Source organism: Paenibacillus alkalitolerans, assembly GCF_016482785.1.
GTDB lineage: Bacteria > Bacillota > Bacilli > Paenibacillales > YIM-B00363 > Paenibacillus_AE > Paenibacillus_AE alkalitolerans.
This window is the reverse complement of record NZ_JAEMXM010000032.1, coordinates 9,647-59,517: the sequence shown is the minus strand read 5'-3', so window position 1 is coordinate 59,517 and position 49,871 is coordinate 9,647. Positions and strand designations below refer to the sequence as shown.

General features: G+C 53.3%; 51 protein-coding genes and 1 riboswitch. Of the genes, 1 reads left to right on the top strand and 50 read right to left on the bottom strand.

All coding sequences use genetic code 11. From position 1 onward, the window contains the following. Positions 1 to 403: 403 nt before the first annotated feature. The 50 genes from lysS to JET16_RS27665 form a co-directional block, all read right to left on the bottom strand. On the bottom strand, positions 404 to 1,909 hold the full coding sequence (lysS, locus tag JET16_RS27910; protein WP_199624100.1) for a lysine--tRNA ligase: 1,506 nt from the start codon (positions 1,907 to 1,909) through the stop codon (positions 404 to 406). 82 nt (positions 1,910 to 1,991) lie between these two features. Next, a complete protein-coding gene (gene greA / locus JET16_RS27905) occupies positions 1,992 to 2,468 on the bottom strand; it encodes a transcription elongation factor GreA (RefSeq protein ID WP_199624097.1) in 477 nt (158 codons plus the stop codon). Positions 2,469 to 2,627: 159 nt separating this feature from the next. Next, entirely contained in the window at positions 2,628 to 3,647 is a 1,020-nt protein-coding gene (gene dusB / locus JET16_RS27900; RefSeq protein WP_199624094.1) for a tRNA dihydrouridine synthase DusB, read from the bottom strand. Positions 3,648 to 3,728: 81 nt separating this feature from the next. Beyond that, on the bottom strand, positions 3,729 to 3,938 hold the full coding sequence (locus JET16_RS27895; protein ID WP_199624091.1) for a helix-turn-helix domain-containing protein: 210 nt from the start codon (positions 3,936 to 3,938) through the stop codon (positions 3,729 to 3,731). Next, positions 3,863 to 4,420: a 2-amino-4-hydroxy-6-hydroxymethyldihydropteridine diphosphokinase gene (folK, locus tag JET16_RS27890; RefSeq protein ID WP_199624088.1), complete on the bottom strand. Its 558-nt coding sequence runs from the start codon at positions 4,418 to 4,420 to the stop codon at positions 3,863 to 3,865. Before folK ends, JET16_RS27895 begins: the two co-directional genes overlap by 76 nt. After that, on the bottom strand, positions 4,417 to 4,848 hold the full coding sequence (gene folB, locus JET16_RS27885) for a dihydroneopterin aldolase (protein WP_233532367.1): 432 nt from the start codon (positions 4,846 to 4,848) through the stop codon (positions 4,417 to 4,419). Before folB ends, folK begins: the two co-directional genes overlap by 4 nt. Next, entirely contained in the window at positions 4,845 to 5,729 is an 885-nt protein-coding gene (folP, locus tag JET16_RS27880) for a dihydropteroate synthase (protein WP_407673214.1), read from the bottom strand. Before folP ends, folB begins: the two co-directional genes overlap by 4 nt. Further along, on the bottom strand, positions 5,729 to 6,616 hold the full coding sequence (locus JET16_RS27875; protein WP_199624085.1) for an aminotransferase class IV: 888 nt from the start codon (positions 6,614 to 6,616) through the stop codon (positions 5,729 to 5,731). The genes folP and JET16_RS27875 overlap by 1 nt, the downstream gene beginning before the upstream one ends. Then, complete coding sequence (gene pabA / locus JET16_RS27870) at positions 6,616 to 7,200, bottom strand: aminodeoxychorismate/anthranilate synthase component II (RefSeq protein WP_199624072.1); 585 nt, start codon at positions 7,198 to 7,200, stop codon at positions 6,616 to 6,618. The genes JET16_RS27875 and pabA overlap by 1 nt, the downstream gene beginning before the upstream one ends. Then, on the bottom strand, positions 7,197 to 8,780 hold the full coding sequence (locus JET16_RS27865; RefSeq protein ID WP_199624069.1) for an anthranilate synthase component I family protein: 1,584 nt from the start codon (positions 8,778 to 8,780) through the stop codon (positions 7,197 to 7,199). The genes pabA and JET16_RS27865 overlap by 4 nt, the downstream gene beginning before the upstream one ends. Positions 8,781 to 8,909: 129 nt before the next feature. Then, positions 8,910 to 9,854: a cysteine synthase A gene (cysK, locus tag JET16_RS27860; RefSeq protein ID WP_199624066.1), complete on the bottom strand. Its 945-nt coding sequence runs from the start codon at positions 9,852 to 9,854 to the stop codon at positions 8,910 to 8,912. Between the two features lie 148 nt (positions 9,855 to 10,002). Then, a complete protein-coding gene (locus tag JET16_RS27855; protein ID WP_199624063.1) occupies positions 10,003 to 10,974 on the bottom strand; it encodes a peptidylprolyl isomerase in 972 nt (323 codons plus the stop codon). 35 nt (positions 10,975 to 11,009) lie between these two features. Beyond that, entirely contained in the window at positions 11,010 to 11,891 is an 882-nt protein-coding gene (gene hslO, locus JET16_RS27850; RefSeq protein ID WP_199624060.1) for an Hsp33 family molecular chaperone HslO, read from the bottom strand. 18 nt (positions 11,892 to 11,909) lie between these two features. Next, positions 11,910 to 12,674: a type III pantothenate kinase gene (locus JET16_RS27845; RefSeq protein ID WP_199624057.1), complete on the bottom strand. Its 765-nt coding sequence runs from the start codon at positions 12,672 to 12,674 to the stop codon at positions 11,910 to 11,912. Continuing rightward, a complete protein-coding gene (gene nadC / locus JET16_RS27840) occupies positions 12,671 to 13,582 on the bottom strand; it encodes a carboxylating nicotinate-nucleotide diphosphorylase (RefSeq protein ID WP_199624054.1) in 912 nt (303 codons plus the stop codon). The genes JET16_RS27845 and nadC overlap by 4 nt, the downstream gene beginning before the upstream one ends. Next, positions 13,572 to 15,191 (bottom strand): L-aspartate oxidase, encoded by a 1,620-nt coding sequence (gene nadB / locus JET16_RS27835; RefSeq protein WP_199624051.1) that lies wholly within the window; start codon positions 15,189 to 15,191, stop codon positions 13,572 to 13,574. Before nadB ends, nadC begins: the two co-directional genes overlap by 11 nt. Before the next feature lie 49 nt (positions 15,192 to 15,240). After that, on the bottom strand, positions 15,241 to 16,179 hold the full coding sequence (gene nadA / locus JET16_RS27830) for a quinolinate synthase NadA (RefSeq protein ID WP_199624048.1): 939 nt from the start codon (positions 16,177 to 16,179) through the stop codon (positions 15,241 to 15,243). A 273-nt stretch (positions 16,180 to 16,452) separates the two neighbouring features. After that, entirely contained in the window at positions 16,453 to 18,396 is a 1,944-nt protein-coding gene (gene ftsH, locus JET16_RS27825; protein ID WP_199624044.1) for an ATP-dependent zinc metalloprotease FtsH, read from the bottom strand. Positions 18,397 to 18,485: 89 nt separating this feature from the next. Further along, the gene (gene hpt, locus JET16_RS27820; RefSeq protein WP_199624032.1) at positions 18,486 to 19,031 is read right to left on the bottom strand and encodes a hypoxanthine phosphoribosyltransferase; all 546 of its coding nucleotides are present in this window, start codon (positions 19,029 to 19,031) and stop codon (positions 18,486 to 18,488) included. Positions 19,032 to 19,106: 75 nt separating this feature from the next. Next, positions 19,107 to 20,537, bottom strand: a complete 1,431-nt coding sequence (tilS, locus tag JET16_RS27815) for a tRNA lysidine(34) synthetase TilS (protein WP_199624029.1) — start codon at positions 20,535 to 20,537, stop codon at positions 19,107 to 19,109. A 22-nt stretch (positions 20,538 to 20,559) separates the two neighbouring features. Further along, the gene (locus tag JET16_RS27810; protein ID WP_199624016.1) at positions 20,560 to 21,486 is read right to left on the bottom strand and encodes a serine/threonine-protein kinase; all 927 of its coding nucleotides are present in this window, start codon (positions 21,484 to 21,486) and stop codon (positions 20,560 to 20,562) included. Continuing rightward, positions 21,479 to 22,177 (bottom strand): vWA domain-containing protein, encoded by a 699-nt coding sequence (locus JET16_RS27805; protein ID WP_199624013.1) that lies wholly within the window; start codon positions 22,175 to 22,177, stop codon positions 21,479 to 21,481. Before JET16_RS27805 ends, JET16_RS27810 begins: the two co-directional genes overlap by 8 nt. A gap of 256 nt (positions 22,178 to 22,433) precedes the next feature. After that, a complete protein-coding gene (gene spoIIE, locus JET16_RS27800) occupies positions 22,434 to 24,926 on the bottom strand; it encodes a stage II sporulation protein E (protein WP_199624001.1) in 2,493 nt (830 codons plus the stop codon). 301 nt (positions 24,927 to 25,227) lie between these two features. Further along, positions 25,228 to 25,695, bottom strand: coding sequence for a S1 domain-containing RNA-binding protein (locus JET16_RS27795; protein ID WP_199623998.1), 468 nt, complete (start codon positions 25,693 to 25,695; stop codon positions 25,228 to 25,230). Positions 25,696 to 25,804: 109 nt separating this feature from the next. After that, positions 25,805 to 26,113: an FtsB family cell division protein gene (locus JET16_RS27790; RefSeq protein WP_199623996.1), complete on the bottom strand. Its 309-nt coding sequence runs from the start codon at positions 26,111 to 26,113 to the stop codon at positions 25,805 to 25,807. A gap of 14 nt (positions 26,114 to 26,127) precedes the next feature. Continuing rightward, positions 26,128 to 26,718 (bottom strand): spore cortex biosynthesis protein YabQ, encoded by a 591-nt coding sequence (yabQ, locus tag JET16_RS27785; protein WP_199623993.1) that lies wholly within the window; start codon positions 26,716 to 26,718, stop codon positions 26,128 to 26,130. Next, a complete protein-coding gene (gene yabP, locus JET16_RS27780; protein ID WP_199623990.1) occupies positions 26,715 to 26,996 on the bottom strand; it encodes a sporulation protein YabP in 282 nt (93 codons plus the stop codon). Before yabP ends, yabQ begins: the two co-directional genes overlap by 4 nt. Before the next feature lie 64 nt (positions 26,997 to 27,060). Continuing rightward, positions 27,061 to 27,720 (bottom strand): DUF559 domain-containing protein, encoded by a 660-nt coding sequence (locus JET16_RS27775; protein ID WP_199623987.1) that lies wholly within the window; start codon positions 27,718 to 27,720, stop codon positions 27,061 to 27,063. A 654-nt stretch (positions 27,721 to 28,374) separates the two neighbouring features. Further along, positions 28,375 to 28,647 carry an RNA-binding S4 domain-containing protein gene (locus JET16_RS27770; protein WP_199623985.1) on the bottom strand — a complete coding sequence of 91 codons (273 nt, stop codon included), beginning with the start codon at positions 28,645 to 28,647 and terminating at the stop codon, positions 28,375 to 28,377. A 1-nt stretch (position 28,648) separates the two neighbouring features. Continuing rightward, complete coding sequence (locus JET16_RS27765; RefSeq protein WP_199623982.1) at positions 28,649 to 28,921, bottom strand: HU family DNA-binding protein; 273 nt, start codon at positions 28,919 to 28,921, stop codon at positions 28,649 to 28,651. Positions 28,922 to 29,063: 142 nt separating this feature from the next. After that, positions 29,064 to 30,548: a bifunctional methyltransferase/pyrophosphohydrolase YabN gene (gene yabN / locus JET16_RS27760; RefSeq protein WP_199623979.1), complete on the bottom strand. Its 1,485-nt coding sequence runs from the start codon at positions 30,546 to 30,548 to the stop codon at positions 29,064 to 29,066. A 168-nt stretch (positions 30,549 to 30,716) separates the two neighbouring features. Next, on the bottom strand, positions 30,717 to 31,259 hold the full coding sequence (gene spoVT / locus JET16_RS27755) for a stage V sporulation protein T (RefSeq protein ID WP_199623965.1): 543 nt from the start codon (positions 31,257 to 31,259) through the stop codon (positions 30,717 to 30,719). Positions 31,260 to 31,493: 234 nt separating this feature from the next. Continuing rightward, positions 31,494 to 35,054 (bottom strand): transcription-repair coupling factor, encoded by a 3,561-nt coding sequence (gene mfd, locus JET16_RS27750; protein WP_199623948.1) that lies wholly within the window; start codon positions 35,052 to 35,054, stop codon positions 31,494 to 31,496. Positions 35,055 to 35,188: 134 nt separating this feature from the next. Further along, positions 35,189 to 35,419, bottom strand: a complete 231-nt coding sequence (locus JET16_RS27745) for an anti-sigma-F factor Fin family protein (protein ID WP_199623946.1) — start codon at positions 35,417 to 35,419, stop codon at positions 35,189 to 35,191. A 90-nt stretch (positions 35,420 to 35,509) separates the two neighbouring features. Beyond that, positions 35,510 to 36,073: an aminoacyl-tRNA hydrolase gene (gene pth / locus JET16_RS27740; protein ID WP_199623943.1), complete on the bottom strand. Its 564-nt coding sequence runs from the start codon at positions 36,071 to 36,073 to the stop codon at positions 35,510 to 35,512. Positions 36,074 to 36,196: 123 nt separating this feature from the next. Then, positions 36,197 to 36,829, bottom strand: a complete 633-nt coding sequence (locus JET16_RS27735; protein WP_199623940.1) for a 50S ribosomal protein L25 — start codon at positions 36,827 to 36,829, stop codon at positions 36,197 to 36,199. An 87-nt stretch (positions 36,830 to 36,916) separates the two neighbouring features. Continuing rightward, positions 36,917 to 37,867, bottom strand: coding sequence for a ribose-phosphate diphosphokinase (locus JET16_RS27730; RefSeq protein WP_199623928.1), 951 nt, complete (start codon positions 37,865 to 37,867; stop codon positions 36,917 to 36,919). Between the two features lie 27 nt (positions 37,868 to 37,894). After that, positions 37,895 to 39,325 (bottom strand): bifunctional UDP-N-acetylglucosamine diphosphorylase/glucosamine-1-phosphate N-acetyltransferase GlmU, encoded by a 1,431-nt coding sequence (gene glmU, locus JET16_RS27725; RefSeq protein ID WP_199623925.1) that lies wholly within the window; start codon positions 39,323 to 39,325, stop codon positions 37,895 to 37,897. Positions 39,326 to 39,445: 120 nt separating this feature from the next. Beyond that, positions 39,446 to 39,730 (bottom strand): septation regulator SpoVG, encoded by a 285-nt coding sequence (gene spoVG, locus JET16_RS27720; protein ID WP_199623921.1) that lies wholly within the window; start codon positions 39,728 to 39,730, stop codon positions 39,446 to 39,448. Positions 39,731 to 39,865: 135 nt separating this feature from the next. Continuing rightward, positions 39,866 to 40,249: a RidA family protein gene (locus JET16_RS27715; RefSeq protein WP_199623909.1), complete on the bottom strand. Its 384-nt coding sequence runs from the start codon at positions 40,247 to 40,249 to the stop codon at positions 39,866 to 39,868. A 16-nt stretch (positions 40,250 to 40,265) separates the two neighbouring features. Continuing rightward, positions 40,266 to 41,108: a pur operon repressor gene (gene purR / locus JET16_RS27710; RefSeq protein ID WP_199623906.1), complete on the bottom strand. Its 843-nt coding sequence runs from the start codon at positions 41,106 to 41,108 to the stop codon at positions 40,266 to 40,268. Between the two features lie 81 nt (positions 41,109 to 41,189). Further along, entirely contained in the window at positions 41,190 to 42,053 is an 864-nt protein-coding gene (ispE, locus tag JET16_RS27705) for a 4-(cytidine 5'-diphospho)-2-C-methyl-D-erythritol kinase (protein ID WP_199623903.1), read from the bottom strand. A 120-nt stretch (positions 42,054 to 42,173) separates the two neighbouring features. Next, positions 42,174 to 42,362 carry a small, acid-soluble spore protein, alpha/beta type gene (locus JET16_RS27700; protein WP_199623888.1) on the bottom strand — a complete coding sequence of 63 codons (189 nt, stop codon included), beginning with the start codon at positions 42,360 to 42,362 and terminating at the stop codon, positions 42,174 to 42,176. A gap of 172 nt (positions 42,363 to 42,534) precedes the next feature. Further along, positions 42,535 to 42,813, bottom strand: coding sequence for a biofilm formation stimulator Veg (gene veg / locus JET16_RS27695; RefSeq protein ID WP_199623884.1), 279 nt, complete (start codon positions 42,811 to 42,813; stop codon positions 42,535 to 42,537). A gap of 116 nt (positions 42,814 to 42,929) precedes the next feature. Next, positions 42,930 to 43,748, bottom strand: a complete 819-nt coding sequence (gene yabG / locus JET16_RS27690; RefSeq protein WP_199623881.1) for a sporulation peptidase YabG — start codon at positions 43,746 to 43,748, stop codon at positions 42,930 to 42,932. A 70-nt stretch (positions 43,749 to 43,818) separates the two neighbouring features. Further along, complete coding sequence (rsmA, locus tag JET16_RS27685) at positions 43,819 to 44,703, bottom strand: 16S rRNA (adenine(1518)-N(6)/adenine(1519)-N(6))-dimethyltransferase RsmA (RefSeq protein WP_325176793.1); 885 nt, start codon at positions 44,701 to 44,703, stop codon at positions 43,819 to 43,821. After that, a complete protein-coding gene (gene rnmV / locus JET16_RS27680; protein ID WP_199623865.1) occupies positions 44,700 to 45,263 on the bottom strand; it encodes a ribonuclease M5 in 564 nt (187 codons plus the stop codon). The genes rsmA and rnmV overlap by 4 nt, the downstream gene beginning before the upstream one ends. 129 nt (positions 45,264 to 45,392) lie before the next feature. Next, positions 45,393 to 46,559 (bottom strand): 3D domain-containing protein, encoded by a 1,167-nt coding sequence (locus tag JET16_RS27675; protein ID WP_199623855.1) that lies wholly within the window; start codon positions 46,557 to 46,559, stop codon positions 45,393 to 45,395. 178 nt (positions 46,560 to 46,737) lie between these two features. After that, positions 46,738 to 46,915, bottom strand: a riboswitch (cyclic di-AMP (ydaO/yuaA leader). Positions 46,916 to 47,123: 208 nt separating this feature from the next. Beyond that, a complete protein-coding gene (locus tag JET16_RS27670; RefSeq protein WP_199623842.1) occupies positions 47,124 to 47,909 on the bottom strand; it encodes a TatD family hydrolase in 786 nt (261 codons plus the stop codon). 6 nt (positions 47,910 to 47,915) lie between these two features. Next, complete coding sequence (locus tag JET16_RS27665) at positions 47,916 to 49,199, bottom strand: HD domain-containing protein (protein WP_199623840.1); 1,284 nt, start codon at positions 49,197 to 49,199, stop codon at positions 47,916 to 47,918. 259 nt (positions 49,200 to 49,458) lie between these two features. Between JET16_RS27665 and JET16_RS27660 the strand changes: the two genes are divergently transcribed. Next, entirely contained in the window at positions 49,459 to 49,713 is a 255-nt protein-coding gene (locus tag JET16_RS27660; protein WP_138197968.1) for an AbrB/MazE/SpoVT family DNA-binding domain-containing protein, read from the top strand. Positions 49,714 to 49,871: the final 158 nt, after the last annotated feature.

Here is a 49,871-nt window from a genome sequence, read left to right as displayed (position 1 = left end):
CGTCCACCGCCTTCGCGGCGACAAGCAATAATATATCACACCGGATTAGACTAACGCAAGTACTTTATCCGACCAATTTTTTGGCGAATTTCCACCCTCATGAGCCAACATATGCGACCGTGGAAATGGCGTGAGTTGCTAACGGAATTCCATGTACTTAATCGAGTCCACATAACCGAGAGACAATAACTTAGTGGAATTTTGTGTACTTATATAAGCCGATAAATACAAGTAACCAGTAATTACGGCGACATTAGATACATGAATTCCGTTAACGTGCCAGCCCGGTCCCTCTCGCCTCAATGTAAGACCATGGTTTTCCGTTAACGAAGCACGCGCATCGCACACAACAAAAAAGCCGGCTTCTAATGAAGAAGACCGGCCACAAACCTGGCAACAACAATCACTCCGCACCGCGCGCCCGCATATGCGGGAACAATAACACGTCGCGGATCGACGGCGCGTCCGTCAACAGCATAATCAACCGGTCGATGCCGATCCCCAACCCGCCCGTCGGAGGCATGCCGTATTCGAGCGCACGGATGAAATCGTGGTCCATCATATGGGCCTCGTCGTTCCCCTGCTCGCGCTCCACCAGCTGCGCTTCAAACCGCTGCTTCTGGTCGATCGGATCGTTCAATTCCGTAAACGCGTTCGCATGCTCGCGCCCCACGATGAACAGCTCGAACCGGTCCGTAAACCGCGGATCCGCTTCGTTCTTCTTCGCAAGCGGCGAAATTGCCGTCGGATGCCCGTATACGAACGTCGGCTGAATCAACGTGTGCTCCACAAACTTCTCGTAGAACGCATTCACGATATGGCCGAACGTATGCGACGGCTCCACCGGCACCTTATGCTCCTTCGCCAAACGATGCGCTTCCTCGTCGCTCATCTCCGCCCGGAAGTCGACCCCGACCGCGTCGCGAATCAAATCGACCATGTGCGCGCGGCGGAACGGAGGCTTCAAATCGATTTCGGCCCCTTGATACATCACCGTTGCCGATCCGCCCACCTCTTCCGCCACATGCGCGATTACATTTTCCGTCAACCTCATGATGTCTTCGTAATCCGCATAAGCTTCGTACAATTCGAGCATCGTAAACTCAGGGTTATGACGCGTCGACACCCCTTCGTTCCGGTACACGCGGCCGATTTCATACACCTTCTCCAGTCCGCCGACGATCAACCGCTTCAGATGCAGCTCGATCGCAATCCTCATGTACATCTGCATGTCCAAGGCGTTGTGATGGGTAATGAAAGGCCGGGCAGTAGCCCCGCCTGCGATGGCGTGCAGAGTAGGCGTCTCCACTTCCAGGAAACCGAGCCCGTCCAAATAACGGCGCATCGACTGGATGATCTTCGAGCGCGTGATGAACGTCTGCCGAACTTCAGGATTCATGATCAAATCTACATACCGTTGACGGTAACGGAGCTCCACGTCTTTGAGCCCGTGAAACTTCTCCGGCAGCGGATACAGCGATTTCGTCAATACCTCGAGCTCTTTCGCCCGGACCGACAGCTCGCCGGTCTTCGTCTTGAACAGTGTGCCCCGCACACCGACGATATCGCCCAAATCGAGCATGTCAAAAGCCTTATATTTTGCCGCGTCCATCTCGTCTTCCCGCACGTAAATTTGAATTTTGCCGGTCAAATCTTGAATATGCGCGAACGAAGCCTTCCCCATTCCGCGCTTTTGCATAATGCGGCCCGCGATGCTCACTTCAACGACGGACGCCTCCAGCTCTTCCTTCGTCTTTTCGCCGAACTGCCCGACCAGCTCGCCCGCTTGATGGGTACGTTCGAACTTTTTGCCGAACGGGTCGATTCCCAATTCTCGAAGCTCGTCCAATTTGTCCCGGCGAATTTGCAGCAGCTCGCTTAATTCTTGTTCTTGTACCGTTTCACTCAAGGTGGATCACTCCTAATTATGAAAAATGTTACCGATTGAACCAAAAAAGCTTCCATAGGAAGCTTCTGGTTGCGCGCAATCTTTACTTCTTGATATCCATGATCTTATATTGGATAACTCCCGCCGGAACGTTAACGTCGACGACGGCGCCTTTCTTCTTGCCGAGAATCGCTTTGCCGACCGGACTCTCGTTGGAAATCTTGTTCTGCAGCGGATCCGACTCCGCGCTGCCGACGATGCTGTATTCCACGGTATCCTTGAACTCGACGTCTTCGAGCGTAACCTTGGAGCCTACGCTCACGGTCTCGGTATCGACTTCGTCATTGTTGATAATGCGGGCGTTGCGGAGCATTTTCTCAAGAGTAATGATCCGGCCTTCGATAAATGCCTGCTCGTTCTTCGCGTCTTCGTATTCGGAATTTTCGCTTATATCGCCGTAACCGATCGCCACTTTAATCCGTTCGGCGACCTCGCGCCGCTTCACCGATTTCAGATGTTCAAGCTCTTCTTCCAGCTTCTTTAACCCCTCTTGGGTCAAAATGACTTCCTTCTCCGTCATTCCCAGTGCTCCCGTCGTTTGAAAATTGTCGTGCTATTGATGCGCCGCCACAAGATCGTAGACGGTTCGTCATGTGAATAATATATGAACGCTATTGTTGAAATTGCACAGGCTCGGCGCTAAATTTATCCACGATTATATTTCAAGGTACCGGAAATGTCAAACAACGGAAACTGCTTGTTCCTCCAGTCCGACTCCGGATAAGGAACGAACGTAGTCATCCAAAATTCCCGCCACCTGCCGGCGGTCGGTCGCTTCCATGATCCGGTTTTTCACTTCGGCGGAACCTCTCAAGCCTTTCAGGTACCAGGCAAAATGTTTCCGCATATCCTTCACTGCGACGCTCTCGCCCTTCAGAGCAATGAGACGGTCGAGATGCAGCATCGCGATGCGCATCTTTTCTTCCGCGTCCGGATCCGGCGGCAATTCGCCCGTTGTCAGGTACTGTACCGTGCGATACAGCATCCACGGATTGCCGAGCGCGCCGCGTCCGATCATGACTCCGTCGCAGCCGGTCGTATCCAGCATCCGCTTTGCGTCCTCCGGTGTGCCCACGTCTCCGTTGCCGATAACCGGGATTGACACCGCCTGCTTGACGTCGCGAATGACGTTCCAATCGGCTTTGCCGGTATACAGCTGCTCGCGCGTGCGTCCGTGCACGGCGACGGCTTGGCCGCCGGCTCTCTCTACAGCTTGTGCATTTTCCACTGCATAAATGTGCTCATGGTCCCAACCGATCCGCATCTTTACGGTGACGGGCTTCTCGACCGCATCGACGACCGACGCCACCATCTCGTAAATTTTGTTCGGATCGAGCAGCCAGCGCGCTCCCGCGTCGCAGCTGACCACCTTCGGCACGGGGCAGCCCATATTGATGTCGATAATATCCGCATTCGTATGTTTATCGACGTGCTTCGCCGCTTCCACGAGCGTCTTCTTGTCTCCTCCGAAAATTTGGAGCGACAGCGGCTTCTCGCGTTCGTCGACGAACAGCATTTCCAACGTCCGGGCGTTGCCGTGAACGATCGCTTTATCGCTTACCATCTCCGCGCATACGAGGCCCGTTCCGAACTCCTTGGCGATGAGCCGGAACGCGGGATTGCACACGCCCGCCATCGGCGCGAGCACGACGTTGTTTTTCGTCTCGATATTGCCGATTTTCAGTTTCTTTTGTGTCATCAGTTTCCGTCCTTGCTTAGGTGTTATCTTCGCGGACAACCTTCGGTTACCTCCATCCTGACACTCGCGAATATTACTTATTTATTTGCCTGCAGATATTTCGTCTTTGTCGATGCCGAGCGCTTCGGCGATATTCCGAAGCAGCTTGGCGTCTGGCTTTCTCGTGCCGCGCTCAACAGCGCCGAGAACGGCCACTGACACGCCTATTTTTTCGGCTAATCCGCTTTGGGTGTATCCTTTGAGTTTTCGGAATGCCCGAATTCTTCCGGCTTGAATGTCGTTGTTGTCCATACTCTCACTCCATTGCCGCCGTCATTGTGATCAACCTTGACCGGAAACCGGCTCTCCATGTCGGGCATAACGTCCCGCAACGGAACGAGCACGAAGGGGCGCTCCGTCAACCGCGGATGCGGCAGCGTCAACTCCGGCGTATCCAACTTCAGCTCGTTATAAAGCAGTATATCGATATCGATCGTGCGCGGTCCCCAACGGACGGTCCGTACACGGCCCAACTTCCGTTCAACGTCAAGGACTGCCTGCAACAGAGACGCCGGCGGGAGCGACGTCCCGATTCTGCACGCCATATTAAGAAACGCCGGTTGTTCCACGTACCCGACAGGGTCCGTTTCGTAAATCTTGGATACCGAAACGACCGCAATTTCATCACGCTCGGCAAGCATTCTGACGGCTTGTAATAAGTTGCTTTCGCGGTCTCCCACGTTGGAGCCGAGTCCCAAATAAGCGATATTAGGCAGATTCGGGTGACCGGTCATGCTTTCGCCCCGGTTTCCCCGAATCCGATGGCTGCACGGTTCCCACGGGGCTTTGTCCGCGTAATTTCCACCGACACGCCTTCAAATACGATATCGAACGGCGGATTCGGTTTCGTCACACGCACGGTTACTTCATGTATTTTAGCATAAGCGTCAAGCAGACGGGAAGCGATAGTCTCTGCCAGCGCTTCAATCAGCTTGAACGGCCGGCCTTCGACAATTTCTTTCACGATTTGATAAATTTCGGCATAGTTCACCGTTTCGTTTAAATCGTCGGTCTGCCCCGCTTTGGACAAGTCGATTTGAAGCTTCAGCGTCACGTAAAACCGTTGACCGAGCTTGTTTTCCTCCGCAAACACCCCGTGTTTGCCGTAAAACTGCATGCGCTCCATGCGCATTGTATCGTAGCGGTTCGTATTCATACTCATGAAAGAACGTTGCCTCCTTCGGCTGCGTAGTGAATCGCGTCCGCCATTCGCGCGGCGCGGGCGTTGGCGCGCACGTCGTGGACGCGCACCATATGGACGCCTTGCGCGACGCCGAGGACGGTGGTCGCCACCGTCCCCTCCACGACGTCGTCGGCGGGGGCGTCCAACGTTTCGCGGATGAAACGTTTGCGGGACGTCCCGAGCACGACGGGGTAACCGAGCGCGACAATGTCGCGCAGCCGGTTCATGAGCAGCAGGTTATGCGCTCTGTTCTTTGCGAAGCCGAAGCCGGGGTCGAGCAGGATCCGTTCCCGCGGCACTCCGGCGGCGATCGCGAGCTCGACGCTTTCGCGCAGGCCGGCGATCACATCCTGCACAAAATCGGCGCCGTAATTCATGTCGCGCCGGTTGTGCATCAGGATGACCGGCGCCTCGGCACGCGCCGCGACCTGCAGGATCCGCGGGTCCGCCCGGCCTCCCCACACATCGTTCACGATGTGAGCCCCCGCCTTCAGTGCGGCATCCGCAACCGCGCCTTTATACGTGTCAATGGAAAGCGGCACGCCGATCCGTTCGCGGCGCAGCGCTTCGAGCAACGGAATAACCCGGCGCAGCTCTTCATCTTCCGTCACGGCCTCGGCGCCGGGGCGCGTGGATTCTCCTCCGATATCGAGCAAATCCGCCCCTTCCGCGATAAGCCGCTTCGCATGGGCCACCGCCTTCTCTACGCTGTCGTACTTGCCCCCGTCTGAGAACGAATCGGGCGTTACGTTGACGATGCCCATAATGAGCGTACGCCGCCCTAATTGCAGCGGAATGCCCCTGCAGTCGACCGTTCTTAGCTGCGCTTGCATTTGCTCCCGCTCTTGCGATTGCCGCATCATATGTCACCGCCTTGCTTTGTTTTCTTATGGTACTGCTCTATCAATCGAAGCGTCATTTTCCCGGGCTTTCCGCCGCTCAATTCAACCGCTTTCCCGTCTTCATCGACAAGAACCGACACGGGAACGATCTCCTGAACGGAATTCGTGATAAACACCTCATCCGCTTCCAACAATTGTTCCCAACGGTAAAAGCCTTCTTCCGCGCTCATCCCGATTCCGCGCGCCAGCTCCATTACGAACGATCTCGTGACGCCAGGCAAACACCCCGTCGCCAACGACGGCGTTGCCAATACCGAACCACGAACGAAAAACACGTTGCTGACAACACCTTCCGCAACGTACCCTTTCCCGTTCAAGAACAGACCTTCCGCGTCAAGCGTTCCCGCCTTCGACAACACTTCCCACTTGCCGAACACATTATTCATAAACTGGAACGACTTCAAACGAACGGCATGTTCCGGAGAGCTGCGCGGCAGCGTTAACTTGATCAAAACTTTCGCACGAAGCTCCGGATCGGAGGGAACGCGAGGCAACTCCTTTATGTGCATGAGTACATTAGGTGTGGAATACCCTCCGGCTCCCGGCAATCCTAACGGCGCCGGCCCCGCGGAGACGGTCAATCGCACATATGCATCGGACAACCCGCCAGACGCGAGCAATTTCGATACCGCATTGCGAATCTCCGGCTCCTGCGGCTCATATTCAATCCGCAGCGCACGGCAGCCTTCCGCCAGCCGTTCCAGATGTCGATCGAGGAGGAAGGCCTCTCCCCCGTAAGTCCGGAACGTCTCGAACAAGCCCATACCGTACAGAAAGCCGTGATCGCTTACAGGGATCACGGCTTCTTCTTCATTCATTATCTTTCCGTTGAGCCACAGCTTCATTATGCCCGCTCCCGGGCCGGTTTGCCCTGCACGAAATTGCGGAGCAGCGTCAAACCATGCTCCGTTATGATCGATTCCGGATGAAATTGTACCCCTTCGACACGGTATTCCTTATGCCGAAGCCCCATGATTTCCCCCTCGGACGTCTCCGCCGAAATTTCCAAGCAATCCGGCAGCGTCTCCCGCTTCACGATCAACGAATGGTAACGGGTCGCGGTAAACGGGGAAGGGACCCCTCCGAAGATCGTTCGTCCGTCATGCAAAATCGGGGATGTTTTCCCGTGCATCAGCTTGTCCGCCCGAACCACGTCTCCTCCGAACGCTTGCCCGATCGCTTGATGGCCCAAACAGACGCCGAGGATCGGAATCTCGCCTTTGAACCGTTCGATCACCGCAAGCGATATGCCGGCCTCGTTCGGCGTGCAAGGGCCAGGCGACAACAAAATATGATCCGGACGAAGCGCTTGAACATCTTGTAAATCGATTTCGTCGTTGCGCCGCACGACGACCTCTTCGCCGAGATCGCCCAAATATTGAACTAAATTGTAGGTAAAGGAATCATAGTTATCAATAACGAGAATCATCGGACAGCCTCCCTTTTCTCTTCTCGGCTCGACTCCGCTGCGCGACTGTCGCGTTTGTGCGCCCGTTCGCCGATTTCGACCGCTTTCCACAGCGCCTTCGCTTTGTTCAGCGATTCGCGAAACTCGTTCTCCGGAACGGAATCGATCACAATGCCGGCGCCGGACTGCACGTGCGCCGCACCGTCGGCGTAAACCAGCGTGCGTATAGTAATATTTAATTCCAAATTTCCGTTATAGTCAATCCAACCGATAGAACCCGTATATGGGCCGCGGCGAACAGGTTCAAGCTGCTCAATGATTTCCATCGTGCGGATTTTCGGCGCTCCCGTTATCGTTCCGCCCGGAAACACTGCGGCAATCACGTCGTAAGGGTCCTTCCCGTCTGCAAGCTTCCCCTCCACTTCGGAAACGATGTGCATCACATGGGAATACCGCTCGACCGCCATGAACTCTTTCACTCGAACCGTACCGTACGCGGAGATCCTGCCCAGGTCGTTTCGTTCCAAATCGACCAGCATGACATGCTCCGCCCGTTCCTTCTCGTTAAGCAGCAGCTCCCTCTGCAGCTGTCCGTCTTCGCCGTCGTCAGCGCCCCGCGGGCGCGTGCCCGCGATCGGACGGGTGGAAACGCGGCCGTCCTCCAGCCTGATTAGCAGCTCCGGCGAAGCGGAAACCAGCGCCTTGCCGCCCGGAATACGAAGATAAGCCATATACGGGGACGGATTGATGCGGCGAAGAAGCTCATATACGGTTTCCGGCGGCACACAGAGAGTTTTGCTTTGACGTACCGACAAATTTACTTGGAACACATCTCCTTGCGCGATGTAATTTTGAATGTCTCTTACCGCTTCTTGGAAACGTTCGCTCGCCAACGACATCTCGAGGCCGGGAATCGATCCGACATCAATATCGAGATTGGTGTCCGCAACGTCGACGTCCGCTTGTTTCGCCTCTGAGGCGGTCATCCATCGTTCCCATCGCTTGTGCATGCCGCGGACCCTAAGCCTGCTCTGCTCATATCGCTCGGATAGGTCCTCTTCCCGCCAATAATGATCTTGCGGCGTCCGCACCGCGTGCACGGCGCAATACAGCTTGCGCTCTTGATGGTCTACGATCCATAATTCATCGATTCTCATGAACAAATAATCCGGAACAGGGGAATCCGCGACAGCCGTCGCGGGCAGTTTTTCCAACGTGCGAACGACGTCATATGCGAGGAAGCCCACAATGCCTCCGAGAAACTTGGGCGCCCCTTGCACTTTAGGCGAACGATATGGAGCCATCCATCGGCGCAGTGCGTGAAGCGGCGGCCCGGGCAGCTCCTCGCTCATCCTGCCGCCCGCTGCGATACGCATGCCTCTATCCAAATCTCCCGTCACCCACTCGGTCGGCGCCGCGGAGACAAACGTATATCGGCCGCCCTTGCCGCTCTCAAGCACGAACGCCGTTTCCCCGGCTTCTTGCCATAAGCTTGTCCAAGACGGAATCCGATCTTGCGGCAAATCGAAAACTTCGACGTACGGATAACAGGTAAATTCCCGTGTGTCATTCCAATGCATCCACTGTTGATACGATATCATTGCGCCGACCCCATTATTGTTTTATCCCAGTATACTGATTTCTTGGCGATATGAAAAACTTTAAAGAAATTCAACGAAAAAACCACCGCAAGGCGATGACGCCGTACGGTGGTTCGATCGAATGGAAGCTTATTGGTTTTCTTCAAACTGATACAGCGGCGTGCTCAGGTAGCGTTCGCCGTTACTCGGCACAACCGCGACGACACGCTTGCCTTTGCCGAGACGTTTCGCCACTTGAAGCGCCGCGAAGATAGCCGCGCCTGAAGAAATTCCGCCGAGAATGCCTTCCTCGCGCGCCACGCGGCGGGAAGTCGCGAACGCGTCTTCGTTCTCGACCGTTATCACTTCGTTGTAGATTTCCGTGTCCAAAATATCCGGAACGAAGCCCGCGCCGATGCCTTGAATCTTATGAGGGCCAGGCTTGCCGCCTGACAATACCGGGGAAGCGGCCGGTTCTACCGCGTATATTTGAATGCCCGGGAAATTCTCGCGAAGCACTTCGCCCGCGCCCGTGATCGTTCCGCCCGTACCGATACCCGAGATGAACGCGTCCAGCTTTCCGTCGTGGGATTTGATCGCTTCCACGATTTCCGGTCCCGTCGTACGGCGGTGAATTTCCACGTTGGCTTGGTTTTTAAATTGTTGCGGCATGAAGTAGCCCGGATTTTCCGCCTGCAGCTCTTCCGCCCTCTTGATCGCGCCCTTCATTCCTTCCGGGCCCGGAGTCAATACAAGCTCGGCACCGTAAGCGCGGAGCAAATTGCGGCGCTCCATGCTCATTGTCTCAGGCATAACGAGAATCGCTTTATAGCCTTTCGCGGCGGCGACCATCGCGAGGCCGATGCCGGTATTTCCGCTCGTAGGCTCGATAATGGTGTCGCCCGGCTTCAACCGGCCTTCGCGTTCCGCCGACTCAATCATCGAGATTGCGATACGGTCCTTAACGCTGGCGCCGGGATTCTGAAACTCAAGCTTCACATACACTTCCGCGCTGTCCTCCGGCACTACCCGGTTCAGCCGGACAAGAGGCGTGTCACCGATTAATTGCGTTACGCTCTGTACAAGTTTAGCCATAAGTAAATAATTCCTCCTTAAAAATCCGCCCCGCCCGTTCACATCGAAGCCAATGATATCATACTGTTCCCTGAATCCCGAGTAAACAGGTTGGTTTTGCCTTCATCTTATCAATCACTACGCCGAAAGTCAACAGATGTTTATGCGTTTACATCATTGAGCGGGCGCCCCATTTCCTCAATAACTGTTCCAGAACCTCGTCGAGCGGAGGCGCTTTCGACAAAATCAATTCCCAGCGCAAGCTTTCGCGAACTTCACTGTCGTCGGCAGGCCGAATGTCCCTCTTTCCTAACAACGTAATGACGGCGAAACGACCGTCCTCCAACCGAATCGGAGCGCTTACGCCTCCGACAGGCAAGCGTCGTGCGGCCTCCATCATCTCCGGGGGAACGAACGGATCGGTTACGCCGATCCAACCGATGTCGCCGCCGGCGGAAGCGGTGTCCTCATCGATCGAACGATCGCGCGCAAGCAGCTCGAATTCGGTTCCTTCTCCGAGCTCCGCAAGCACCTCTTCGGCGTCCTCTTTCGTCTCAACGACAATCTGGGCAAACCGGATTTCACGCTTCGGGCCGAACTCTTCCGGATGCTCCGAGATGTATCGCTCGACATCGGCATCCGTCACAACTATGCCATTGGTTGCGATTTTCTCCAATTGAAGCCTGTAGAGCGCATCCGCGCGCAGTTCCTCTTCCGTGAGTCCCAATTGCTCTTTCATCGTACGGTAAAACTGCTCCTTGCTGTCGTACCCGCTTTGCATCCGCTCCAGTTCCCGCTCGATTTCTTCACGCTTTACGCCGATCCCGAGCTCCTGCGCCTCCAATCGGACAGCGGACCGCTCCATCCACTCTTTTATGTACTGATCCCCGTACATACGCTCAATGTCCCGCAAAAACTGATCTCTTGACAAACTGACATCCCCGACGCGAGCGACGGAATCCGAAGAGGAATTCGGGGGGTGTTTTTGTGCAGATTCGTCACGGTTTGCGGAAGGGTCGGGAGCGCGTTCATCCCGGTCGTCCGGCAACGGTTGCAAAGGCCAAGCAAGCAGCAGCGCAGTCGTAACAACGGCGGCGATTAACGCCCCCGATGCGCCCCACAACAGTTTTTCTCTCGACATGGCTCCACCCAACCTAACGCAACGTATTTCTTCTCCTACGTATTTAAACGGTTGTAAATGTCCTGAAGTTCCGGTTTTGTAAACTCATATTTTTCATTGCAAAAATGACACGTCACTTCCGCGCGTTCTTCGCCTTCGATCAAAGAACGAAGCTCTTGCTTTCCAAGCGATATCAGCGTCTTTTCCACCCGTTCGCGCGAACAGAAGCATTGGAAACGCACGTCCGTTCGCTCGACCGAGGATAATCCTCCGGTGCCGACAAGCTCCTCCAGAATGCCTTCAGGCGACATCCCGCGCTCCAACATCGCCGTTACCGGAGGAATCGCGCCCAGCTTCCGTTCCAATTCCGCAATGTCCTCTTCGCTTACCCCCGGCAGCAATTGGATGATGAAGCCCCCCGCTTCCTTCACCGAATTGTCGGCCTCTACAAGCACACCAAGAGAAACCGCGGAGTTCGTTTGCTCGGATTTCGCGAAATAATACGTAAAATCTTCAGCCAGTTCGCCGGAAATGATCGGCACGCTGCCGCGGTACGGTTCCTTGAGTCCGAGATCCTTTATAACATATATAAAACCTTCGGTTCCGACGGCGCCCGCCACGTCTAATTTCCCCAATGCGTTGCTCGGCAGATGAATATGCGGATTGTCCGGATAGCCGCGCACCTCGCCTTTCGCATTTGCGTCCACGACGATTTGTCCGATCGGTCCGCCGCCCTTCACTTGAACCGTAAGCTTTTCTTCCCCTTTCATCATGGCTCCCATCATCACGGCTGCGGTAGCCGTTCGGCCGACAGCCGCCGTGGCGGTGGGAAACATATCGTGCCGTCTGCGCATTTCTTCTACCGTGTCGGTCGTTCGGGCCGCGAAGAGCCGCGCTTTGCCGTCAAATGCGGTCGCCCGCACCAAATAATCGCCCAATCGTATCCGCTCCTTCAATTATGCATTCCGTTCATAGAGGATTTGCAGCCCTTGCAGCGTCAGCCGCGGGTTTACAATGTCGATCGTTCTCGATTCGCCGGCTATAAGCTCCGCCAGTCCGCCTGTCGCGATCACGCGGGCATTCGTTTGGAACTCCTCCCGAATGCGGTCGACGATTCCGTCCACTTGGCCGGCAAAGCCGAAAATAATGCCGGCCTGCATCGAGGTGACGGTCGTGCGCCCTACGGTACTCTTCGGCTTTATTAATTCTATTCTTGGCAGTTTCGCAGCTTTCTGATACAAAGCTTCGGTCGAGATGCCGATGCCCGGAGCGATCGAGCCACCGATATAATCGCCTTTCTCGTCAATGTAGCAAAACGTCGTCGCCGTGCCGAAATCGACAATAATGAGCGGCGGCCCGTACAGATGAATGCCGGCGACCGCATTGACGATCCGGTCTGCACCGACCTCCCGCGGGTTTTCATAGCGGATGTTTAAGCCGGTCTTGATTCCCGGACCTACGAGCATCGGCGTTTTCCTCAAATACGTTTCGCTCATCCGCTCTAAAGTGTGATTCAGCGGAGGCACGACGGAGGAAATCATGATGCCTTCGATATCCTCCACATTGATGCCGGCGTGGTTAAACAGATTGCAAATCAGAATGCCGTATTCGTCGGAGGTCGCCGAACGGTTTGTGGCGATACGCCAGTGGCGTTGAAGCTCCTTCTCCTTATACAGTCCAAGAACAATATTCGTATTGCCCACGTCGACGACGAAAATCATGGACGCACCTCTTTCTTGTCGTACAAATCCAACGATATGTCCAATGCCGGCACGGAATGCGTCAACCCACCGACGGAGATGACGTCGACGCCGGTCTCCGCAATGCTGCGCACCGTCTCAAGCGATACGCCTCCGGAAGCTTCCACCACCGTGCGCGGCGCGGCTTGCCTGATCCACGCCACCGCTTCGCGCATTGCGTCGCCGCTCATGTTGTCGAGCATGATGACGTCGGCTCCGGACTCCGTCGCCTCTTTCACCTGCTCTAACGATTCTGCCTCCACTTCGACCCTCATCGTGTGCGGAATTTGCGCGCGCGCCATGGCGATCGCCTCGGCTACGCCTCCCGCCGCTTTCAAGTGGTTATCCTTCAGCAGCACCGCGTCGAACAGCCCGAACCGGTGATTGTGGCCGCCTCCGACACGCACCGCGTATTTCTCCAGCAGGCGAAGTCCCGGCGTAGTCTTTCTCGTGTCCACGATCCGCGGCGGGTTCGGCAGATCCTGCAAAGCTGCCACGAACGATCTCGTCTTTGTCGCGATGCCTGACATCCGCTGCAGCAAATTGAGGGCGAGACGCTCTCCCGTCAGGATGCTCCGGGTGCTTCCTTCCACTTCCATGAGAATATCGCCGTACTTGATATCCGAGCCTTCCGGTGCAATGAACCGAACTTGCAGGCTGTCGTCCGTTTCGGCGAATACGAGCCTCGCAACCGGCAGTCCGGCGGCCACTCCGTCCGCCTTGGCGTGTATTACGGCGCGGCTTCGGTGGGATTGCGCAATGGTGGAAAGCGTCGTGACGTCGCCCGGACCTACATCCTCGCGCAACCAGCTCCGAATGGATTCGCGAACCGCATTCCAATCAAATATGATATTATCTGCGGTGCCGTTGGGCACTTCATTATTGTCCATGGGATAAACTCTCCTCCGCCAATCCGAATTCGCGGTTTTGGACGATATGCTTCTTCCATACGATATCGTCCCGTTCCGGAAAATCTTCCCGGTAGTGGGCTCCGCGGCTTTCCTCCCGCTTCAAAGCGGACAAGGTCGTCAACAGCGCGACGGTCAACAAGTTCGCGAATTCGTAATGTTCTCTTATCGTCAACTTCCCGTAAAAAATCGCCATCTGTTTGCGCAGCTCCTCCAGGCCCTTCTTCAAGCCTTTCTCATTGCGCTTTAATCCGGCGTAGCGAAGCATGATCTTCTGGAGCTTTAACCGCTTTTCGATAATCGGCTGCGCCGGCGCTTCCGTCCGTCCGAGGTTGACATGAAACGTCGGTTCCCGTTCGTGACCGGCCAGCTCTCCGATGCGCTCCACGATCCGGCGGCCGAATACGATCGCTTCGGAAAGCGAGTTGGACGCAAGGCGGTTGGCGCCGTGCACCCCGGTGGATGACACTTCACCGCATGCGAACAGACGGCTGATGTTCGTTTCGCCGCGCAGATCGGTTTTCACGCCGCCCATCATATAGTGGGCCGCCGGTGCGACCGGAATCCAATCGCTGGACAGGTCCAGGCCGTATCTTAAGCAAAACTCGTATATGGTCGGAAACCTCGCCTTCACCGCTTCCTGCGACTCGTGCGTCAAATCCAAATATACGAAGGTCGATTTCGTCTTCTCAATTTCGCTTACGATGGCGCGCGCCACAACGTCTCTGGGAGCCAGCTCGAGCTGCGGATGATACTGCTCCATGAACCGTTCTCCTTTAATGTTGCGCAGCACCGCGCCTTCGCCCCGGACAGCTTCGGAAATCAGGAAGCGCGGCGCTCCGGGATACGTCAGCGCCGTCGGGTGGAACTGGACGAATTCCACGTCCTGTATGTACGCTCCCGCCCGATAAGCGATGGCGATGCCGTCTCCGGTGGCGATATCCGGATTCGTTGTATACCGGTACAATTGCCCCGCGCCGCCGGTACAAAGCACCGTCGCTTTCGCCGCGACGAACACGAGCTCTCCGCCGGGACGCTTCACGATCGCGCCGTAACAAACTCCGTCTTCGGTCACGACGTCAAGACAGAAGTGATCGTCCCATATATCGATCCTGTCGCTTCGCCTTGTCGCTTCCGCAAGCGCGCGGACGATCTCCGCGCCCGTGGCGTCTCCTTGCGCGTGAAGTATGCGGCGCTGGCTGTGAGCGCCCTCCATCGTCAGCGCGTATTCGCCTCCGTCTTCCCTGTCGAAATTCGTGCCCAGCCGAATCAGCTCCTGCACGCCGCCCGGTCCCTCGTGCACGAGCACATCGACCGCTTCCGACGAGCATAAGCCGGCGCCTGCGATAAGCGTATCCTGACGATGGTATAGAGGGGAGTCCTCATCGGAGATGACCGCCGCTATTCCGCCTTGCGCATATCTTGTGTTGCTTTCCAAGAGCGACTTCTTGGCGACCATCGTCACCCGGTTCGATTCGCTCGCCTTCAATGCCGTATATAAGCCCGCAATCCCCGAACCGACCACAATGACGTCGGTGTCCACGCGGGGCAGCTCCGAAATATCGATGTCAACCAACGTGCGCGGTATCACTGCGTACCCCTCCCTATTCGTTAGCGCTGAAACCATGAAGCAGCGCATGCTACTTCACTTGTAGCATGCGCTCCAGGGAAAGCCTCGCTTTGTCCGCAACGTCCGGCGGTACGTAGATTTGCGGCTGCATCGTTTCGAGGCAGCGTACGAGCTTCTTCAAATTATTCACTTTCATGTTCGGGCAAACCAAGTATTTAGTCGCAAAATGGAATTTCTTATGAGGACTGTCCTTGCGCAATTGATACCCTGTACCGTCTTCCGTACCTACGATAAACTCGTCGTGCCCGGATTCGCGGCAGTACTTGATGATTGCCGTCGTACTTCCGACGAAGTCCGCCATCTTCACCACCTCGGGGCGGCATTCCGGGTGGACGACGAATTGCGCGTTCGGATACTGCTGCCGCATCTCGATGACGTCCTTCACTGTGAGCATGTCGTGCGTGTTGCAGTACCCTTCCCAAATGATCATCTTCTTATCGGTAAACTTGGATACATAGTCGCCCAAATTTTTATCCGGCACCCAAATAATCTCTTCCGCATCAAGCGATTGGATTACTTTCACCGCATTCGCCGACGTGCAGACGATGTCGGTTTCCGCCTTGATTTCCGCCGAAGAGTTGATGTACGTGACCACTTTCGCGTTAGGATGCTTTTTCTTCAACTCGCGCAGCCCTTCGACATTCACCATGTCGGCCATCGGGCAGCCGGCGCGTTCGTCGGGGATGAGCACCGTCTTGTTCGGAGCGAGAATTTTTGCGCTTTCTCCCATAAAATGAACCCCGCAAAACACAATAACGTCCGCATCCGCTTCGGCCGCTTTCTGAGCCAGCAGGAACGAGTCCCCCCGAAAATCGGCCACTTCCTGTATTTCATCGCGTTGATAATAATGAGCAAGAATAATGGCGTTCCGTTCTTTCTTCAATTGTGCCAACCGCTCGCGAAGCTCCCGGTTTTGCTCCTGTTTGCGCTCCTGCGCTAAAGCTTCCATGGTAGGCGCCCCCATGCGTCCCACATCCTTTCCCGTCTAAAAACCTGTATAAATGATGCCGTGACGATAGTTTGTGAAAAAAGTAACGATTGTATGATGAAAAAAAGGCCTTTCAGCCTTACATTAAGTTTACACTTACTTTACAAAATGATTTTTGCCGTGTCAATCGGTGATATTCCCGGTTTTCGTTCATATTCTCACACGTTTGGCCGTATTTCCGGCAAACGAAAGCCGCCCCGTACAGGAGCGGCGTCGGAACTGCTTATCGCTATCTTATTCCTTATCGAAATCCAGCTTGTTGCTGTCGTCCGAGTTTTGCTTGTTAATGTTCACTTTCACGTCTTCTTCCTTCGCAGGCGCCGATCCGGCATCGGGGGTGCCATCGCTGCCGGCCGTGCCTTCGAGCGAGCCTTTCTCGATGAGCGACTTGATCTGATCAAGATCGAGCGTTTCTTTCTCTAAAAGTGTCTGGGCGATCAAGTGAACTTCGCGATCATGTTCCTTCAACACTTTCCGGCCGCGTTCGTAGCACTCATCGACCATTCGCCTCATCTCGAGATCGATTTCGTATGCGATTTGGTCGGAGTAGTTCTGCTCGTGGCCGATATCCCTGCCCAAGAACACTTGGCCTTGGGTCGTACCGAACTGCATCGGTCCGAGCTTATCGCTCATGCCGTATTCAACAATCATCGAACGGATGATGGATGTCGCCCGTTGGAAATCGTTCGAAGCTCCCGTTCCGATCTCGCCGATGTACATCTCCTCGGCGATGCGTCCCCCGAGCAGCCCCGTCACTTTATCGAGGAGCTCGTTCTTCGTCATCATATAACGGTCTTCTTTCGGCAGCATCATGAGATAACCGCCTGCGCGGCCGCGCGGAATGATCGTTACCTTATGCACCATATCGGCATTCTCCAGATGGTAGCCGATAATCGTATGGCCCGCTTCGTGGTACGCCACGATCTTCTTCTCTTTCTCGGAGATGACGCGGCTCTTCTTCTCCGTACCGACGATGACGCGGTCGATCGCTTCCTCGATCTCGGGCATGCCGATATCTTTCCGGTTGCGGCGCGCTGCAATGAGAGCCGCTTCGTTGAGCAGATTCTCAAGATCCGCCCCAGTAAATCCGGTCGTATATTTGGCGATCGATTCCAATTTCACTTCTTTGGCAAGCGGTTTGTTGCGGGCATGCACCTTCAACACCGCTTCACGGCCTTTCACATCCGGACGGTCCACCGTAATTTGCCGGTCGAAGCGTCCCGGACGCAGCAGCGCCGGGTCCAATATATCCGGACGGTTCGTAGCGGCTACGATGATAATGCCTTCATTAATGCCGAAGCCGTCCATCTCTACAAGCAGTTGATTGAGCGTCTGCTCGCGCTCGTCGTGGCCGCCGCCGAGACCTGCGCCCCGCTGACGTCCCACCGCGTCAATCTCGTCGATAAAGATGATGCAAGGCGCGTTCTTCTTAGCGTTCTCGAACAAATCGCGCACGCGGGATGCGCCTACGCCGACGAACATCTCGACGAAATCGGAACCGCTGATGCTGAAGAACGGAACACCGGCTTCTCCGGCAACGGCGCGCGCCAAAAGCGTCTTACCGGTACCCGGAGGGCCAACGAGCAAGACACCCTTAGGTATACGGGCTCCCAACGCGGAAAACTTCCGCGGATCCTTCAAAAACTCTACAACCTCGATAAGCTCTTGCTTCTCTTCGTCCGCTCCGGCAACATCCTCGAACGTTACCTTCTTCTTCTCTTCGTTATATAGTCGCGCGCGGCTCTTGCCGAAATTCATCACCTTGCCGCCGCCGCCTTGCGCTTGGTTCAACAGGAAAAAGAACAAGATGAAGATGATAATGAAAGGTACGATCCCGGTCAAAAAGGCAATCCAAACCGGCTCGCCCTCTTGACGCGCATGCTCTTCTTTCACACCGCTTTCGCGGATGATCTGCAAAACATACTCATCAACGGGAGCACGCGTTTCAAATGTGGCATCCGCGCCCTGTTGACCTTTATATTGGCCTGTAATTAAGTAGGTATAACCATCGAACCGAACGTTAACGGACTCGACCTTACCTTCGGCCAACACTTCGCGGAATTGATTGTAGGAAAGGGGTTCGCGTTCGTTATTCTGATTGCTGATGTAATGTACAATTCCGACGGTTACTAAAAAAATAATGAGATAAAATCCGGTGTTCCGGACGATCTTGTTCATTCCCTACCTCCTCTCGAGACGTGAATATATTGTATCATAGCCAAATCCTGCATCACAACAAACGGTGCGGATGGTTGACTCACGGCTTATCAATGATTGCCCGAGTAGACGGAAGCTTTTAACACGCCCACGTACGGCAAGTTGCGGTATTTTTCGGAATAATCAAGTCCGTATCCTACGATGAAGGCGTCCGGAATTACAAACCCTTTGTAATCCGCATCGAGCCCTACCGTCCGGCGCGCCGGTTTGTCGAACAGAGTGACGATCTTGATAGAATGCGCGTTACGGCGTTCGAGTATATCGATGAGGTAAGAGAGCGTCAAACCGCTGTCGATAATATCCTCTACTATCAAAATGTCGCGCCCTTCCACCGGAGTATCCAAATCCTTAAGAATCTTGACAACGCCCGAAGACTGGGTTGCCTTCCCGTATGACGAAACCGCCATAAAATCGATCTCGAGAGGAATGTCCAACCGTTTCACCAAATCTCCCATAAAAAGAAAAGCGCCTTTCAGCACGCACAGAACCAACGGGTTTTTCCCGGCGTAGTCTTCGCTGATTTGTTTGCCCAATTCCGCAATCTTCCGCTGTATTTCCTGTTCCGAAAATAGTACTTCCTCGATGTCGTTGTGCACGTTATCCTCCCGCATGGCTGTCAAAACAGTCCTAAAGTACAACTATCCTATGTATGCAAACCGAGAACCATGACTTTAAGCAAAAAAGTCCCCGGAAAAGCGGATTCGAACTATCTTTCCGCTCCGCTCATCGACAAGCGCATGGCGCGATCTCCGCAAACCGGGCACCCAAAGCAGCGTTCCGTCCGGGGTGGCGATCAACGGCCATTTGTCGCGCCGTTCCGGCGCTATCTTCAAGTCAATGAACATATCTTTCACTTTTTTGCTGCCTTTTAAACCGTATGGTTCGATTCTGTCGCCGGGCCGCCGGTTGCGCACAAGCAGTTCCCCGCCGAGCCGGTCCGCGTCGAATAATGCGACACAGGAATCATTGCCGTAAACTTCGTCCGGATCGGATGGTTCTGCCAGCATCCATTCTAACGAAGCGTTCGCTTCCGGAACATGTAAACCGCCGTTCTTCGTTACGTCAATTTGCCGGACATAAGACGGCGCCTCCGGTTTCTCCCGAGTCGTCCATTCCACCGCATCGTATATGCGGCGAAAATACAGTTTGTCGGTCAAACGAAGCTCCATATTGGAAGGGGAGGAGGCAACGATCGCTTCCCGCATCCGCTCCAATTTCGAAAAATCGATGGAAGAATCATCCGCAGCAAGACAACTTAATATTATTTTAAACATCCTTCGTTGTAAAGCGGGATGAACGTTAGCAATTCCGATCCGGTCGCCCTTGACGCCCCTGTCCGTCTTTTCCGTCAAACTCCGCACAAGCGCTTCCGCCTCGGCATCCAAAAGGTCGCTCTCGTCTGCGCTTATTTGTGCAAGCCGCGAAAGAGCTTCCCGCACGCCATCGCGATGCTTCATTAAATAAGGAAGAAGGTCGAGACGCACGACGTTGCGAAAATATTTCCGGGATTCGTTGCTGCTGTCCCGGCGAAATTGCAATCCGAATAACTCGCAATAAAATTCAAGCTCCGATTTAGTTATACGCAGCAGAGGCCGAACAAGTTTCATTCCGTATGCATGGCGTACAAACCTGATGCCCGCCAATCCGCCAGGTCCCGTTCCGCGAACTATTCGCATCAGAACCGTCTCCGCTTGATCATCCGCATGATGCCCGAGCGCAACCGTTGTCGTTTGCAAGGCTTCCGCGGCTTTCCGCAACGCCTCGTAACGCAGTGCTCTTGCGGCCGCCTGCACGTTATTGCCGTGTTCCGCCGTCACTTCCTTAACGTTAAGGCGCGCGGACCAAAAAGGCAACCCCAATCGAGCGGCCAGATCCTTCACGAACTGTTCCTCTTCGTCCGACTCTTGGCCGCGAAGCCCATGATTCACATGAGCGACGGAAAGCGTCCAGCGCCAACGCCCTGCCAAACGGTGAAGCAAGTGAAGCAGCGCCACGGAATCCGGGCCGCCCGATACGGCCGCCACGATACGCTCGCCTTCTTCAAACAGCTTCCGTTCCAAGATCGTATCCTCGACTTGCCGTATGATGTCCGCTCCTCGCATGCATATGCTCCTAACGTAACGGTTATTTCAATAAAACCCACCAGAGGGAGACTGCGAAAGCGGCGGCCGATCCCGTAAGCCAATATGCGGACCAATCCGCAACGCCGGCTTTGCGGCGGATCTTCAGCGCCCGATCGCCGCATGCGTTCTCCCAATCCTTCAAAGCTTCGTCAAGACGGCCGTATTCTCCTCTAATCATTCTTTTCAAGCAGTCGGACACCGGGCGCAGCGCGGAACACCCGTCCACAAGCGCTTGCAATGCGCCGGCGTTTCGCCGGTCCGCTTGTTCGAATAACGCTTTTAAGCGGTTCAACTCGCCCGCCCCCTCCAACATGAGCACACAGAAGGAAAACAGATCGTATGACGGTTCGGAGGTTCGCCCGCCCGATCTCCATAGGCCGCGGTCATACAGCTCTGAGTACTGCTTAACCGCGCGGCCGAACGGCGTCGCTCCCCCGAAGTCGATCAATGCCGGTTTCCCTCCGGCACCAACCAATACGTTGTCGCTCTTCAAATCACCGAACGCCCACCCGAGTTCGTGCAGATCGCGCAATGCCTTTAAAAGAAGCGAGCCGCTGCGGAGCAGAGCGCCGATTCCGTATACTTTCGCAAATTGCGCAATCGGAACGCCCGGAATGAATGTCATCGTATAAAACGGAAACGCCGCACCTAAAAAATCCCAATCATCCGCCTGAAACAGCTGAGGGAACGTTGCGTGCGGACGCTCCGTCCGCAGCGTCGCCAGCATGCGAAGAGCGTTCATCTCCGATTGAAGATCGTAAACGTCCAGTCCGATTTTTAAAGCGCAAGAGGAAGACCCGGACGATGAGCGCGTCAAATACACGCTCCCGTTCGCGCCTTCCCCTAGCTTGCGTTCAATCCGGTAAACAGCTCCGCTCCACTTCCCGGTAATACGATCGCCCGGCTGCAGTCGGGGCAGTTTATACAACGTAATCGCCCCACAAGGCCGTCTCGCCGTCCATATATCCAATCGTTTCCAATAAAGCCGGCCCGGTCGGAGTTGTGCCTTTCATGTTTAATTTATAAAAGATCTTGTCTAATTTTGCAAGGTCGCTTGTCCAAGCAACTTCTAATTGAACGGCGTTCGAATTATTTCCCGGGAAATGTAGCACCGCAAGTTCGCTTTTGCCTTGACGCGCGCGCAAGCTAAGCATCAAATCATAGGCAGCCTCGCGCACCGCCTCGATCTTCGGCTTCATGCTGGCGCTCGTATCGATCAACAAAGCAACCTTTAAAGGCGCCGTTTCCGTCAAATCGTCCACGGTCCGAACCACTTGAGCGCGTTGATCGGGCGGCAATGCGGCGATCGAACCGTCCGGACTGCCCATGATCGCCTGCAATTGCTTGCGAACGACTCCTTGAATTGTCGCGGCAACCGTCTGCCGGGTCATCATTTGCATCGTATGCGCCAAATTCCGGGCGGTCACGACGCGGCTTAAACCTCCTCCCGCTTGCGCTATATCATGAATTTCGGCCTCGCCGCGAGCGCCGATTTCATCATCTTGCACCACACCGATCACATTGACCGCGATGCCTCTTTCCAGCGCTTGTGCCGCGGCGTGCACCGGGCTTATTCCAACGTTGGAACATCCGTCCGTAATGACGATAATTTGCTTCACCTTATGTCGCTCCCCTCAGGATTCGGCCGTATGCCGAAACTAGTTCTCTTAGAATCTAGTTTTTCCATGAGAGGTGATTTATAACCAAACCTCCTTCGAAGTATTTTCAAGGTAGCCAGACCGCGAATTATGGAAGGTTTGGTTGCAACATTAAAATAATCCTGTTCTGCATGGAACTTCATGATTTCAATGTTTAAACCAAACCTCCTTCGAAGTATTTTCAAGAAAAACTTCTATCGAAGAACATATTGAATCTTCAACTCACCGTCCTCGGCCGTTCGACCGATGTGTTTCCGCGCCAGCGGAATGTCGCCCATTCCGGCTGGAACTGATTTATCTTCGCTACGATGACCGTCATATCGTCTTCGATTTCTCCGTTGTGGTGGCGAACGACCGTCTCCAACAACGCATCGGCGGCTTCTTGCGGAGCATCCGCGTCCAATTCGGCGATCATTCGTTTCATCCATAATTCTTTGTTGACCGCATGGCCCGGCGCGTCGAAGACGCCGTCCGTCATCATGATGAGCACGTCTCCAGGCTGCAGCTGCAGCGATAACAAGTCAACCTCGATATCTTTCAATATCCCGATTGGCAGGTTGTTTGCCGAAATCGGAATCACTTCCTTCCCTCTTTTAATGAAGCTTGGCGTCGAACCGATTTTCATAAATGTCGTTTTAGCGCTGTACAAATCGATAATGGCCAAATCAACCGTTGCAAATACTTCATCCGAAGAACGAAGCGTCAATACGGAGTTCACCGATTTGATGGCGAGCTGCTCGTCCATGCCGGATTGAAGCAGCTGCTGCAAGATAGACAGCGCTGCGCTGCTTTCCTCCCGGGCTCGCTCTCCGTTGCCCATACCGTCGCTAATGGCGACCGCAAACTTCCCGCTGCCCAGCTCCATCGTGCTGAAGCTGTCGCCCGACAGCCATTCTCCTCCCTTCGCGGCGCACGCGATCCCTGTTTCGACCTCGAACTCCTTGGCCGAGCCGAACACGACGGTAGCAAAGCCTTCACCCGGTTCGCCCCACTGCTCCCGCTTCACGGCGATCGTTTCTCCCAAAACATCCGATAACAGCGGAGCGATCATCTTTCGGCATTCGTCGAAACCGCGCTGGAATGCATGCACGATTTCGATTTCGATGTTGCCTTCATCCAGCGAAATAATTTCTATGCTATGTACGGAAAGCCCCATTTCCTCCAATACTTGCGTGATCTGTTCCTCTTGCAGGAACAGTGCTTGTCCTTCGCGCCGAATTTCTTTCACCAGATCGTCCATGACCTGGGATACGCCGAAGAGCTGTTCCGACACCAGCTTTCTGCTGTCCTGAATTTGTTTCACCCAATGGCGCTCGTAACGGTACTGGGTATATTGCTGCTGCAGCAGGGTCAATACTTTATCCGTCTTATGGCACAGCTGCCGCCACTCGGGGCGAATGTTATCTTTGCCGTATTCCGGATTGATCTCGATTTCGGTCATCATATCGGTCATGAACTTATAAGTTTTATAAAAGTTGGCGTTCCAACAGGTTTCCTTCTTGAAACATGTGGAGCACGCTCCCGCCGTCACCGCGTTCATGAAATGTCCGACCTCTTGTTCAAACTGCAGCACGTTGTTTTTCTCCGTCAAGTGGTTAAAGCTGCTCGCCAATTGCTTAAATACGTCGGAAAATTGCGTCACGCGGCTCGCCGTAACCTCCCGGACGCGGCGCGCATAGTCTTGCTGCGATTTCGCATGCTCCTGCGTGCCGGGCACATATTTCGCCACCGTCCGGATCATGCCCCGGGGGGTAAGCAGGAACAGCGCCACCGCGGCAACGGACTCCCACGTCGATTGCAGCACTTGGGAAGTGTCGCCAACGTAGAGTGATAGAATCGAAGAACCGAGCAGCATTCCGAAGCCGACCGCCATCTTTCCTCCGTCTTTCAGCAGACCCGCGAGCATCCCGGCAAACGCTAGCAAGCTGATTTGATGAATGGCCGATATGTTCGCAAGACTCAATATTAAGCCGGTGATGACGCCCACCGACGCACCGATCGGCGCTCCACCGACAAATGCCATTAGAAGCATGAGATAGCGGGATAACGTATGCTCGACGGAGACCGTCCCGATATTCCAATGAACCGTACCGGTCATCACGGATGCAAGCAAAATAATCAAACAGATGATTTCTTCGTGGCGAAGCTGATAATTTTTACGGGTCAAAGTAAACACCGGAAGAGCTTGCATGAAGATCAGCGTCAACACACTGCTAAGGAGGGCTTCCACTGCAGTCATAAGTAGCGCGTACCAGGTTAAATCCGATGCCGCAATATCCATAAACAACCCTACTGAAAATGCCGAGAGGAATACGATCACCGGTCCGGAGGAAGCATCGGCTTTCTCGTACCGCTGCAGAGCTTTTTGAAGAAGAAGGAACACAACCAACTGGGCGACGATCGCTCCGGTCTGAACTTGGACAGCCATCAAACTGCCCGCAATGAGCGCGACCGACGTTATGCGGAGAAGACTCGGACGCAAATAAGAAATCGCGGCGAAAAAAGCGAGCGCAAACGGAGCCAGTTCCTCAAGAATCGACGCCCTGCCGAGCAGAAACGCCATCGCGACAAGCAGCACCGACCACCTCTTGCCGACCGCCGCTTGCACAATACGGTTCTGTACGAGCCAATCCCTGCCCCATAGCTTTGCGTTGCCGAACGAATTCTTCCAATCGGAACCGAACCGTTGCAGAGCGTTGCGTTTTTCCATCAATGAAAGCACCTCCTGGGTCATTTTCGAAAGAGTAGAGTGCCTCCATTATTTCAGAACTCTAGCAAAAAGTTTGTCACAATGCGTTGATAGAGTTGAAAAATTTTCCGACAAAAACGGCACGCTCTCCACAATGCTTCAAGACCGTGCCGTTGCAGCGCTTCTCACTTGTCACCTTAAACGAAATGTCAAAATTTTGAAGACGAAATGTCGAAACGTTCGTGTCGAAACTAAGAAGTTAATAAAAAACGCCGCGCGGAATGTCGACTCCGCTCGGCGTTCAGTTTTTTAAATACAGAGGTTACACGCGTCTTGCGCCGCGTCCTCCTCGTTTGCCTTCAGTGTTTTTCTTTAAGGAAGAAATTCGTTCCTCGCTGTCTCGCAAGAAACGGGACATTTTATCCTCGAAGCTTACCTTATTTCCCGAACCGTGACGACGATCCCCGCCCTTGCCGAATCCGCCTCGATCCCGAAAACCGTCTCTATTGCCATCGCGGCGAAACTCCGTCGTTCTGGGAGCTTCCGGCGGCTTGTCGACCGCTTTCTTAATCGATAAGCCAATCTTGCCGTCATTGTCCACGTTGATGACCTTTACGGTTACGACATCCTCGAGTTTGAGGTGATCCTTGACATCTTTGACGTAACTGTCGGCGATTTCGGAAATGTGGACGAGACCGGTGACTCCGCCATCCAACTCGACGAATGCGCCGAAATGCGTGATGCCTGTCACCTTACCTTCTAGTTTCGCGCCAACTTCGATGGCTGACATAGAATAAAATGTGCCCTCCCTTAAATGTAGGAAAAATGAAAAATTCGTGACATTTATACGAGATTATAACCGAACGGCATTCTCTCGGTCAATAAGGCGCGTGTACGGACTATCGGCCGAAAATCGTATCCCCCGGGCGAATCATTCCGTAATCCTTACGCACCTTTTGTTCAATATATTCACTATCGTGCAAACGGGTGACTTCGGCCTTATACTGCTCGTTCGTCCCCTTCAATTCCGTTAATCTGTCCTGCAGCTCCGTTAGCTCCGCTTGTTTCTGATCAACGCTGTCGCCTTGCTTCCAAAGCGTTAGCGTTGCCCAACAGGTGAAACAACATACAACTATCAAAAACAGACGTATTCTGCGACGGGCACCTTTGTTCGATGCCGACTCCTTCGCTGCCGTTCCCGATGCCATGTCCCACCGTCCCCCTAAAACCAACTTTTTACTTTAGCGATCCACTTGGATACGACTCGTCCCACCGGAATAAGCCAACGATCCGCGCGAACCAGCTTGCCGCACGCGTGAACCAACGGTTTAAACATCCAATGGAGCAATTTCCACAGAGGATACGCCAATTGTATCACAACTTTGAAGATGAAAATAGACAAGGCCGCCAAAAATCCTAAAAAAACAATCGATACCCGGTATAACCCGATCGACGGTTTTATCAGGAGCAAATTTCCAATATAGAGGATGGCCCGGACCGCTTTTTTAAATATCCCGATTAGAAAGCGGATCGTTCGGACGACCGCCGGGCTTAGCAATCCGAAATAGAACGACACTCCGATCAATAGCGCCAGAAACACATACAACCGCACTTCGCCGCCGTTGCTTTCGTACAAAACCCGGAATACGGCGAGCGTGCCGGCGAACCAATACAGCAGGTCAAGCGGAGGGATGAGCCAGCGCGGGAAGCGGAACTCTCCCGACAGCACGCGGTAGGTGTCGAACAGGAGCCCGAGTCCTGCCCCGCTTACGGCCATGGTCGCCAGCGTGAGAAATTGAACGTTTAGACTCACTTGAACAGCTTGCCCAAGAAGCCTTTCGACTTGTCCGGTCCCGCGCCGTCCAAATAGTTCAAAGAGTTGATCGTTCCCTCAATCGCAACGAATCCTTGCTCAAGGTTCAAATTTTTAATATGTAAATTTTGGCCCTTCACGTTTAGAAAACCAAGTTCCGTCTCGAGCAAAAACTCTTCGCTGTCGAAACTGTCCACGTTCAGCACTCCGGACACTTCAAGCAACCGGCGGTTTAACAAGTGAATTTCTTGCCGCTTCGTCTTCCCATGATCGACCATGGCATGTACCCCTCCCTTATATCAATACCTTATGGGCGAGGCGCGCATTTTAGAACAGGGGGTGTTATTCTTTTAGTTTGTAGGATGTAATTCGTTGATTGGCGGAAATAGCTTCAAATATCCCTTCTTCTGTAAATTTTTGCATCCACTGAACGGCCGTATGACGATGAATGCTCAATTCTTTCGAAATCTGTATAGGTCTAATTATTCCGCCGTTTTGCTTTGCCAAGTGATAAACAGCCTGTTTTCGCTGCTGCCACGAAGCTTTGCCGGTTGCTTCCAACATCAGGCGATGTCTGCTCCAAAGAAATCCTAATGCCTGCATAAGTTGAGCGCGGCATTTCTCAGGATGATTTTCCACCATGTCAGCTGAAAATCGAAGCAAAAACCATCCGTTAAGCAATAAATCGTTCTGTCGAATCAAATGGTCGTTAAAATCCCCCTTAGAGATGTCTCTGGCATGCGTTGTGTATCCGTCTATCTCAATAATCAATTTTATGAGTCCCAGCATAAACAAAAAATCGACAAACCGAAGTCCGCCTTTAAAATCTTTGAAAGGGTATTCTGCATACAATCCCTCAAAACTATAATTCATGCACGGCCCCCATACATTTTGAAGAAACCGCTTTTCGGAATGTCCCAACTCTTTGCGAAAACTCCCCTTCATCTTTGCCTCGAATTCAGTCTTTTTTACAAATTCCAGAACTGCCGGATGCAGATCCATACAAACTCCTCCTTTGAAAAAATAAAAAAGCACACCCGACCCTTGTTAAGGATCGAAATGTGCTTCATTTCGTTGATGGAATTATAACGAAGGAGCCGTCTAATGTCAATTAAAGTCCATTTGTCGGTCTAACTGACAAATTAGTTAACGGTCATCGACTATTTTGTCGGTGAGATCGACTTTAATGCATAAATGTCAGGTGTAGTGACAAATTTGTCGTTGCTATATACCTAAATTGTCAATATTGCCGACAAAAAGCAATCGGGTAGGAGGCTACCCATAAGTTGAGCAGCCGACCTCCCACACCACCGTACGTACCGTTCGGTATACGGCGGTTCCATTAGGAATGCGCAGTGACTTGTCGATAATTATCTGAAAAGAAAAGAAATCCGAGGTTCTTCAGTGTGTTGTTTCCGAGGGATTTCGAGAGGATTGGGCTATTGGATGTTCTCCAATAGCTCTTTCTTGTGTTTGCGTACTCCCATGCTTTGTTATCTGGGACACCAAATGAGATCAACTTCTCGAACTTGGTCTTAATCCGTTTCCACTGTTTCCAGTAGACCATTCGAATCCGTTTTTCACCGCCTAGTTAATCGCCATGCGTGGCGCACAAGGAAAAACCCTCCGGCAAGCCGAAGGGCTTTCGCGGGCGGCTTACAAAATCTCGCCGCTTCCGTGAGATTCTTCCTTAATCACGGTGTACATCCCGCTCGCCTCTTCCTTGCGGACGGATTCCGCAATGTTCTCGACGCGAACGGTGACGCTCTTCTGTCCGAAGCGAACGGTCAGTTCGTCGCCGGGCTTCACCGTGCTGCTGGCTTTCGCTTCCTTCCCGTTGATCCACACCCGCCCTTGATCGGACACGTCTTTAGCGACCGTGCGCCTCTTGATGAGCCGGGAAATCTTCAGGAATTTGTCGAGCCGCATCTTACTTCACAGCTTCTTTAAGCTTGTTGCCCGCTTTGAAAGCAGGAACTTTGGACTCCGGAATGGAGATTTGAGCGCCCGTTTGCGGGTTGCGGCCTACGCGGCCGGAACGCTTGCGGGTTTCGAACGTGCCGAAGCCGATCAATTGAACTTTGTTGCCGGTGGACAAAGCATCAGTAACTTCGCCAAGGAAGTTATTCAAGACAGTTTCAACGTCTTTTTTCGTCATACCGCTTTTCTCTGCAATGCTGTTGATCAAATCTGTTTTGTTCATGCCTAAGATTCCTCCTAATTTCAAACAATGGAAATGGAAATGTTGCCGTGCGAATTATGTATTCTCTTGGCAGTAAGGAAAATCCTGCTTTGCGACTACAATATTTGAAACTTTTTCGCAAAAATTTGCGTTTTGAAGGCTTTCAGCTCCTTTTGGCCTCCTGCCAGTATAGTTCCAGTTCTTGTATATCAGTTTGGTCAAAGCTCTTTCCTCTTAAACGTAGTTGCTGCTCAATATAGCGAAATCTTTGCAAAAATTTCCGGTTTGTTCCGGAAATGGCTTCTTCCGGATCGATTTTCAAGAATCTAGCGAGGTTTACGACGGCAAACAACAAATCGCCCAGCTCGTCGACCAGCTTCTCAACAGGGGCGCGGCTCGCAAGCTCCGTTTGAAACTCTCGCAGTTCCTCTATGATTTTGTCGGCGATTTGTTCCGGGCTCTCCCAATCGAAACCGACCTTCGCCGCTTTCTTCTGCAGTTCCACGGCGCGCATCAAGCCGGGAAGGCCGCTTGGAATGCCGTCCAGCACGGAAACCTGGGATTCGTCGCCTTTTTGCCGTTTTTCCTCCGCCTTGACCTCTTGCCAAGTTTTCAGTACGTCCTCGACACCCTCGACCTCTCTGGTACCGAATACGTGCGGATGCCGTCGCACCAGCTTCTCGGCAAGTCCGGCGACAACATCCCAAACCGTGAACGTGCCCGATTCTTCTTCAATTTGGGAGTGAAGCATGATCTGCAGCAGCACGTCGCCCAATTCCTCGCGCATCGCGTCCGGATCGTCCGCATCGATCGTCTCCACCGCTTCGAACGTCTCTTCGATGAAATATTTGCGCAGCGATTTGTGCGTCTGCTCCCTGTCCCACGGGCAGCCTTCCGGACTTCGGAGCTTCGCGACGATCTCATGCAGACGCTCGAAGGTACGGTAATGAACATCATCCCGATCGGTACGGGGTATATATACAAGCGAGAGGTTTCCCCACCCCTCGACCCGGTCCAACTCATAAAGGGGAACGGTAAGCACCCGCTCTTGCCCTTCCACCCCGAGGGCATGTCCGAGCGTCACTTCGAATTCGTCCGGGTACCGCTCCATCAACGCCAGCTTCACGTCGGATGCGACGAATCGGTCATATACCTGCGTAACGATGATATGGTTATGCGGCTGCAGCCTGCCGGCATGAAGCGCGGTCGCGTCGGCCAGTTGAAAGCCGTCCGCCGGATCGAAACCGAGCGCGGCAAACGCGCGGTCCAGGAAGCTTTCGCTGCCGACGATGCGCAAACCGATCCCCGCGGCCAGGCACCGCTCCCGAAGAAGGGCTACCGTCGTTTCCGCGACGGACGGATGGCCGGGCACCGCGTAAACTACTTCCGCGCCGGCGGCCGTTGCCGTCTCGATCAGATCGGCGGCAATCGCATCGTACACGTCGGCAAACCGACCGTGCGCTTCGTATGTATCGTCATATGAACGGTACGCGATTCCTTGTTCGGCCAACCACGTTACGACGGGGTGCCGTTCGGTCCGCAGTACGAGACGCTCCGCCTCCCGGATGACGTCCCACGCGCCTAGCGTCAATCCGTCCCGCCCTCCGGGGCCTAAGCCTACCACAGTTACTGATCCATTTACCGCCATTTACGGCAACCCCCTTTCATGGTTTTCGCGGCAACCTGCGGTTGCCTCTTGCTCGTTATTAACTACGCGGACAACCTCCGGTTGCCTCTTTTATCTAAACACAATGAAAAAGCTTCCGCAACCCGCCGGATCTTCAGACCGCCGCTTGCGAAAGCTTTCATGTGGGGCTCATTGCTCCATTTGTTTCGCTAAAAATCCAGCCGCCGTTTCCGCCATTTTCACTTCCATCTGGTTCATCTTCGTTCCTTCCTGCTTCGACAGCAAAATTACGGCTCCGATCGGATCGCCGCCTGCAACGATCGGAGCGCAGACGAACGAGGAATATGTCTCTTTCATATCTTTGCATATTTCATATTCTCCGGGATTCGTTTCGGTCGCTGTCTTCCGGCTTTCCATGCAGCTTTCGACAACGGATCCGATCTGCTTGTCCATATATTCTTTCTTGGATGCGCCGGATACGGCAATAACCGTATCCCGGTCCGAAATCATCGTAATATGGCCGGTGCTTTCGCTGAGCGATTCGGCATATTCTTTCGCGAAATCGCCGAGCTCCCCGATCGGGGAATATTTCTTAAGAATGACTTCACCGTCTCGGTCGACAAAAATTTCTAAAGGGTCGCCTTCTCTAATCCGCAGTGTGCGGCGGATTTCCTTCGGAATGACAACTCTACCCAGGTCGTCGATTCTCCGCACAATTCCAGTTGCTTTCATTTCATGATGCCCCGCTTTCTTGAAGTTTTATGTCACTGGAGATAAGGCCTTCGTTTTCCGGGAATAGGGAGATTCAGCTCATCGTGCCCATAGTATGTTTCGCAAAACAATCCCTTATTCACCATATCTTATACATTCTGTCAAAGCTGAAACTGCCTGCTCTGCCTTTTCGCACTTATTATTGCCAACGTCTTGGAAGTAAAACAGGATGCTCATAAGAACATCCTGCCAACTTTAAATCACCTTAGTATATAGTTGGGACGGCTCCTTTAAAACATCGTTGTATTGCTGCAGCAACGACTCCAGCGACTGCAGCGATTGCTCCATCGTCAAGCCTTTCCTGTTCATGTGGATCACGATTTGCGCGCCCGGAACAAGCTTTAGCTTCCGCTCGAAGCGATTGCTCAGCGCGAACAGCTTCTGACCGTCGATGCGCGCCGTTTGCTCCGGCCCCATCCTCAATATCAAGTCGTCGCCCTTCGCGGATATCGACTCGATACCGTACAAAGCGCCGTACACCTTCAATCTGGCGACGGCAAGCAGATTTAGCACCGGCTGCGGCGGATCGCCGAAGCGGTCCGTCAGTTCGTCGGCTAAGTCGCTCTCTTCCTCGAACGTACGGATGGTGGCGACCTTTTTGTATATATCGATTTTCTGAGCGCTGTCGTAAATGTATTCTCCCGGCACATAGGCATCGACCATAAGTTCAATCTGAGTCGTTACCGGCTTGCGGACTTCGGCCTCTTGCGCCCCGTCCATCTCCCGCTTCCGTGTTTCAATTTCTTCAGCAAGCATCTGCGAATATAAATCGAAGCCGACCGAGGCGATAAACCCGTGCTGCTCGCCGCCGAGCAAATTTCCGGCTCCGCGGATCGCCAAATCCCGCATCGCGATCTTGAAGCCCGATCCGAGTTCGGTGAATTCTTTGATAGCCTGAAGCCGTTTCTCCGCTACTTCATGCAGCACTTTGTCCCGTTGATACGTGAAGTAGGCGTAAGCGATCCGGTTGGACCGGCCTACCCGGCCGCGGAGCTGATACAGCTGTGAGAGGCCCATCTTATCCGCGTCATGCACGATCAATGTGTTGACATTCGGGATGTCGACCCCGGTTTCAATAATGGAAGTGCTGACCAGCACATCGTACTCGCCGTCGAGGAAGTCGAGAATCGTCTTCTCCAGCTCCTGTTCGGACATTTGCCCGTGCGCGGCGGCGATTCGGGCATCGGGAACGAGTTGGCGGATCGTGTCCGCCGTCTGCTGAATGCCTTGAACCCGGTTATACAAGTAATATACTTGGCCGTCCCGCGCCAGCTCCCGCTCAATCGCGTCGCGCACAAGCGCGCTGCTGTATTCCACCACGTACGTCTGCACGGGAAACCGGTTTTCCGGCGGCGTCTCGATGACGGACAGGTCACGGACCCCGAGCATGGACATATGGAGTGTGCGCGGGATCGGCGTGGCGGTCAGCGTCAGCACGTCGACGTTCGTCTTCAGCCTCTTCAGCTTTTCCTTGTGAGATACGCCGAAACGTTGTTCCTCATCCACAATCAGCAGGCCGAGATCTTTAAATTTGACATCCGCCGACAGCAGCCGGTGAGTGCCGATCACAACGTCCACCGTTCCCGCGGCAATTCCCTTGATCGTCTCGTTCTGTTCTTTCTTGGAACGAAAGCGGCTCAAGACGCCGATCTTAAACGGATATCCGTTAAACCGTTCGCGGAACGTCTCGAAGTGCTGCTGTGCAAGAATCGTCGTAGGGACGAGCACGGCCACCTGCTTGCCTTCAATGGCGGCTTTGAATGCGGCTCGAATCGCCACTTCCGTCTTTCCGTAACCGACGTCTCCGCATAACAGACGATCCATCGGCTGCGGCCGCTCCATGTCTTTCTTGATCTCCGCGATCGCTCGCAGCTGGTCCGGCGTCTCGTCATAAGGGAACATCGCTTCGAATTCCTGTTGGTACGGCGTATCTTTGCCGAACGGGTGGCCGGCAGCCTCTTGCCTCGCCGCGTATAGTTTAATCAGCTCGTCCGCAATGTCTTTCACCGCCGAACGGGCTTTCGTCTTGGTCCGGTGCCAATCCGCGCCGCCGAGCTTGAATATTTTCGGCTCTTTGCCTTCCTCGGCGCCGATATACTTCTGAACCATATCGATTTGCTCGATCGGCACGGAAAGCTTATCGCCGCCTGCGTACAGGATATGAAGATAATCTTTGTGAACGCCGTCGATTTCTATCGTGCCGATTCCGACATATTTCCCTATGCCGTGGTTCAGGTGAACGACGTAGTCGCCGACCTTCAGTTCGGTGTAGCTTTTGATCCGCTCGGCGTTCTGCACGCCGCTCCGGTCGATCCTTCTCGCCTTCCGCTGCTTCTGGGTGAACATTTCGCCCTCGGTAATGACGACAAGATGCACGGCGGGAAGCTCGAACCCGCTTTGCAGATTGCCTTCGACCATCGTCTGCTCTTCGATGCCGTAATCGTGAAGCACTCTCCGCATCCGGTCGAGACGCTCCTTGTTGCCTGCCAGCATCATCACGGTGAAGCGGTTTTTCTTCCACCGTTCCACCTCGGCTTTAAGAACGTTCATCTGGCCGTGGAACTGCTGCATCGTGCGGCAGGCGACGTTGACGATGTTTTGCGGCATCGTATTCGGCACTTGCCTTAGAAACAGCGATAAATATACGGTCTGAAACGGCTTATGGAAGAACAGCGAATCATGGTTTTTGGACAGAACAAAGCTCGGAACGGATTTTCCTTCTTGCAGCAACTGAGTCGTCCATTCCGCTTCCTCCCGCTCCAATTGCTTCGCGGTTTCAAGCAGACGGTTCGGTTCGTCGACTATCAAGAGAGCGTCTTTCGGCAAATAATCTAGCAATGTTTGCCGCTCCGGATATAATAGGGACACATATTTATAAATTCCCGTGAAGTGAGCGCCTTCCCTCAGTTGAACGAGATCGCTGCCGATTTCTTCGCGCAGCTTGTCCTTGACGGTGCGGTCGGCCGTCTTGCCCAGCTGTTCTTCCAACAATTCCGACGCGGTCTGCGCCGCGTTGGCAAACCGCCGCGGTTCCGCGAACAATTCGCGGCAAGGGTAAATCGTAACCCGATCCACCTTCTCTTTCGATCGTTGATCCGCAACGTCGAAAGTACGAATGGAGTCGATTTCGTCGTCGAACCATTCAATACGGAACGCGAGATCGTCCCCGGCCTCCGGGTGTGAGCCGGCTTCCGCCACCGACGGATAGACGTCGACGATTCCCCCGCGGACGCTCATCTCGCCCTTGGATTCCACGCGTTCCACCCGATCGTACCCTAGTCGCGACAACCGTTCGAGGAATGCTTCCATCGGCTGCGTTGCTCCCACAGCCGCGTCCGCATGCGCTTCGGCGAAAACGTCGGAAGGAACGACGAGTCTCCGGATTCCGGCATAAGGAACAACAGTGACGCCTCGAAACCCTTCGCTCAGCTTCGATAATGTCCGGATTCGCTGAGACACGAGCTCGGGTGACGACACCGCCGCTTCCGTGGCGATCGATTCGTTAGCCGGATACGTGAGCAGCTGCCCCGGTTCCAAGCATTCTTCCAAATCTTCAGCCAGCTTCTGCGCGCCGAACATGTTATGTGTCATGACGACAATCGGCCGTCGGAGCCGCGAATGGAGCGCGGCAATCATAACGCTGCGCGCCGATCCGGACAAGCCCGACACCATCTGTTCTTTAAGCCCCGATTCAATGCCGTCGACAACGCTTGAAATATCCCGATCTCGGGATACAGCTTCTAATAATCGTTTCATTGTGAGAGTACAGGCACCTCTTTCCCAAAACCAAAAAGAAGCCTGGGCCGAACAGCCAAGGCTGATATATTCATGTAAGGAGTTTCCGGCGGTCATTCGGCTGCTTAGGACAACCTTGGGTTGCCTGCAGCTCTTTACTGCAACGGATTCGGCGCCAATGCGAGCTCCGGGTGCGATTGCAGCGCCTCGTTGCAATATTCGCAAACGACTTTCACGGTGACGTCCCCGTTTGGATCATACGTAATTATATCCCTGCGCTCTTCGGGGGTCAAGAAATGGAAGCCCAGCTGGAATTCGCTAACAGTGTCGCTATGGATCTCGCCAAGCGATGTGCGGCAGTGCCTGCACACATATTTTACAGACATATCTATGCCTCCCGTTCCGATCGTATACCAGCACCGGCGTACACGATCGTCATATACGACTTAGTATCGCCAACGGGGAGGCCGTTCCATTCAAGCTCCGTTAAATTTGGCCATCGCTTTTTCGAACGGTTCGTTCAAACAATATTCCAACGCGTCGCCAGCTTTCTCAATAGTGGCGCGAAGCGCTTCCGACTCTTCCTTGCGAAATGTCGACAGCACGTACCGCGCAATATCGGTGCCCGGAGCCGGGCGCGATATGCCCATGCGAATCCGGTTGAACTTCTCCGTGCCCAGATGCGCGGCGATCGACCGGATTCCGTTATGCCCCCCGGGGCTTCCCTGGTAGCGAAGCCGAATCGAGCCGAGCTGCGTATCCATATCGTCGTATACGACGATGAGATCCTCCACTTTCGGTTTATAGAAATCAAGAAACGCGCGAACGCATTCCCCCGACAAATTCATATATGTCATCGGCTTAATGAGCGCCACTTTCGTGTCGCCCACTCGTCCTTCCGCCACCAGTCCCTTGCATTTGGACTGCGCCTTGACGATCCCCCATCGGTCCGCCACTTCGTCGATGGCCATCCAGCCGATGTTATGCCGCGTATCCTCGTAATCCCGTCCCGGGTTGCCCAGTCCCACGATCCATTTCATTGTCCGTCCAACCTTTCGGCGTCTCCTTCGTCGTTACAAAGAATTATACCCAACATTGCGGGATCGGGCAAAAAAAGAACGCCTCCGCCACGGGAGACGCGCTCTTCGCACGCACTATACGATTTAACTGATTTCCGCTTCCTTCTCGGCATCCTCGCGCACGGTCTCTTCATTGTCCTCGCGGGTCGCTTCGGGCTCCTCTTTTTGCGGCACCAACACCGTCGCGATCATATCGTTCGGATCGCTCTTGATCTCCACGCCGGCCGGCGGCCGAATGTCCCGCGCATACAAATGATCGCCGATTTCAAGATTCGTCACGTCGGCTTCAATAACGGGAGGAATGTCACCCGCGAAGCACCGGATATCCAAAGTCATGCTCAATTGCTGCAAAATGCCGCCTTCAGCGACACCCTTCGCCTCACCCGTCAGTTCTACGCGCACCGTCGCTTTCACTTTCTCGTTCAGATCGATCTGGTGGAAATCGACGTGCAATATCCGGTCTCGCGTCAACTTGTCCCGCTGCACCTCGTTGATCATAACCGATTGTTGCCCGAAATTCGGTATTTCCATCCGAATGACTCCGCCCGGGTTCGTCTTCAACAGAGAGGCAAGCACTTTCTCGTCAATGAAGACCGGCTCGCCGGGAACCTTCTTTCCATACACAACCGCGGGAATTTTTCCTTCGTCCCGGGCTTTCTTGACATCTGACTTCGTGGCGCCGGTTCGTGCCTCTACCGTTACTAACGCTTCGGCCACAAGAAAAACCTCCTTGGGAGAACAGGTTTGGAACTTACACAGTACCTAGTTCTGCCCAGGAGGGTTATCGTTCAAACGCACTTTACGTCAGTCTTCGAATAATTTGCTGATCGACAGCTCCTCGTGCACCCGGATAATCGCTTCGCCCATCAGCGGAGCTACCGATAAGGTCGTCAGCTTGCTGCAAGGCTGCGCATGCGTGATCGGAATCGTATTCGAAACGACAATTTCCTTGATCGAGGAATTTTCCAAACGCTTCATCGCCGGCCCCGACAAGACGGGATGCGTGCAGCAAGCGTAAACCTCTTTCGCGCCATACTTAATCAACGCGTTCGCGCCGAGCGTAATGGTTCCTGCCGTGTCGATGATATCGTCGATGATAATCGCCGTCCGGCCGTTCACTTCACCTATAATGTTCATCACTTCGGCTACATTCGGTTCTGGCCGTCTCTTGTCGATAATCGCAAGCGGCACGTTCAAATAATCCGCTAATTTTCTAGCTCTGACTACACCGCCGTGGTCCGGAGAGACGACGACTACGTCATCCAGCTGCTTCTCCTTAAAATAAGCTCCGAGTATCGGAACGCCGAGCAGATGATCGACCGGGATGTCAAAGAACCCTTGAATTTGAGTCGCGTGCAAATCCATCGCAATGACCCGGTGCGCGCCTGCCGTTTCAATCAAATTTGCGACAAGCTTCGCGGTAATCGGATCGCGCGAACGCGCCTTCCGGTCTTGGCGCGCATAGCCGTAATAAGGCATCACCACATTGATGCTCTTGGCCGATGCGCGCTTAAGCGCATCCACCATGACAAGCAATTCCATCAGATGTTCATTGACGGGAGCGGACGTCGATTGAATAACGTAGACGTCGCTGCCCCGCACGCTCTCATTAATCCGGACGGAGATTTCTCCGTCGCTGAACCGGAGCGTCTCGGAGTCGCCCAGACATGTGCCGATATATTCCGCGATTTCTTGCGCCAGCTTAGGGTTGGAATTGCAAGTAAACACCTTCAGCTTGGGATCCCGGTAAGACATTGAATTCATTCCTCCAACCGATAATGACTAAGCATCCGTAGATTCGGAACGTTTCGCGTTATCGCTCCGTGCCGACTCTTTCGCTTTCTTTAATCTCTCCTTAAGCATCCTTGCGTAACCCGGCTTATTCGATTGCCGCTCGCGCGCAATCGCCAAATCGTCCGCCGGGACGTCCTTCGTTATCGTCGAGCCGGCCACCACATACGCGCCTTTGCCGATGCGCACCGGCGCAATGAGATTGGAATTGCTGCCTACGAACGCTTCATCTTCAATGACCGTCTCGTGCTTGTCGAATCCGTCGTAATTGACCGTGATCGTGCCGCATCCGAGGTTCACGTTCTTGCCGACCTTCGCGTCGCCCACGTAAGCGAGATGAGGAACTTTCGAGCCGTTATCGATCACAGCATTTTTAATTTCGACGAAATCTCCGACTTTTACATCCTCGCCAAGGCGAGCGCCTGGCCGCAAATGCGCAAACGGTCCGACGGAAGCTCTTGGTCCGACGACGGCGCAGTTCAATACGGATTGCTTCACGCTTGCCCCATTCGCAATGGAACTGTCGGCAATTTCGCTATTGGGGCCGATCACACAATCAGAGCCGATCGACGTCGCGCCTCGAAGCACCGTTCCAGGATAGATAACGGTATCCGCACCGATCGCAACGCCGGCTTCAATATATGTTGCGGCAGGATCAATGATCGTCACGCCGTTGGTCATATGGCTGCGGTTAATTCGTAAGCGCATCAATTGCTCCGCTTCCGAAAGCGCCACTCGATCGTTCACGCCCAGCGCTTCGCTGTTGTCCTTCGTCCGGTATCCTTGCACCTTTTCTCCTGCGCTGCGCATTATAGAAATGACGTCCGTCAAATAATATTCGTTCTGGGCGTTATTGTTCGTCACCTGCGCCAACGCGGCGAACAGCTTCTTATTATCGAAACAGTATGTTCCTGCGTTAATATCTTTGATCGATCTTTGTTCTGCGCTGCAATCTTTCTCTTCCACTATGCATTCAACGGTTCCGTCTTCCGCCCCGATGATGCGGCCGAGTCCGGTCGGATCGTCAAACCGGGCCACGAGCAGCGTTGCCGCGGCACCCGACGTCCGGTGCAATTCGATCATATTTGTAAGCGTTTCCGGCGTAATCAACGGGGTGTCTCCGTATACGACCACGGTAATTCCTTCCTCGCCGCTCAGTAAGCTCTCCGCCATCCGAACGGCATGACCTGTGCCCAACTGTTGCTCCTGCATAGCATACTCGGCGCCATTGCCGAGAGCCGCTTGAACCGCCTCGGCTCCATGTCCGACTACGATTACTTTGCGCCCCACGCCCGCCGCGTTTAACGTATCGACGACATGCCGGACCATCGGCTTTCCGCAAACCGGATGAAGCACCTTGTAGAGCTTCGACTTCATGCGTTTCCCCATGCCGGCCGCCAGCACAATCCCCATGACGTTCATTCTCTCACCCTCCCGGACTTGCTAACCATAAATGTATATATTCCTATAACCCACACTGAATCATATCTCACTTTCGGCAAAAAGAAAAGAGAGCCTTGCCGGCTCTCCATAGCTTTCCTTTTAGGCTCCCTCCTCGATTACGTCCTCCTCGGCGGCTGCCCGATCATACTCCGCTAACACAGCAGCTTGAATCTTTTCCCGAGTTGTGGAAGAAATCGGGTGAGCGATGTCGCGGAACTCACCGTCAGGTGTCCTCTTGCTCGGCATCGCGACAAACATGCCGTTATTCCCATCAATAACCCTAATGTCGTGAACAACGAATTCGTTATCGATCGTGATGGAAGCAATGGCCTTCATCCGTCCTTCCGAGTTCACGCGGCGGAGTCTCACATCGGTAATTTGCACTTTGGGTTCACCACCTTGTCTTTTGTTGGAAAAAAAGAGTTTGGTGTATAATTCCACAAAATCTTACAAATTCCTTCCTTTACTGTACGAAATCCGCACTTTTTTTCGAACATTTACAAGAATTCTGATAATTATTTATTCCGGAACGCACAATATCAGTTCGATTTCGATCAAAACGTCTCGCGGCAGCCGGGCAACTTCGATGGTGGAGCGCGCCGGCTTGTGGTCTCCGAACGCGTCCGCGAAAATCGCGTTATATGCCGGAAACTGATTCATGTCTTTCAAAAACACGGTCGCTTTCACGGTGTCCTTCAACGTCGCGCCGACGCTCTCCGCGACCGCGATCAAATTTTGAATCACTTGTCTGGTTTGTTCTTCTATTCCGCCCTCCACCAGTTCGCCTTTCGCGTTGAGCGGGATTTGCCCCGAGGTGAACACCAAATTTCCGACGCGCATCGCTTGCGAATACGGTCCGATCGCCGCCGGCGCCTTGTCTGTAGAAACAACAGTAGGTTTCATTCTTCATTACACTCCTTCATAAGAAATATTTTAATTGTTCAAGAAAATTTCCCGGCTCCACATGAATGTCCCGCGTCTTGGGATCCACTCTCGTCAGCTTCGCCAGCGACACATAATCGTTCACAAGCAGCTCGTCGCTTTCGACGCCTCCCGCTTCAACCAACACCCCGACTCCTTGAACGGTCGCGCCGAACTCCTGCAATAAATCCATCATTCCCCGAACGGTTCCGCCCGCGTGCATAAAGTCGTCCACGATCAGAACGTTCGATTTCTCCTTCAGCGCCCGTCTCGCAAGCGTCATTGTATGTATTCGTTTATTGGAGCCCGACACGTAATTGATGCTCACCGACGATCCTTCGGTCACTTTCGGGTCCCGGCGCACAATGACAACCGGCAGGTGCAGATGTGCCGCCGTAGCGTACGCCAGGGGAATTCCTTTCGTCTCCACTGTCATCACTACGTCGATCGGGCGATCGCTGAAGAAAGAGGCGAACATCTTGCCGACGTCGTTCATGATGGTCGGTTGTCCGAGTATATCGGACATATACAGATAGCCTCCCGGAAGCAGCCTGTCCGGCTGCTCGAGCATGCGGCAAATCCGTTCGACGATTTGCCGGGCTTCCCGCTGCCCGGTTTTCGGCACGTATTTCACGCCGCCGGCGGCTCCGGCAAGCGTGTGCAGCTCGCCGATCCCTTCGCCTTCAAACACTTCTTTAATGATCGCCAAGTCTTCGCTGATGGAGGACTTTGCCGAATCGTACCGATCGGCAAATACGGTAAGGGGAACAAGTTGATGCGGCCTTGAGAGCAAATAGTGCGTCATCTCGACAAGACGCGCGCTTCTCTTTAACTTCTTCATATCCCCACCCCCAAAAGCCGCCAAATTTTAAACAAAATCCGAATATAATACTGAGAATATAACATTAGTGTACGTGTTTATTCAAGAGGTTCCCGTCAGCAGCCTCACCGCGTGCACCTCTTTGCAAAATCCTCTAAGTCCGTTGTAAATTCGGGCGAGCTTCGATTCCCGCTGCACCAAACCGAACACCGTGGGGCCGCTGCCTGACATAAGCGCGCCGTCCGCTCCGAGGCGAAGCATCGTTTCCTTCAAATGCCTCACCTCGGGATGCAGTTCCATCGTCACATCTTCAAGCACATTGCCCAGCGATTTGCACAATGCATGAAAGTTGCCCGTTCGAATCGATTCAAGCAGCGCTTCCGTCGACGGTCGGTTCCTAATCTTGTCCACCGACAGCCGACCGTACACATCCGCCGTCGAAACATTGATCGGAGGTTTCACCAGGATGACCCAACATTGCGGAGGAGAAGAAATCATCTCCAGCCGTTCTCCGCGTCCCCTGGCAATGGCGGTGCCGCCCTTCACGCAGAACGGTACGTCGGAACCCAATTCTTCTCCGAGTTTCTGCAGCTCTTCAACGGATATATTCAAATTCCATAACCGGTTTAACCCCCGAAGGGCAGCTGCCGCATCGCTGCTCCCTCCCGCAAGTCCCGCGGCTACCGGTATTCGCTTGTCTAAGTGAATGTAAACGCCTTTCTTGACCGAATACCGCTCTTTAATGAGCTTCGCGGCCTGAAACGCCAAATTTTTCTCATCCAACGGTATGTAGCCTGCTTGGCTCGAGATGATAATCGTATCCCTGGGGAGCTCCTCCATCTCGAGACGATCCGCGAGATCGACCATCGTCATGATCATTTCCACTTCATGATAGCCGTCGCTTCGTTTGCGCAGAACGTCCAGCGACAAGTTGATTTTGGCGGGTGCCTTTTCGTATACCTTCACTGTCCTCACCGCCCCCGTTTCACACATGCGTTTCTATAGTTTACCACAATTGATTTAAAGCTTCTATGAACGCAAGAGAGCCGTGACAGCGCAACGCTGTACGGCTCCCTAACGTAACGTTTACGGTCTCGGCTGCTGATTTTTCGCGGCCTGTTCCGCTATTTGTATTGCCCTTTTCACCATATTTCCCGCGTCCTTCGTACGAATTCCGCCCCAGCCTTCCTTCCGCACCGTGTCGTAAAATCCGAGGTCTTTCGCAAGCTCGTATTTGAATTCCTCGGACATGATGCTTCGTCTTCTGCGGCTCATGGCGCAACCTCCTCCCGGCGAGATCTTTTTTGTAGTATGCGTTCTAACGAACGGCTGCATTCAGTCGGCGAAAATTACCGCCGATGCCGGGAGTACGACAAAAGCGGCGAGGCTCGGGAGCCTTGCCGCTTTGTTTATGCATTAAGCTTACTGGTAATTGAAGACAATGATGTTAAGCTTGGATGTAGGTGATACGAACTTGTCCGTCATCGTCGCCGCACACGGTAACTTCGACGCTCTCCGTCAAGATGTCCGCGTAGCTGTAAGAGACGCGCTTGAACGCGTGTTGTTCCTGGTCCAGTTTGACAATGAACACCGAAGGGTAGGTTTCTTCCAGTACACCGGTACGTTCGATCGTCTTTCGGCGGCCGCCGTTCGCTCGCAACGTAATTTTCTGTCCGACGTGAGCTTCAAGGCTCTTTTTGATTTCCAACAGCGCATTTTTGGCCATTGTCAACTACCACCTCTTTCCTTAGATATTATACCCTAAGGAGAGGCGTTTGTCAAATGAACGAAATATTATAGCAGTGGGCCAAACCGATTGTCAACGATATACTGTCAAAAAAATTAATTTTCCCCTCCGACCCTCGGCAAACCGACCCGGAAATTGCCTCGTGTTTCAATTCCTCCCAATCCATCCAGTCCACTGACAGTATGTGTTATTACATCATAAAGATTGACGGTTTCTTTTACGGGTGTATAAGCGGATTTGGAAGCAATATATACGGGGTCAAGCGCATGGATCAATATGCGGGCCGGAGAACTTGCAAAGTTCGCTCCGGCTTGGAGCAGCGCTTCGAAATGCGACTGGCAAGCGCCGGCCACTATCGTCAATGCGTCGCGGTTTCTCTCATACGCGCGCGCGACGCGTACCGCATTAAGGAAGTTCAAGGAATTTTTATAATTGTTTATATTTTGCTTGTCGCCGTCAAACCTGTGCTTGATAATGCCGTCGTGGCCCGTAACGACTACGATATCCGGCTTCACCTTCGGCAGAAGGCGAACAAGCGCTTCCGCCATTTCCGATTCCTTCAAGTGATACCCTTCGGCCGGAATCCGCAATTCGCTGTACAAAGCCATGCTCTTGCGCAAATACATTGCGTCTCCGTCCAAATGGAGAATCGTTCCCGGCACCTCAAAGAAAGGCTTTTCCGTTTTTCTCAGCCCGGCGAAGTGCAGCCTGTTCTTCTCCAGCAGGGAAATACCCCTCGAATCTTCTTGAAGCACCGGCGCGGGTACCGGCTCCAGATCGTCGATCGGAGCGTCGGCCAACAGGCGGTACTGCACACCCTTCAGAACAGCCAATCTTTTCTCCGTGAACCCTTGAATGCGAAACACAACATCTTTCCCGTACGATATGCGGACAACGTAGTCGCCGAGATTCATTCCGATCCCCTCCTACGTTCTATGGTATGGGGATGTTGGGCATTTGGTGTGTATGTAATGAGGGACGCCGCTATTTTCCTTTCCGCAGATACAGTTCATTGGCAATCCGGGCGAATTCCGAGATATCAAGCGTTTCCCCGCGTCTGCCGGGATCGATGCCGCACCGCTCCAGAAATTGCCGGCACGCGTCTTTACCGCCTTCGGGAAAAAACTTTACCAGATTGTTAAGCAGCGTCTTTCTCCGTTGCGAGAAGGAAGCTTGTACAACTTCGAAAAACACCGGCTCGTCCTGAACCTCTACGGCGGGCTTCTCCCGCATAGACAATTTCACTACCGCCGATTCCACGTTAGGCTGAGGAATGAACACTGTGTGCGGCACGCGGATTACGAGCTCAGGAATCGTATAATACTGGACGGCAACCGATAAACTGCCGTAATCCTTGCTCCCGGGATTGGCGGCGAAGCGGTCCGCCACCTCTTTCTGAACCATGACAACGATAGATGAAATCGGCAATTTCTCCTCAAGCAGCTTCATGACGATCGGAGTCGTTACGTAATACGGCAAGTTTGCAACGACACTGACGGAGTCCACATCGGCAAAATGTTCGCGGAACAGCGCATGCAGATCGATCTTCAGCACATCTCCATGCACGATCGAGACATTCGGGTATGCCGATAGCGATTCCTTCAGCATCGGAAGCAGACGCTGATCGATTTCCACCGCAACGACCTTCCCGCTGTCCAATGCCAATCGCTCGGTCAAAGCTCCGATTCCCGGACCGATCTCAAGCGCCCCCGCCGCAGGGCCCAACGTCGCAGCCGAAACAATGCTCCGTAAAATATTGCCGTCGATGAGGAAGTTTTGCCCCAGACTCTTCTTGAATGTAAAACCGTATTTTTGCAGCAGCTCTTTCGTCCGCTTCGGCGATGCTATCGTCTCCATGCGTTCCGTCATCGGCCGCCTCCGTCTTCCGTGCCGTCCAATCCGCTGCGCCGCAGCGCGTCGGCCAGCTCCTGTTTTCCGATGCCGAACATTCGGCAGCGCTTCAAGAACGTCTTTCCATTCGCATATCCGATGCTCAGCGATTTCCCAACGCGCATACGCCGTTCGGCAGCCCCGTCCACGCCCGCGAGACGTGCTCTCATTAAATCCGCCCATGTGAGATCCGTCGCTTGAATCTCGGACTCGGTACGCACTTCCGCCAATGCCGCCCGAATCGATTCCGGAGACGCGTTCTCAATTCCGATATCGTCCCGGTAAGTCGCTTCTTCTTGCGCTAGGAACGCATGCTTGCATCCCGGCACCTTGGACGAAACGAGATGGCGGATACGCTCACCGGCATGATCCGGGTCCGTCAGTATAATAACTCCCCTGCGCCGCTGTGCAAGCTTTATGCGTTCCAATACTTCTCGATTCACCGCCGAACCTCCGGTCTCGATCGTATCGGCTTCCACGGCGCGCCGGATCGCTATGGTGTCGTTCTTTCCTTCGACGACAATTATTTCTTGAATCATGGCGCCAGTTTCCCCTTTAGCTTGTCTAGCATAATCCGACACAACTATATTCTACCCTTTTCGCGGAAAGAAAAAAAACGGCCGCCAAAAGCGACCGTAAACCGCAACATTTACTGCTGGTATAACGTCTTAATTAGCGACCGGCTTTTTCGGACCGATCACATACACCGTATATCCATACTTCGTGCCGAATTTTTTCGCATATGCCTCGCTGTCGAAATAAATATCGATTTTCTTGCCTTTGATGGCGCTGCCTTTATCCTCGGCACGCCGGAAGCCGATGCCTTCAATGTAAACCCACCAACCCATCGGAATGACGCCGGGATCCACGGCGATCGTCCGGCCTTCGCTAACCGTCGTGCCGCTCGCAGTGATGCCGTATCCTTTGTCGCCCTTCCTCTTGCCGGTCGATGCGAAGCCTGCCGAATACGCCGTAAGCTTGACTCCCTTTAGGATGTTCTTTACGCCGAATGACTTTCCGTCGAACGATACCTGCTCCACGTTAGCGGAAGAGGACGTAAGAACGACCACCGGATCTTTCGACTTGGCGGGCGCGGGCGCAGCCTTCGTGCCGACAGCTACAATGTGATCGAGAGTCGATTGTTCGACATCCTTGGAGACGACCTGCTCCGCAACGAGCACTCCGTCTTCGTACACCTTCTCGATTTGTTTCACAAGCACGCCTTCCCGGCCTGCCTGAACGACTTTCTGTTTGCCTTTAAGCAGACTGCCGTCTTTTTGTTTTATCGTCTTATACGGCAAAGTATGCTCGGTTTCTTCTATAACCTTCGAAACACGGACAATCTTTATTTCGGAACCCTGTGTAACGGTCGCATTTACGGACGGCTCCACCCGGTCAAGAGGGCCGAGCTCGATCCCGGCATCGGCGAGCATATCGGAAACGGTGCCTTCAACCGCGAACACTTTTGTCGTTTTACCGTCCGCAGTTACCGATACGGGGAACGCCCGCTCCACGATCAACCGGTCTCCATCCGCAAGAACCGCTGACAACGGTTTGGAAATCCGGTCGAATTCGCCGACCGAAATTCCTTTCTCAGTCAATAAGTCCTGCACGTGACTCTGCGATGTTACAAACTCATATGTTTGCCCGTCCGCTTCAACCGTGATTCTCTTTAAGGCCGTGCCATATAGTAGAGAGGCGAAGAGAAGCAGAGCTGCAACCGACGCGGCTGTGACGGATAACATCAATTTTGCGTGAACACGCGCCCATCGCCATGCGTAAGACATGCCGGACAGACTTTCAACATGGGATTCCTGTGCTTGGACATACCCCATTCTTTACGGTCCTCCTTACATAGCCTCGCCTTGTACGTGAGAGTGGTTCTCAGAAGTTCAAGTTCGACGCGACTATTTGGAATATAGTCGAGATAACCGGTACGAGCAACAAAAAAAAGCCGGCGAAGAGGAACGCTCGCGGCTTTTCGGGTGCGAAAAGTGAGAAAATAGCTCGGCGGTTACCTCTCTCGTTACGCTTACGAGGTTAGCTGTCGGATTCGGGCGCGAGAGCTGGCCCTATTTCTGCATGACGCCTGGCGGCACCTGCGAAAATTCACCCCTAGACGCTCCGACGGATCGGATGCGCCAATGCGGTTCCCCCGTTTCCCTTATGACACTGCAAGCTTAAACAGCAACCGCAGCGCCGGAAACTCAGCGAAACTGGAAATATTATGAAAAACTCCTTGTTACGGTTTATGTAATGTATCATACTGGCTCGGGGCCCGAATTGTAAAGTGCAATAATTACCCGAAAATCGACCTTCCTTCCTCGAATCCCGTGAAATAAACTGTTTGATGATATATAATGCACGCCGATCTCTCGATATGCTATGTTTTCATCGGCTTATCTCCGTATTTCTTGTTTTGGACGGAACAGTGCCTGGGCATTTTCCGTTGTAACAAGGCTGATTTCCTCCGGTGAGAGCCCTTTTATTTCCGCCGCCGCTTCCGCAACGAGCTTCACGAACGCCGTTTCGTTTCTCTTTCCCCGGTAAGGATGGGGCGTGAGGTACGGAGCGTCGGTTTCGATCAACAGCCGGTCCAAAGGCACCCGGGCAAGCACTTCTTTCGGCTGCTTCGCATTCTTGAAAGTGACCGGACCGCCAAAGGATATATAGAAGTTCATATCCAGGCACTCTTTCGCAACTTCCCAACTTCCGGAATAACAATGCATGACTCCGCCGACATCGTAAGCCTTCTCTTCCTTCAGAATCGCGACGACATCCGCATGCGCGTCCCGGTTATGGATGACGACCGGCATTTGCAGCTTTCTGGCCAACCGGATTTGCTCCCGAAACACACGGTGCTGCACCTCTTTCGGCGATGTGTCCCAGTAGTAATCCAACCCCATTTCGCCAAGCGCGACGACTTTGCCGTGCGTCCGGGCCAATTGTTCGATCCAATCCAAATCTTCCGGCGTCATGTGGATTGCATCCTGCGGATGCCAGCCAATGACAGCATCGATGAAATCGTACCTCTCGGCCAACCGCAAAGTGGTGGGAATCGTTTCGCGATTAAACCCGACGTTGACGATCCGTCCGACCCCCGCCTCTTTCGCCCGTGCCAGAATGTCTTCCCGATCTTGATTAAACGCTTTATTGTCAAGGTGAGTATGCGAATCGGTAAGCATTGCGAATTAAGTTTCTCCTTTCAGCCAAGAAAATAATGCCGGACTTTGCCTTGCTTGCGCCGAAAACCATTCTTCCGGAAAATAAACATGCTGCCTTCCGACATGCGTTCCGCTAATCGATCCGACGATATCGGATTTGCGGCTGATTTCGACCAATTTGCCGCTGTCTTCAAGCAGCAGAATCGGAAATTTGCCCGGACTGTTTCCGGGGCGATACACATCATATGACAAATCCGCCGGAAAGTCGATCTGCACATAATATTCCGGATCGAAGCCGGCTTGCAGGACGGAGTCGCGCAGCTTGTCGAAATATGAAGGGTCAATCGTTACCGGAGCCGCATATTTCAACAATTTTCGATTGAGAAAACGCCCGCATAAATCCGACAGCACCGCATCTTGTTCCATCGTCCATTGGGCAAAGGCGGCTTGCGTCAACGACTCGTCGAGCAATAAATAATGTTCCAAGTCAATCTTTCCTTCAAATAACTTGCGAAGCGGCTCAACGAGAAACCGGAACTCGTACCCCGCATCGAACAATGCTTTAGCGCGCGCGAATATGTTGCGCAGAACAATCTCGGAGCTCCGGGTAACCGGATGGAAATACACCTGCCAGTACATCTGATACCTGGACATCAAATAATCTTCGACGGCGTGCATGCCGCTCTCTTTTACAACAATTTTCCCTTTATACGGCCTCATTACCCGCAGTATCCGCTCCAAATCGAACATCCCGTAATTCACTCCCGTGAAATACGCGTCCCTTAACAAATAATCCATCCGGTCGGCGTCCAATTGGCTGGACACGAGCGAGACGACGATCTCCTTCGGATACGACTTGCAAATAACGCCCGCCACCTGATCCGGAAAGTCGGGAGAAACGGAGCGCAGCACCCTGTTGACTTCGGTATCCCCTTGAACGATTCGACAAGACCATAGCTCGTGATGTTCTCCGAACACCGTCTCCAGCGAGTGGGAAAACGGCCCGTGGCCGACATCGTGCAGCAAAGCCGCGCACAAACACAATCGTTTCTCTTCGACCGGCCAATCTTCGTACTCGTTTCGTTCGAATTGCGAAATGATTTTGCGAGTAATTTCGTATACCCCTAGCGAATGCGAGAAACGGCTGTGCTCAGCCCCGTGAAACGTAAAGAACGAAGTGCCGAGCTGCCGGATTCGCCGCAAACGTTGGAACTCTTTCGTATTGACCAAGTCCCAAATCAGAGGGTCTTGAACGTAAATATACTTATGTACAGGATCTTTAAACACCTTTTCTTCCGGCCAAAAAGTCACTCTAATCCCCTCCTTCTTTCCTAATCGACATCATTCGACATTTTGCGACGTATTTGTCGAACCGTGACGTAATAGGACGAACTTCACATGTAAGCAAAATCACATAAAAACTGATCTCTATCAATGATTTTTTAAAGTGCGTAAAATCTTGTTGACTATTATGGGAACAGTTGGTACCATAAATCCAATAAGAAATATGTCGAAAAATGGCGATTCCAACGACACTATTTTTTCCATACTGAAAGGAGAATGAATTACTATGATGAAATCAACCGGAATTGTACGTAAAGTAGATGAATTGGGCCGTGTGGTCATCCCGATCGAATTGCGTCGTACCCTCGGCATCGGCGAGAAGGATGCGCTAGAAATTTACGTAGACGGCGAGCGCATCATGTTGAAAAAATATGAGCCTGCTTGCATCTTTTGCGGAAACGCGGATAACGTTACTTACTTTAAAGGAAAAATAGTTTGCAACGAATGTTTGAAAGAAATGCCGACACCTGTGACAAAGTAAGTAAAATAGTATATAATAGCAAATAAGCACTTTTGTTAATTCTAACCTTTTTATATCTCCTTTCTTTATCCTATGGATTTCGCGGAGCGGAACCCATAGGATACTTTTTTTGGAGAGACGCTAGTTTCTAAGATTCTAGAATCGCAAGAAAACCTTCC

Bases quoted from the DNA above. Each gene is read 5' to 3' on its own strand.
- greA (WP_199624097.1), bottom strand. From the start codon at position 2,468: ATGACGGAGAAGGAAGTCATTTTGACCCAAGAGGGGTTAAAGAAGCTG.
- dusB (WP_199624094.1), bottom strand. From the start codon at position 3,647: ATGACACAAAAGAAACTGAAAATCGGCAATATCGAGACGAAAAACAAC.
- JET16_RS27895 (WP_199624091.1), bottom strand. From the start codon at position 3,938: ATGGACAACAACGACATTCAAGCCGGAAGAATTCGGGCATTCCGAAAA.
- folK (WP_199624088.1), bottom strand. From the start codon at position 4,420: ATGACCGGTCACCCGAATCTGCCTAATATCGCTTATTTGGGACTCGGC.
- folB (WP_233532367.1), bottom strand. From the start codon at position 4,848: ATGAGTATGAATACGAACCGCTACGATACAATGCGCATGGAGCGCATG.
- folP (WP_407673214.1), bottom strand. From the start codon at position 5,729: ATGCGGCAATCGCAAGAGCGGGAGCAAATGCAAGCGCAGCTAAGAACG.
- JET16_RS27875 (WP_199624085.1), bottom strand. From the start codon at position 6,616: ATGAAGCTGTGGCTCAACGGAAAGATAATGAATGAAGAAGAAGCCGTG.
- pabA (WP_199624072.1), bottom strand. From the start codon at position 7,200: ATGATTCTCGTTATTGATAACTATGATTCCTTTACCTACAATTTAGTT.
- JET16_RS27865 (WP_199624069.1), bottom strand. From the start codon at position 8,780: ATGATATCGTATCAACAGTGGATGCATTGGAATGACACACGGGAATTT.
- cysK (WP_199624066.1), bottom strand. From the start codon at position 9,854: ATGGCTAAACTTGTACAGAGCGTAACGCAATTAATCGGTGACACGCCT.
- JET16_RS27855 (WP_199624063.1), bottom strand. From the start codon at position 10,974: ATGTCGAGAGAAAAACTGTTGTGGGGCGCATCGGGGGCGTTAATCGCC.
- JET16_RS27845 (WP_199624057.1), bottom strand. From the start codon at position 12,674: ATGATTTTCGTCGTCGACGTGGGCAATACGAATATTGTTCTTGGACTG.
- nadC (WP_199624054.1), bottom strand. From the start codon at position 13,582: ATGGACAATAATGAAGTGCCCAACGGCACCGCAGATAATATCATATTT.
- nadA (WP_199624048.1), bottom strand. From the start codon at position 16,179: ATGGAAGCTTTAGCGCAGGAGCGCAAACAGGAGCAAAACCGGGAGCTT.
- ftsH (WP_199624044.1), bottom strand. From the start codon at position 18,396: ATGAACAAGATCGTCCGGAACACCGGATTTTATCTCATTATTTTTTTA.
- tilS (WP_199624029.1), bottom strand. From the start codon at position 20,537: ATGCGAGGAGCGGACATCATACGGCAAGTCGAGGATACGATCTTGGAA.
- spoIIE (WP_199624001.1), bottom strand. From the start codon at position 24,926: ATGGAAAAACGCAACGCTCTGCAACGGTTCGGTTCCGATTGGAAGAAT.
- JET16_RS27795 (WP_199623998.1), bottom strand. From the start codon at position 25,695: ATGTCAGCCATCGAAGTTGGCGCGAAACTAGAAGGTAAGGTGACAGGC.
- JET16_RS27790 (WP_199623996.1), bottom strand. From the start codon at position 26,113: ATGGCATCGGGAACGGCAGCGAAGGAGTCGGCATCGAACAAAGGTGCC.
- yabP (WP_199623990.1), bottom strand. From the start codon at position 26,996: ATGGTCGATCATGGGAAGACGAAGCGGCAAGAAATTCACTTGTTAAAC.
- JET16_RS27775 (WP_199623987.1), bottom strand. From the start codon at position 27,720: ATGGATCTGCATCCGGCAGTTCTGGAATTTGTAAAAAAGACTGAATTC.
- JET16_RS27770 (WP_199623985.1), bottom strand. From the start codon at position 28,647: ATGCGGCTCGACAAATTCCTGAAGATTTCCCGGCTCATCAAGAGGCGC.
- JET16_RS27765 (WP_199623982.1), bottom strand. From the start codon at position 28,921: ATGAACAAAACAGATTTGATCAACAGCATTGCAGAGAAAAGCGGTATG.
- yabN (WP_199623979.1), bottom strand. From the start codon at position 30,548: ATGGCGGTAAATGGATCAGTAACTGTGGTAGGCTTAGGCCCCGGAGGG.
- spoVT (WP_199623965.1), bottom strand. From the start codon at position 31,259: ATGAAAGCAACTGGAATTGTGCGGAGAATCGACGACCTGGGTAGAGTT.
- mfd (WP_199623948.1), bottom strand. From the start codon at position 35,054: ATGAAACGATTATTAGAAGCTGTATCCCGAGATCGGGATATTTCAAGC.
- JET16_RS27745 (WP_199623946.1), bottom strand. From the start codon at position 35,419: ATGTCTGTAAAATATGTGTGCAGGCACTGCCGCACATCGCTTGGCGAG.
- pth (WP_199623943.1), bottom strand. From the start codon at position 36,073: ATGAAATGGATCGTGGGACTGGGCAACCCGGGACGGGATTACGAGGAT.
- JET16_RS27730 (WP_199623928.1), bottom strand. From the start codon at position 37,867: ATGTCTTACCGGGATCCCAAGCTGAAGGTGTTTACTTGCAATTCCAAC.
- glmU (WP_199623925.1), bottom strand. From the start codon at position 39,325: ATGAACGTCATGGGGATTGTGCTGGCGGCCGGCATGGGGAAACGCATG.
- JET16_RS27715 (WP_199623909.1), bottom strand. From the start codon at position 40,249: ATGAAACCTACTGTTGTTTCTACAGACAAGGCGCCGGCGGCGATCGGA.
- purR (WP_199623906.1), bottom strand. From the start codon at position 41,108: ATGAAGAAGTTAAAGAGAAGCGCGCGTCTTGTCGAGATGACGCACTAT.
- JET16_RS27700 (WP_199623888.1), bottom strand. From the start codon at position 42,362: ATGAGCCGCAGAAGACGAAGCATCATGTCCGAGGAATTCAAATACGAG.
- veg (WP_199623884.1), bottom strand. From the start codon at position 42,813: ATGGCCAAAAATGCGCTGTTGGAAATCAAAAAGAGCCTTGAAGCTCAC.
- yabG (WP_199623881.1), bottom strand. From the start codon at position 43,748: ATGAATCTCGGCGACTACGTTGTCCGCATATCGTACGGGAAAGATGTT.
- rsmA (WP_325176793.1), bottom strand. From the start codon at position 44,703: ATGACGGAACGCATGGAGACGATAGCATCGCCGAAGCGGACGAAAGAG.
- rnmV (WP_199623865.1), bottom strand. From the start codon at position 45,263: ATGATTCAAGAAATAATTGTCGTCGAAGGAAAGAACGACACCATAGCG.
- JET16_RS27675 (WP_199623855.1), bottom strand. From the start codon at position 46,559: ATGGGGTATGTCCAAGCACAGGAATCCCATGTTGAAAGTCTGTCCGGC.
- JET16_RS27670 (WP_199623842.1), bottom strand. From the start codon at position 47,909: ATGCTTACCGATTCGCATACTCACCTTGACAATAAAGCGTTTAATCAA.
- JET16_RS27660 (WP_138197968.1), top strand. From the start codon at position 49,459: ATGATGAAATCAACCGGAATTGTACGTAAAGTAGATGAATTGGGCCGT.